The organism is Ferribacterium limneticum (assembly GCF_020510565.1).
GTDB classification, from domain to species: Bacteria; Pseudomonadota; Gammaproteobacteria; order Burkholderiales; family Rhodocyclaceae; genus Azonexus; species Azonexus limneticus_B.
This window is the reverse complement of the sequence record NZ_CP075189.1, coordinates 285,313-340,945: the sequence shown is the minus strand read 5'-3', so window position 1 is coordinate 340,945 and position 55,633 is coordinate 285,313. Positions and strand designations below refer to the sequence as shown.

Sequence of the window (55,633 nt, the reverse complement as noted above, 5' to 3'; positions counted from 1 at the left end):
CCAGACCAGATAAGCCGCACCAAAGAACTTGACCAACAAAAATGCAGTCTCCGAGGCCGCGAGCACGGCGCCAAGGCCCAGGGCAACAATCAACAAATGGGCCAAAATCGCGGTCTGCAAGCCAAGAATGGCCGTCAGGGCCGACCAGTAGCCATGCCGCATGCCGGTGCTCATGCTGATCACGGCGCCCGGCCCGGGCGTGACGGCGATCAGGATCGATGCCAGCAGGAACCCGAGCCAGACGGTGAGTGTCATTTGCGGCGCTGAATCTGCTTGACGTCGCGCACCGCGCCCTTGTCGGCCGAGGTGGCCATCAGGGCATAGGCTTGCAGCGCGGCAGAAACCGTGCGTTCGCGGTTGACCGGCTGCCAGGCGGCTTCGCCCTTGGCTTCCATCGCGGCGCGGCGGCTGGCGAGTTCGTTATCGGCGATAGCCAAGTGGATGCGACGATTCGGGATGTCGATTTCGATGGTGTCGCCCTCTTCGACCAGACCGATGGCGCCGCCATCCGCCGCTTCCGGCGAGGCGTGACCGATGGACAGGCCCGAGGTGCCGCCGGAGAAGCGGCCGTCGGTAAGCAACGCACAGGCTTTGCCCAGCCCCATCGATTTCAGATACGAGGTCGGGTAGAGCATTTCCTGCATGCCGGGGCCGCCCTTCGGGCCTTCGTAGCGGATGACGACAACGTCGCCGGCAACGATTTTTTCGCCCAGAATGGCGTCGACCGCAGCATCCTGACTTTCAAAGACTCGAGCACGACCACTGAATTTCCAGATTGATTCGTCAACGCCGGCCGTCTTGACGATGCAGCCGTCGAGCGCGATGTTGCCGTAGAGCACGGCCAGACCACCCTCCTGCGAAAAGGCATTGGCCTTGTTGCGAATGCAGCCGTGGGTGCGGTCGAGGTCGAGTTCGTTGTAGCGGCGATCCTGCGAGAAGGCGACCTGTGTCGGCACGCCGCCCGGGGCGGCCTTGAAGAATTCATGCACCTTGACGTCGTGCTCGCGGACCACGTCCCAGCGTTCGATGGCTTCCCCGATATTCTTGATGTGGACAGTCGGCACATCACGGGCGATCAGGCCGGCACGGTCCAATTCGCCAAGGATGCCCATGATGCCGCCGGCACGGTGGACGTCTTCGATGTGGTATTTGTCGGTCATCGGCGCCACCTTGCACAGACAGGGCACGGCGCGCGAAATGCGGTCGATGTCGGCCATCGTGAAGTCGACGCCGGCTTCCTGCGCCGTGGCCAGGATGTGGAGCACGGTATTGGTCGAGCCGCCCATGGCGACGTCTAGGGTCATGGCGTTTTCGAAGGCGGCCTTGGTGGCGATGGAGCGCGGCAGAACCGACGCATCGTCTTGCTCGTAATAGCGCTTGCACAGTTCGACGATCTGGCGGCCGGCGCGCAGGAAGAGTTGCTTGCGGTCGGCGTGGGTGGCGACGACCGTGCCGTTGCCGGGCAGACTGAGGCCGAAAGCTTCGGTCAGGCAGTTCATCGAATTGGCGGTAAACATGCCGGAGCAGGAACCGCAGGTCGGGCAGGCCGAGCGCTCGATTTCGTCGAGATCGGACTGGGAAACCGAGTGGTCGGCGGCCTTGACCATGGCATCGACGAGGTCGAGATGTACGACGTTGCCCTGGATCTTGACCTTGCCGGCTTCCATCGGGCCACCGGAAACGAAGATGACCGGGATGTTGAGGCGCATGGCCGCCATCAGCATGCCCGGAGTGATCTTGTCGCAGTTGGAGATGCAGACCATGGCGTCGGCGCAGTGGGCGCTGACCATGTATTCGACCGAATCGGCGATGAGGTCACGGCTGGGCAGCGAATACAACATCCCGCTGTGGCCCATGGCGATGCCGTCGTCGATGGCGATGGTGTTGAATTCCTTGGCGACGCCGCCGGCTGCTTCGATCTCGCGCGCTACCAGCTGGCCCATGTCCTTAAGGTGCACGTGGCCCGGCACGAACTGGGTGAAGCTGTTGACCACGGCGATGATCGGCTTGCCGAAGTCGCCATCCTTCATGCCGGTGGCGCGCCACAGGGAGCGGGCACCGGCCATGTTGCGGCCGTGGGTGGAGGTGCGGGAACGGTATTGCGGCATGACTCTCTCTCCGTCTGAATCTGGCGCCGATGTCTTGTCATGGCGCGCGAACTATAATCGGCTAATTCTAGCCCACTCTGAACCTTCGATGCTTCTTCACCCGCAGTTCGACCCTGTCGCCTTTTCGCTCGGCCCGCTCTCGGTGCGCTGGTACGGTTTGATGTATCTCGTCGCCTTCGTTCAGTTTATTTTGCTCGGCCGCTACCGGATCAAGAGTCGTCCGTCGATTCTTAGCGTCGAACAGCTCGACGACCTGCTTTTCTACGGCATGCTCGGCGTTATTGTCGGCGGTCGCCTCGGGCAAGTGCTGTTCTATGAGCCGGGTTATTACCTGAGCAATCCGCTGGAAATTTTCGCCGTCTGGAAAGGCGGCATGAGCTTCCACGGCGGCTTTCTCGGCGTGCTCGCCGCCATGGGACTGTGGGCGAACAAGCAGCGGATTAACTGGTGGGACATCATGGATTTCATTGCGCCGCTCGTGCCACTTGGCCTGGCTGCCGGCCGCCTTGGCAATTTCATCAACGGCGAACTGTGGGGCCGCGTCGCCGACGCCAGCCTGCCCTGGGCGATGATTTTCCCGCAATCCGGCGACATGCAGCCACGTCACCCGTCGCAGCTTTATCACATCGGTCTGGAAGGCCTCGCCCTCTTTTCGATTTTGTGGCTTTTTTCCGGTCGACCGCAGCAACGCGGTGCGGTGTCCGGTGTTTTCCTGATCGGCTACGGCTGCTTCCGTTTCATCACCGAATTCTTCCGCGAGCCGGATGCCGGCATCTTCGGCCAGTCGTACACGATCAGCATGGGCCAGTGGCTGTCGCTGCCCATGGTGCTGGCCGGCATCGTTTTGCTGGTACTCGCCAAGCGCCGGAAATCTCTATAATTATGGATTACGTTTTCCACTACACAACAGGAATCGACTCATGACACGTCCGTTCAAGGTTCTCGGCATCCAGCAAATCGCCATCGGCGGCCCTTCCAAAGAAAAGCTGCGCACGCTGTGGGTCGAGAAATTCGGCCTGGAAATCACCAGCACCTTCGTTTCCGAGCGCGAAAACGTCGACGAAGACATCTGCGCCATGGGCACCGGCCCGTTCAAGGTCGAAGTCGACCTCATGCAGCCGCTTGATCCGGAAAAGAAGCCGGCCGTCCATGCCACGCCGCTCAACCACGTCGGCCTGTGGATCGACGACTTGCCCAAGGCCGTTGAATGGCTGTCGGCCAATGGTGTGCGTTTCGCCCCGGGCGGCATCCGCAAGGGCGCCGCCGGTTTCGACATCACCTTCCTGCACCCGAAGGGCAACGAGGAATTCCCGATCGGCGGCGAAGGCGTGCTGATCGAGCTGGTACAAGCGCCGCCGGAAGTCGTCTCGGCCTTCGCCAAGCTGGCTGCCCAATAAGCCAAAATGGCTGACATCCCCGAGCACGAACTCGAGGGAACGCGCGCCGCGCTCGCCCCCACGCTGGAGGCGACCGCGGCGATCCTGCCCTGGGTGGCAAAACCCAAAAAACCGCGCTTCGACCCGCAGCTCAATGAGCGCTGGATTGCCGCCGGCAAACGGCTTGCCACGGCGTGGTCCGAGCGCCATGGACCCGGCGCAAATGACATTCGCCCGGCCATTTTCGGGCTCTACGCCATCGCCATTGAAACCGCCGACGCCAACTGCCTGCGTCTCGGCGAAGCACTGGCCAGCGCTGCCGACCGTCTCGAAGAAAATGTTCTGTCGCCTCGCCTGATTGCCGCCATGAGCGCCGCCATCGAATGCCTAAGCGAAACCGAGGGCCTTGAGCACCCAGCCTTCCCCGAGCGTTCCGGCCACTTCGCCGGACGCCTCGAGGCATGCGCCAAGGCGACGAACGCCGACGAGCGTTCGGCCGTTCTCGACCAACTATTCGTCGATGAAGCCAGCGAGCAAATCCAGTTGATGCACGATGCCCTGGCCGCCCTGCCGCCGGATGCCTACGCGCTGACCACGGAAGCGCTCAAGCTGGCTCAACAGGCGGAATTGCTCGAAATCTGGGGTGTCATGCATCTCGCCCGACAGCTATCGGAATGCATCAACCGGAACTCAGCCGACCTCGATAGCCCCGCCGTCCGCCTGGAAGTGCAAAACCGGCTCGAAGCACTGGGCACCACCATTGCCACGGTCAACCGGTAATTTCGGCCAAAATTGAAATTTCGTCAGATAGCACCGCAGACGGCGCGCAGCCGCTCGCTGGCGGCATGGGCCTGAAGCCTCGCCTCTTCCGCCTCGTACTCGACCAGAGCCAGCGTCACCAGATTGGCCACCGCCTGCGCAAACAGGCCGTGCGCCGACGTCCATGGCTGGCGCGAGCCAACCTGCTCGAGACAGAGCACGCCCTGCAACTCGCCACGGATGTGAATCGGCGTATCGAGCATCGCCGTCACGCCATGACGAGGCAAATAATCGAAGGCGAACTCGGCGGTCAGCGGATGCGTGTAGGCATCGTCAGCCGAAATGCTGCCGCCGGCCCGCAATGCCTGAAAGTAGAGCGGATACTGGCGGGCATGGATACGCTGATCTTTACTGTGGCGCCGGGGTGACAGCTCGAAGAGGTCAAGGCAAAGCAGTTCCTGATGCTGTTTGGTGAGCGCCCAGATGCTGACGCGCTCGACACCGGACATCTGCGCCGCCGACTCGGTCAGGATGCTCAGCATCATGTCGAGCGACGCTTCCTTGAAATAGGCGCCGCGCGACAGGGTGGCGATACCCTCCTGCAATTCCAGCGGTGACATCAGGGCTCTGCCGAGACCCGGATTGACCATGTTTTCCATAAATTCCGACTGATCTGGCCCCTGTCGGGGCAATTACTCAAATCCGAATTTTAAGAATCCCGGTCAATTCCGCCTGTGAAATCCTCCACACCTGACAAAAGTAATAGTCAGGTGATTACCGTTACTCCGGCCCCGGCGTCGTCTTGAAGATGAACGCGGCGCGATGGATATCGGTGATCCACACCAGCCCGTCACCATAATGGCCGGTCTGTGCGACCTCGGTAATGCGTTGAAAAATGACCTCGGCCACCTCGTCCGGGGCAACGATTTCGACGCGCACCTTATGCGTGTAATCGGTCAATTCATCCTTGATCTTGGTGCGTGCCGGGACATGACGCGACGGGGCACTACAACCCTCGACCTTGGTTACCGTCATGCCAGGAAAGCCTGGCAGCAGGACCAGAGCATCGCGTAAATCGGCCAGTTTGTTGGGGCGAATGACAGCCTTGATTTCTTTCATGCTTCGACCTCTTCTTCGTCAAACCAGCGGTAAATGGTGGGCAAAACCAGCAGCGTTAGCAGAGTACAGGTAATCAAGCCGCCAATCACCACGATGGCCAGCGGCCGCTGGACCTCGGAACCCGGCCCGCTGGAAAACAGGAAGGGAATCAGGCCGAGCATGGCGACGGTCGCCGTCATCATGACTGGCCGGAAGCGCAGCGTGGCGCCCTCGACGACCGCGTCGCGCACGCTACGCCCCTGGTCGCGCAGACCTCGGATGTAGGACACCAGCACGACGCCATTGAGTACAGCGATACCCCACAGCGCGATGAAACCCACCGAGGCCGGCACCGACAAGTATTCGCCGCTGACGAACAGGCCGATGATGCCGCCGATGGAGGCGAACGGCAGCACGGTAATGATCAGTGTGGCGAAACGCAGCGAATTGAAGAGCAGGAAGAGCAGGAAGAAAATGGCCGCGATGGTTATCGGGATGATGATCTTGAGGTGACCCAGCGCCCGCTCCATGTTCTGGAACTGACCGCCCCACTCCAGGTAATAGCCCTCCGGCAGCTTGATCTGGCCATCCACCTTCTGCTGCAGCTCGGCGACAAAACTGCCAAGGTCACGGTCTTTGACGTTGACACCGACGACGATGCGCCGCTTGCCCAGTTCGCGCGAGATCTGCGCCGGGCCATCCATGACGCTTATTTTCGCCACGTCGGCCAGGCGTGCCCGAGCACCATTCGGCGAGGTAATCAGAATATTGGAAATCGCCTCGATGTTATTGCGGAAGCTCTCCGGCAAACGGACGACGCCGGGGAAGCGACGCTCACCCTCGAAAATCTCGGTCGCCACCTTGCCGCCAACCGCTGTTTCCAGCAAATCGTTGACGTCGGACACGTTCAAGCCAAGCCGGGCAATCGCCTGGCGGTCGATTTCGATGGACAGATACTGCTGCCCGCTGATCCGCTCGATACGCAGATCCTGTGCCCCCTCCAAGGTCTGGGCGACCTTGCCGATCTGACCGGCAATCTTCTTCAACTGATCGAGATCGTCGCCGAAGACCTTGACGGCAATATCGGAGCGCACGCCGGTGACCATTTCATCGACGCGGTCGGAAATCGGCTGGGCCATGACGACCTGCACGCCCGGCAGCACCTTCAATTTCTCGCGCATGGCGTCCTGAATGTCCTCCTGCGTCCAGCCGGAAGGCCATTCGCTACGCGGTTTCAGGCTGACGATGGGCGTCGATTCATTCGGCCCCTGCGGGTCGGCCGGCGATTCGCCACGACCAACGCCGGAGACTGCCGACTTGACGCCCGGCACCTGCATGACCAGTCGCATGGCTTCCATTTCCATCTTGATCGACTCGTCGAGCGAGATGTTGGGCACGCGGTTGATACCCGGCACGACGGAACCTTCCTTCATTTCCGGAATGAAGGCGGTGCCGAGGAAAGGCAGCGTACCCACCGTCAGGATAAAGGCGCCAACGGCCAGGATCACCGTCTTGCGCTCATTGCCCAGCGTCCAGTGCAGCATCTTGAGGTAACGGCGCTTCATGGCGGCGATCAGCTTGGTATCGTGGTCGCCATCGTGGGCCGGCGGCTTGAGCAGGTAGGTCGACATCACGGGCGTCAGCGTCATCGACAAGACCAGCGAAATGGCCAGCGCGATGGCGATGGTGTAAGCCAGCGGCGCGAACATCTTGCCTTCCATGCCCTGCAAGGTCATCAGCGGCAGGAAGACGAGAATGATGATGCCAACGCCGAAAATGACCGGTGTCGCCACCTCGACCACGGCGCGCAAGATGACGCGCAACTGGCTCTCGCCGGTCTTGGCATGGCGGCCGAGTTGCAGGTAGGCATTTTCGACGACCACCACCGAGCCGTCGACCATCAGGCCGATAGCGATGGCCAGGCCGCCCAGCGACATCAGATTGGCCGAAATACCCAGCTTGTTCATCGCCATGAAGGTCAACAGCGGCGTCAGCACCAGCGTACCGACGACAATCAGCGAGGAACGGACATCGCCAAGGAACAGGAAGAGCACGACGACAACCAGCGCGACGCCCTCGAGCAGCACCTTGGTCACCGTCCACAACGCCGCATCGACCAGTTCCGAACGGTCGTAATATGGCGCGATCTTCAGGCCATCAGGCAACATGCCCTTGCGGTTGATCTCCTCGACCCGCGCCTTGACCCGGCTGACCACTTCCTTGGCGTTGCCGCCAGCGATCATCATGACCACGCCGCCGACCGCCTCGGTCGTCCCGTTCTTGATCACGGCGCCCTGACGGACATCGTGGCCAATCTGCACGTCGGCGACATCGCGCACGTAAACCGGCACGCCGTCCTTTTCCTTGAGCACGATGGCGCGCAGGTCTTCCAGATCACGGACCAGGCCAACACCGCGAATCAGGTACTGCTCGGCGTATTGCGGCAGGACGCCGCCGCCGGCATTGGCGTTGTTGCGGCCAACCGCCTGATAGACGTCAGCGACGCTGAGCCCGAAGTGGCGCAGCTTGTCGGGATTAACCAGCACCTGATACTGCTTGGCGTAGCCGCCCTGTGAATTGATCTCGGCAACGCCCGGAATCGAGCGCAGCAGCGGGCGCACCACCCAGTCCTGGGCGACCCGGCGCTTCATGAGTTCTTCCACGCTCAGTGTCCGGTCGCCGTCATCCGGCCGCTCCAGCGTGTATTGATAAACCTCGCCGAGACCGGTCGACACCGGTCCAAGCACCGGCGTAATGCCGGCCGGCAGGCGCGAACCAACTTCGAGCAGGCGCTCCATGACGAGTTGGCGGGCGAAATAGACGTCGGTCTTGTCGTTGAAAACAAGCGTGATCAGCGACAAGCCCGGCTTGTTCAGCGAGCGCATTTCCTCCAGCCCGGGCAGGCCGGTCATTGCGACCTCAAGCGGCACAGTGGCAAAGCGCTCGACCTCTTCCGGCGAACGGCCGGTGGCCTCGGTGGCGATCTGGACCTGGACATTGGTCACATCGGGGAAGGCATCGACCGACAGCTTGCGCGCCGCATCGAGCCCGAAGAAGAAAAGGACGGTGGCGATCACCGCGACGATCAGGCGCTGCTTGAGCGCCCCACGGACGAGGGACTCGATCACGATCCCTCCATTTCCTTGCGATTACGCTCGTTGTTCAGGTGAAAAGCGCCGTCGACCACGAGTTTTTCCCCGCCTTTGAGGCCGGACAGAACAACGCGCACCCCACCCTGCTCTGGCCCCAGTTTGACCTTGGCCAAACGGAAGGCGCCATCGCCCTCGGCGACAAAAACGTTGTCCTCGTCATTCTCGCGAACCACAGCACCGGCCGGTATGACCAGACGATTCACCGGCTTGGCTTCGATCAGCATCGACGCCAGCATGGCCGGCTTGAGGCGGCCATCGCGGTTATCCAGTTCGGTACGTACGAGCACCGTACGCGTCTCCGGGTCGATGGTCTGACCGACAAAAATCAGCTTGCCGACCAGCTTTTCATGGCCCAGCGCCGGCACTTCAATGCTCACCGACTGTCCGGTCTTGACCTGGCTGACCTGCTGCTCCGGCACCTGCGCCACGGCCCACAGGCGTGACAGATCGGCGACGACAAACAGTGAGTCGGCGGGCTGCACAACCTGCCCCTGCGCCAGCTTGCGTTCAACGACGACGCCATTCAAGGTCGCCACGACCGGCGTCACCGAATTGACCTCGCCCTGCTTGCCCAAGCGCTCAATGGCTGCCGGACCGACGCCCAGCAACTGCAATTGATCGCTGGCCGCCCGTGTTTCGGCCTTCGAAATCTGGTATTCGCTTTCCCGGCGCTGCAGTTCAGCCGCACCGATCACGTCAGCCTCGAACAAGGCCTTGGCGCGTTCGGCATTGCGCCGATTCAGCTCCAGTTCGGCACGCGCCTTGAGGTATGCCAGCTGCTGGCTGGACAACTCACTGCTGTTCAACTTGGCAAGCACCTCGCCCTTTTTGACACTCTGGCCAAGCAGGGCATCGATATCGGTTACCCGGCCAGTCACCGTCGCACCAATGCGGGCGAGACGTTGCTCGTCGAAATCAATACGGCCGCTGACGCGCAGCGTTTCGGCCACGGGCTGAGTGCTGACCGCGCTCAACTTGAGTTGATCGAGCAGTTCCGGCGAGGGCGTAACGCTCAAGGGGTCGCGCACCTGCTGCGCGGCCGATTTGTCATTCTCCTGATTGCAGCCGGCCAGTGTTGCCACGGTCAACAGCAAAAATAGGGCTTTTTTCATTATTCTTTTCCTCCGGGGATTGCCCGTAGTCTTTCAATTTCTACCCAGGCCGAAGCCAGTTCGTAACGTGCTGTAATCAATTCGGCGCGCGCTGCGCGAAAAACCCTTCGTGCATCGAGCACTTCGAGAAAGCCGCGTTCGCCAAAACGATAGGCCGCTTCCGCCACTTTCACGGCCGCTTCGGCCTGCATAAGAATGCCGGACTCCAGCGCGACGACCTGAGCCTGGGCAATCTCATATTGCTGGAAGGCGATTTCAAGCTGCTGGGCCAGGGAAAATTCCTGCGCGGCCAACTCGTGGCGGGCCCGCGACAACTGCGCCGAGGCTTCGCCAACCGGGCCGCTACGGCGGTCCCACAAAGGAATAGAGACGACAACACCGAGCTTGTTGGCGCGCATATCCGGGTCTTCATCCATGCCGGCTTTCAATGCCACATTGGGCCAGCGCTGACGGCGTTCGAGATCAAGCAGATGCTGGGCGCGCACCATTTCGGAGCGCGCGCGCGCCAAATCCGGGCTGGTTTCCGCCAATTGCTTGCGCAAGCCATCCAGAGGAGGCAGTTCCGGGACGTCCCGCAAGCGGCCGCGCAGGGCAAAGTCGGCGGGCAAGGCGCCGCCTACACTCTGGCGCAATTGCGAGCGCGCCTGCTCACCGCGAAAACCGGCGGCTTGGGCGGTTTTCTGAACATTGAGCAACTCGGCATCGGCCTTGATCAACTCGAAGCGCGGCGCCTCGCCGGTTTCCACGCGCAGCGCGATACGCGAGCGCACACTCTCCATGGCCACCAAATCTTCACGCGTATTGCTCAGTTCAACATCACGCCGCAAGACCTCAAAATAACGCAGGCGCAGACGCGCCAGCGTATCTGCCTCAAAGGCCCTGACCGCTGCCGTCGTCGATTCCAGCCCGGCCTCCGCCGCACCAATCCGCGCCGATCGCCGCCACGGCATATCGAGCGGCTGGGTCAGCGTAACGCTGCGGGCATCGCCGGAATTGCCGCCGACGCCGCGACTGCGCGAGGTTCCGCCGAGATATTCCAGTTCGGGGTTGGGAAAGGCGCCGGCGCTATCGATCGCATAGCGCGCTGCCGTAATCTGGTCGCGCGCCGACAACACGGCGCGACTCGACGAGAGGGCCAGCGCCTCCAGTTTCGGCAGGTCGAATTCAGGCTGGGCGACGGCAAGCGTCGCGCCCATGCCTAAAACAAAACCGAGCATTTTTGTGCATTGCATCATAAATTTTACCTAGCAAACCGCATGCCACTGAATGGCTACGATCAACGGCCTCCCAATGCGGCAATGCGTTCTTCAAGTGGCGGGTGCGTCGAGAACAGCGCCATGAAACCGCCTTTGCCACCAGCAATGCCCGACGCTGCCATGTTTTGCGGCAGCGGCTCGGTATGCAGGTTGCCGAGGCGACGCAAGGCGTTCTGCATCGGCACCGGCGAGCCCATCAGGCCCGACGCACCGGCATCGGCACGGAATTCGCGCTGGCGCGAGAACCAGGCAACAATGATGCTGGCGAGCAGACCGAAGACGACTTCGCAAATCATGCTGGTCACCATGTAGCCAATGCCCGGGCCGGTGTTTTCGCTATCGCCGCGGCGCAGGAAACCATCGACCAGGTAGCCGACGATGCGCGACAGGAAGACGACGAAGGTATTCACCACGCCCTGGATCAGCGTCATCGTCACCATGTCGCCGTTGGCGATGTGAGCGACTTCGTGGGCCAGTACTGCTTCCGCTTCGTCACGGGTCATGCCCTGCAACAAGCCGGTCGATACGGCAACCAGCGAACTGTTTTTGCTGGCGCCAGTGGCGAAGGCATTCGGCTCACCGTCGTAGATGGCGACTTCCGGCATCGGCAGGTTGGCGCGCTTGGCCAGCTTGGCGACGGTGTCGACCAGCCACATTTCCGTGGACGAACTCGGCGCCTCGATGACCCGGGCGCCCGTGCTCCACTTGGCCATGGTCTTCGACATGAGCAAGGAAATGAAGGCACCGCCAAAGCCGATCACGGCTGCGAAGACAAACAGCATGCCGACGTTGAGGCCGTTGGCCGTCAGAAACTTATTAACGCCCAGCAGACTGGTGGCCACACTGAGGACCAGCATGACCGCGAGGTTGGTGGCGAGAAAAAGGACAATACGTTTCATGTTGAACTCCTCGAAAGAGAAACACGCGGATGTTATTGCATTGCAACAAACCAAAAAATGGGAGCAAAATGGAAACACCCTTCGGTTTTTCCTGTAGAACTCATGACCCCGATTAACTATAAACATCTTCATTACTTCTGGGTCGTCGCCCAGGAAGGCAGCATCACCCGGGCCGCGGAACGCCTGGGCGTTGCTGTTCAGACCATCAGCGGCCAGCTTTCGTTGCTTGAACGGCAACTCGGCAAAGCCCTGTTCAACAGCCAGGGACGCGGCCTGGTACTGAGCGAGGCCGGACGGGTTGCCCAGGGCTACGCCGACCAGATATTCCAGCTCGGCGAAGCGCTGACCGAGGCCGTCGAAGGCGTCGGCAGCGAATCGACGCTGCGGCTGCGGGCCGGCATTTCCGACGGGATACCCAAGCTGCTGGCCTATCGCCTGCTGTCAACGGTGACCAGCATGCCAGCCGATGTCCGCCTGATTTGTGACGAAGGCGAATTCGAAACCCTGCTCGCCGACCTCGCCCTGCACCGCCTCGATGTCGTGCTGACCGACCGGGCCGCCCCGGTCAGCGCCAATCTCAAGGTGTTCAGCACGCCGCTCGGCGAATTCGCCACCGGGCTGTTTGCGACGCAGGAGCTGGCCGGGCAATACCGCCAGGATTTCCCGAAAAGTCTGCACGGCGCGCCGCTGCTCCTGCCCACCCGCCACAATGCGCTGCGTGGCCGGATCGACCGTTGGCTGGAGAATTCGAACATCCACCCGAAAATCGTTGGCGAATTCGAGGACAGCGCCTTGCTGACGACCTTTGGGCGCGGCGGGCTGGGTATTTTCCCGGCCCCGCTGGCGCTCGCCGAGCAGGTTGCCAGCCAGTTGCAAGCCGTGCCGCTCGGCGCCATGATTGGGGTCAGCGAGCACATTTTTGCCATTTCCAACGAGCGGCGCATCCGCCACCCGGCCGTCGAGGCGCTTTGCGCGGCGGCACCGCAAGGCGTGATTGAGCCAAGGGTATAATTTCCACCCCCAACGCAAAACAAAGTCCAAAACCAATGTCGCTGTTCCGCAAGACCACCCTTCTCGCCCTGAGTTTCGCTTTCGCCGCCCAGGCGATGGCCCAGCAATTGCCCGTTCCCCCGTCTCTGGCCGCCAAATCGTGGCTGCTGCTGGAAATGGGCTCGAATCAGATGTTGACCGCAGAAAAACCCGACGAGCGCCTGGAACCGGCCTCGCTGACCAAGCTCATGACGGCTTATCTGACCTTCGCCGCCCTGCACAAGAAAACCCTGGCCCTCAGCCAGCCGCTACCCGTCTCCGAAAAAGCCTGGCGCACCGGCGGTTCCAAGATGTTCATCCGCGTCGACACACAGGTGCCAGTGGAAGACCTGATCAAGGGCATGATCGTCCAGTCCGGCAACGACGCCTGCGTCACGCTGGCCGAAGGCATTGCCGGCAGCGAAGAAAACTTTGCGCAGATGATGAACCGCGAGGCGCAGCGACTGGGCATGAATGCATCGAGCTTCCGCAACTCGACCGGCCTGCCCGACCCGGAGCACTACACCACGGCGCGCGACCTGTCCCTGCTCGCTTCCGCCCTGATCCGCGACTTCCCCGAGGAGTACAAGAAGTATTACTCGATGAAGGAATACACCTATAACGGCATCACCCAGCCGAACCGCAACCGACTGCTCTACATCGACCCCACCGTCGATGGCGTCAAGACTGGCCACACCGAAGCCGCCGGCTACTGCCTGATTTCCTCCGCCCTGCGCGACAAGCGCCGCCTGCTCTCCGTCGTCCTCGGCACCGCGTCGGATAGCGCCCGGGCCAGCGAGTCGCAGAAGCTGCTCAACTGGGGCTATATCTCCTACGACGCCGTGACCGTGCAGGCCAAAGACCAGGCCGTCGCCACGCTGCGCGCCTGGAAGGGCGCCCAGAGCGAGGTCAAGGCCGGTTTTGCCAATGACCTGTCAATCGCCGTGCCCAAGGGTTACGCCGATAAGGTGAAGAGTGATTTCGTCGCCGAGCCGCGCCTGATCGCGCCAATCGAGGTGGGCCAGAAACTGGGCGTGCTCAAAGTCAGCATCGACGGCAAGGTTTATGGCGAATATCCGGTCGTCGCCCTTGAAAACGTGCCACTCGGCAACATCTTCATTCGACTCCTCGACACCATTCGACTCTGGTTCAACTAAACCCATGACGCCCTACGTCGCCGACCCCGTTTACCTGAACGGCCAGTTCAAACCGCTGGCCGAAGCGGGCATTTCGCCGCTCGACCGCGGCTTTCTGTACGGCGACGGCGTCTACGAGGTAATTCCGGTCTATTCGCGTCGGGCCTTCCGGATCGACGAACACCTGAAACGCCTGCAGGCGACGCTGGACGGGATCAAACTGGCCAATCCGCTGACGGCTGACGGCTGGAAGGAAGTGGTTTTCAAGCTAATCGAAACCGCGCCCTGGGAAGACCAGTCGATCTACCTGCAGGTCACGCGCGGCGCCGACGACAAGCGAGACCACGCTTTTCCGCCGGCCAGTGTGCCACCGACGGCTTTCGCCTTTTCTTCACCGCTGGTCACCACGCCGGCCGACATCCGTGCCAAGGGCGTCGCGGCGATCACCGTGCCCGATCTGCGCTGGTCGCGCTGCGATTTGAAAGTCATTTCCCTGCTCGCCAACGTGCTGGCCCGCCAGCAGGCCGTCGAACTGGGCTGCGCCGAAGCGCTGCTGATTCGCGACGGTTTCATGAAAGAAGGCGCAGCGTCGAACATTTTCATCGTCAAGGACGGCGTGCTCTGCGCCCCGCCCAAGACGCAGCTCATGTTGCCGGGCATTACCTACGACGTGATCCTCGAATTGGCCGAATCCCACGGTCAACCGGTAAAAATCGCCGAAATTGAAGAAACTGAACTTCGTGCCGCCGACGAGGTCTGGATGACCTCATCGACCAAAGAAATCCTGGCGATCACGACACTCGACGGACAGCCGGTCGGCACAGGGAAACCCGGCCCGCTGGCCGGACAGATGTGGCAGTGGTACCAGGACTTCAAGAACACCGTAATGCGCAAAGGCTGAAATGGCTTCGTACAAGGACACCCTCCTCGAATTCCCCTGTGAATTTCCGTTGAAGATCATGGGCAAGGCTGACGACAGCCTGGCTCAGGTCGTCCTCGACATTGTCACCGTGCACGCCCCGGACTTCGATGGCGCAACGATGGAAATGCGCGCCAGTTCGGGCGGCAACTACGTCAGCCTGACGTGCACCGTCATCGCCACATCCAAGCCGCAACTCGATGCGCTGTACACCGACCTCAGCGGTCACCCGATGATCAAGGTCGTGCTGTAAGTGCCTCCTGTCGTCAAGCGCCTGGGCCGGGTCGATTACCAACCCACCTTCCAGGCCATGCAGGATTTCACGGCCAGCCGCACGGCGGAAACGCCTGACGAGATCTGGATCGTCGAGCATCCGCCGGTCTACACCCTCGGTCAGGCCGGCAAGCCGGAGCACATCCTCAAGGACGTCGGCATTCCCATCGTCAAGATCGACCGCGGCGGCCAAGTCACCTACCACGGCCCCGGCCAGGTCGTGCTCTACCTGCTTCTTGACCTGTCGCGTCTGAAAATCAAGGTGCGCGAACTGGTCACCGCCATCGAGCAGGCCGTCATCGACCTGCTGGCCAAATACGGCGTCACCGCCGAACGCCGCGATGGCGCCCCCGGCGTCTATGTCGGCGAAGCCAAGATCGCCGCCCTCGGCCTACGCATCCGCAACGGCTGCTCGTACCACGGCGTCTCGCTCAATGTCGATATGGATCTTTCCCCCTTTGCGGCGATCAATCCCTGCGGCTATGCTGGCCTGAAGGTCATCCAGACCACCGACTTCAATATTCCGCTCACCGCTCACGAGGCTGGAGAGCAACTCTCGCAACACTTGCTACAGCAACTGGAACAGAAAAATGGCTGAAAAAGGCGTCAAACAAAAAGGCGAACTCAAAACCGCGCGCATCCCGATCAAGATCATCCCGGTCGACACCCCGCTGCGCAAACCCGAATGGATACGCGTCAAGGCCGGCAACAGCGCCGGGCGCTTCGGCGAAATCAAGACCATGCTGCGCGAAAAGAAGCTGCACACCGTCTGCGAAGAAGCCGCCTGCCCCAACATCGGCGAATGCTTTGGCCGCGGCACGGCGACCTTCATGATCCTCGGCGACATCTGCACCCGGCGCTGCCCGTTCTGCGACGTCGGTCACGGCCAGCCACTGCCCCCCAACCCGGACGAACCGCGCGAACTGGCTGAATCGGTGGCCTCGCTCAAGCTGCGTTACGTCGTGATCACCAGCGTCGACCGCGACGACCTGCGCGATGGCGGCGCCCAGCACTTTGTCGACGTCATCAGCAATGTCCGCGAACTGTCGCCGACCACCACCGTCGAAACGCTGGTGCCCGACTTCCGCGGCCGCATGGAGGTCGCCCTCGACGTCCTCGGCGGCGCCCTGCCCGACGTCCTGAATCACAACATGGAAACCGTGCCGCGCCTCTACAAACAGGCCCGCCCCGGCGCCGACTACGCGCACTCGCTCGAATTCCTCAAGCAGTTCAAGGCCCGCTACCCGGACGTCAAGACCAAGTCCGGCCTGATGGTCGGCCTCGGCGAGACCGACGAGGAAATCCTCGACGTCATGCGCGACCTGCGTGCCCACGACGTCGAAATGCTGACCATCGGCCAGTACCTCGCGCCGTCCGGCCACCACCTGCCGGTGACCCGCTACGTCCATCCCGACACCTTCAAGATGTACGAAGAAGAAGCCAAGAAAATGGGATTCACCGGCGCCGCCTGCGCCCCAATGGTCCGCTCCAGCTACTGGGCCGACCAGCAGGCACACAGCGCCGGCGTCGCCTGATTCCAAGCCATCCGGAGCACTGCTACGGTCAACCGGAAAAAATGGCCAAAAACAAAATGCCCGGCAGGTGATGCCGGGCATTTTTTTGGACTACCCTATTTCACATTGGGCGGCGGCGGAGGCGGCGCCCCCGGCGGTGGTGGCGGGATGCCGGCATCGGTAGACCGTACCGCGCGCGTAGACACCATATTGGCCGGCACCGGTACCCGGTGCCCCTTGCTGTACATGCACTGGATGTAAGCGTTGTCGTATTGGCGCTGGGTGCCGACACCCGAGGCACGTGCCGTGTCGGCGCCGGTTGCACTGCCCAGCAGCAAACCAACACCAGCGCCGGTAGCTGCGCCCCGCGCATCGCCGCCAATGGCCGCCCCGGCCACGGCACCAACCGCAGCACCGACCGCCGCGCTGGTCACCGCCGACTCCCGGGATGCCTCACCAGCCGTCTTGCCGCCAATTTGAATGTGGGCAAACTGCCGGCAATACCCATCGTCTGCCCTGAAATTCTCGATACTCTGCCCTGTTCCCGGCAAGACCATGACACTCGGCCCGCTCGGCATTACGGTACAGGCGCCAAGCAGCAAGGCGCCCCCCATCAAGCCCGCGCGGGGGAGAAGTGATTTCTTGTCAGTCATGATTCATTTCTCCGGTTGCGGCAGAACCTTCTGCCAGCCGTCAGGACATTCCTTGACATACGGGTAATAACCCTGCGCGCTCTTGCAGAAATACCAGTATTGCTGGCCGGCAGTGGGTGCCGGTTCCTGCGCCTGTTCGATGTAAACCTGCGGCTGGGGGGGCGGCACAACGATGACCTGCGGCGGGTAGTAGTAGGGTGAGTAGTACGGCGAATACCAGCCAGGCCCCCAACCAGCCCCCCAGACCGGGCCGCCGATGTTAACGCCGAGACGGACCCGCGGACCATGTGCCGAGGCACTCGTCGCCATCCCGGCCATCACCAAAGCCAACACCACCGTCAGAATTTTTGCCGCTTTCATGGGGAACTCCAGCCTTCCTTGACCACAATTACACGATAGTCAATTTTAGGCCGGACGAGCGATTAAATTTGCTACAGTTTGTAAGCGGAACGCCTGGCGACTTCAGTCGTCCCGGGCGATCAATTCATCGCGTCGGCGGCGCAGCCCCTCCGGCATTTTGAGCGTCGTCCGGTCCCAGCCCTCAAGTGCAAGAATGCCCACCATGCACTCTTCCATCAGTGCATGCGCCCGCATTGTTGCCTCGGCGATGGCCTTATGAACGCGGTGATCGTTGCCCGGATCGACTTCGCAGCGATTCTGATAACGGTGCAGCTCGCGCAGACTGCGCAACTGCACCGCCACCTGCGCCGGGCAGGCGCACATATAGATGGCGCCTTCCTCGATGATCTGCGACAACTCCTCATCGGTAAATTGCTTTTGCAGAATCATCGTCGCCTCCTCAGAGCAATTTCAGACGCTTTGCCGCATCGCGCAGTTCGCCGCGGAAATTCGGATGGGCGATGCCGATCAGCGCTTCGGTACGCTGCTTGGCTGTCTTGCCGCGCAGTTGAGCGACGCCGAACTCGGTGACGACGTAATTGATGTCGTTCTTGCTGGTCGACACATGGGTTCCCGGCGACAGGGTGGGCACGATGCGCGAAATGGTGTCGTCCTTGGCCGTCGACGGCAGGACGATGAACGCCTTGCCACCGTTCGAGCGATTGGCCGCGCGAACGAAGTCAGACTGGCCGCCGGTCCCCGAGTAGGGAATCGGGCCCAGGCTTTCCGAGCCGCACTGACCGAGGAAGTCGATCTGCATCGTCGCATTGATGGCATGCAGGTTGTCGTTCTGGCCAGCCAGATAGGGGTCGTTGGTGAAATCGACCGGGTGCATTTCGAGCGCCGGATTGCGGTGCATGAACTGATAGAGCTTCTTCGAGCCGAGCGCGAAGGTCGCCAGCATCTTGCCGTGGTGGTAGTTTTTCTTGCGATTGGTCACGACGCCGGCCTCGACCAGCGACATGATGCCGTCGCCGACCATTTCGGTATGGATGCCGAGATCGTGCTTGTCGGTCAACTGCATGACCACGGCGTCGGGGATGCCGCCGTAGCCAATCTGCAGCGTGGCGCCATCGGGGATCATCTCGGCGACGTATTTGCCGATGGCTTCCTGGACCGGACCGATCTTCGGCAAGCCGACTTCGAGAATCGGTTCATCACTCTCGCACAGCGCGGCAACCTGCGAAATGTGAATGTGGCAGTCGCCATTGGCGAAGGGCACGTTCGGATTGACTTCGAGCACGACGACACGCGCCCGGTCGATGGCGGCCATTGTGTAATCGGCAGCCAGCGCCAGCGAGAAGAAGCCATGCTCGTCCATCGGCGAGGCCATCGTGAACACGACATTGGCTGGCATCAGGCCACGGTTGATCAGTGAGGGCATCTCGGAAAAATAGGCCGGAATGAAATCGACCCAGCCATCCTTGCCGCCCGGACGCGTCGCGCCGCTGTAGAAATAGGCGGTGTGGCGGACATGGTCAACCGTTTCCGGGTCCAGATAACCAAACTTGCGCACGGCGAGAATCTGCGAAACCTGAACATCGCGAAAATCGCGACGCGCCTCCGACAACGCGGCCAGCAGACTGGGTGGTTCGCCGACGGCGGTCGGCACGACGATGGTGTCGCCATTCTTGACGACGCGAATGGCATCGGCGGCGGACATGCGTTTTTGTTGGTACAGGGCCTGGACGGACATGCGCTATCTCCTGAAATTATTTTGGCAAAACGTTAATCCTCGCATGGCGGTCAGACCAATAAGCTGACCGGGATCAAAACCCCATGCGTATTGCATTGCAGCAATCGGGGCATGTTTATACCTTGCGATTGCTTCCGGCAACCATGCGAATTTCAAAAAGGCGACACTCGAGCGGGCCGTTGAACAGCGGCGTCTTGCGGCTCGGCTTGAGCCCGACCAGTTTAGGCAAACGCAGGTCGGCTGTGAAGAAGAAACAGTTCCAGCCAGCCCAGTGTTTTTTCAGGGCGGAACCGAGTTCCGGGTAAAAAGCGGCCAGCTCATCCTGCTCGCCAATGCGCTCGCCGTAGGGCGGGTTGGTGACGAGAATACCGTGATCGGTCAGTGGTTGCGTTTCGAGCAGATCACCTTGGTCGACCGTGACAACGTTGCCAAAACCGGCCTCCTGCAGGTTGCGCCGGGTGGCGCGCACGGCCTTGTCGTCGATGTCGTAGCCGCGGATATCCATCGGCTCGGCCGGCTTGACGCGCGCTTCGGCGGCCTGGCGAATGTTCGCCCAGTTCATTGCCTCGAAATTGCGCAGCATCTCGAAGGCGAAGCCGCGATCCAGACCCGGCGCGCGATCAAGCGCCATCTGCACGGCTTCGAGCAGGAAGGTGCCGCTGCCACACATCGGGTCGACCAGCGGCGTGCCGGGTTGCCAGCCAGTGATCTTGAGAATGCCGGCCGCCAGGTTTTCCTTGAGCGGCGCGTCGACACTGGCCTTGCGGAAACCGCGCTGCCACAGCGGTTGGCCTGAGGTATCGAGGTACAGCGTGCATTCGTTCTCAGAAAGAAATACGTGAATGCTGACATCCGGGTTACGCGTCTCGATATTCGGCCGGTCGCCGCGGTCCTCACGGAAGCGGTCGCAGACGGCATCCTTGACGCGCAGCGTGACGAAATCGAGCGATTTGAGCGGGCATTTGATCGCCGTCGTCACGACGCGCATGGTGCGCGTCACGTCGAAATGGTTGGGCCACAACTGGCGGACGGCCAGCCGGTAGATGTCTTCTTCCTTCTGGTACGGCCCCTTGACGATGTGCCAGAGAATGCGGGTGGCCAGCCGGGACTCGAGATTGGCGCGGTAGCAGACCGACCAGTCGCCCGTGAAAAATACGCCACCGTGCGTCGTCCGCAGGTCTTCGCCGCCGACGCCACGAAGCTCCTCGAGCAGATGTTCTTCCAGCCCGCGCGGGCAAATTGCGAAATAGGTGCTCATATCAAAATGGTTTCAGGACGACGAGGAAAAGGACGATGAGCAGAACGATCACCGGCAGTTCGTTATAAAAACGGAACCAGATGTGGGTCTTGGTATTGCCGCCACCCTGGAACTGCTTGAGCACCCGGCCGCAATGCCAGTGGTAGAGGGCGAGCCCGGCGACCAGGGTGGTCTTCGCATGCAGCCAACCGCCCGAAAAGCCGTAGCCGAACCACAGCCACAAGCCAGTCAGCACGGCGAACACGCCGAGCGGTGTCATGAATTTGTACAGCTTGCCGGCCATCAGCAGCAGGCGGTCGCGCTCGGCGACGCTGTCGGCCGGCACCATGGCCAGATTGACAAAAATGCGCGGCAGATAGAACAGGCCAGCGAACCACGAAATGACCATCCAGATATGCAGAGTCTTTACGACGAGCATGCGTTTCTCCTTATGCGGCCTGTCTGGCTACTGGCGGAACAAAATGAAAGCGCCGGATTTGCGCTGCTGGCTAGGCGCGAACCGCAGTGATAGTCAAAACTATCACGAGGATGAGCAACAACGCCAGGAGTGCAAAGACAAGCTTTCATGTTGCGACAGTGGCCAGGCAGGCCGCTTTTGCCTCGGCAATCCCGACATCGACGTTCGGGAAGGCGAGCTTTAGTTTTAATTCTGTTTTCAGGCGCTTGTTGCCAATACGCCGCGATTCACGCATGAAGGATATCTGCACCGGCGACAAGGTTCTCGCCGCTTCCTCTCGCGAAATGCGCGGCGGGCGCGGCAGCGCGAAGGCATCGGCGACCCGGTCGAAATACTCGGCCATCTTCAGGTCGGAATCATCGACAACATTGTAGACGCGGTTGGCGCCGCCATGACGCAAGGCGGCGATACAGGTAGCGGCGAGGTCGTCAGCGTGGATGTGGTTGGTGTAGCCATCATCGGCCGCGCACAGCGCCGGAAGAGCCTTGTTCAGGCGTTCGAGCGGCAGGCGGTCAGCGGCGTAGATGCCTGGGGCGCGCAGGATGGAAACTTTGACACCGCTCCGCTTGCCCCATTGGCGCAGGCAACGCTCGGCATCAACGCGCCGACCGGCCCGCGAACTCTCCGGATTCAGGCGGCGTGTTTCGTCGATGTGCGCTCCGCTACAGTCGCCATAAACCCCCGTCGTGCTTACGTAAACGAGACGCCGTGGTAGACTTTTGCTCTTGCCCAAGGCGGCCAGCAGGTTGCGGGTACGCGTGTCGTGACGGCCTTCGCCGGGCGGTGGCGCCAGATGCAAGACGTAGTCGGCCAGTCCGGCGATGCGCTGCAGGCTGCCCCGGTCGTCGAGATCGGCCAGCACCGGCCGCGCCCCCGCTTCGCGCCATTCGGCCGCCCGGCTGGCATTGCGCAGCAGGGCATAGACGCGAGCATTTGGGACAATGCGGGAGAGGATGCGGCGGGCAACGTCCCCGCTGCCGACAATCAGGATTTTTTGCACGCCGGCATTGTAGCCGACGACAAAGGGGATTTTATGAGCTACCAGATCACTGTCCAGCCGAGCGGCCGCGCCTTCAGCGCCGAAGCCGGCGAGACCCTGCTCGACGCCGGGCTGCGTCAGGGCCTGATTCTGCCGTACGGCTGCAAGGATGGCGCCTGCGGCGCCTGCAAGGGCAAGGTCGTCAGCGGCTCGGTTGACCACGGCAAATCACAACCGCACGCGCTGACCGATGATGAAAAGGCCGCCGGAATGACCTTGTTTTGTTGTGCCAGCGCCCAGACCGACCTGGTCATCGAGTGCAAGCAACTGGCTCTGGCCAGCGACATTCCGGTCAAGACCCTGCCTTCGCGCATCGAGAAGCTCGACAAGCTGGCGCCGGATGTCATCGAAATGCATCTGCGCCTGCCGGCCAACGAACGTTTTGAGTTCCTTGCCGGCCAGTACATCGACATCCTGCTCAAGGACGGCAAGAAACGCAGTTACTCGCTGGCCAGCCCGCCGCGCGATGAAAACATGCTGGAACTGCATATCCGTCACGTTCCCGGCGGCCTGTTCACCGAGCAGGTTTTCTCGACCTTGAAGGTCCGCGACATCCTGCGTTTCAACGGCCCGCATGGCAGTTTCTACCTGCGCGAAGATTCGTCCAAGCCGATGATCCTGCTTGCCGGCGGTACCGGCTTCGCACCGGTCAAGTCCATCGTCGAACACGCCATCGCCAAGGGCATCACTCGACCGATGTTCATCTACTGGGGCGCCAAGGCGCGCGTCGATCTGTACCAGAATGCGCTGCCGGAAAAATGGGCGGCCGACCACGCCAATATCAAGTTCTTCCCGGTACTCACCGAGCCGGCGGCCGGCGACGAGTGGACCGGTCGCACCGGCTTCGTGCACCAGGCCGTGCTGGCCGACTTCCCCGACCTTTCCGGCTACCAGGTCTATGCCTGCGGGTCGCCGCTCATGATCGAGGCGGCCAAACGCGATTTCGCGGCACAAGGCATGCCGGAAGAAGAGTTTTTCGCCGACGCTTTCACCTTTTCGACGACTTGAGTCGCCAGAAGAATTTCAATTTTGGCCGTTTTTTCCGGTTGACCGTGGCAGTCAGCTGAATCAACGCTGCCAGGCGCAACCCTTGAGCATCTGGCCATTCAGCTCGACCGAAGCCGTCCACGCGAAGGCACCGTTGGCCTGGGCATCGCGGCAAATGGTCTTTTCAAGGCGGACGGCGAGTTTGTTCTTGTCGGCACTGCCTTCATAGCGGCTGAGATTTCCTTCGTTCCGGAATTCCGTGTACGGCAGCACAACTTCGGGCTTGCCGTAGCGCTGCAGGCGGACATGTTCGCCGCCGGCGACCAGCGCCCAGGCCGGATCGTTGCCGGCAGCGCGCCACGCTTCTTCCTTGCCGCCCGGCATCTGACAGCGCCCTTCGACGCGCGCCATATTGAAGGCCGACGCCTTCAACGTACCGTTATCGAGCACGCCGAGCAGTTCGACGTAGAGCCGCTTGCCGGCATCCAGTCCGACGCTGTTGAGCACCTTGGTCACGCTGCCATCGGCCGAAACGTCCTCGACATTGGCGTAACTGCGGTCGCGGCAGGGCGAAAAAATGAGCCGGTCGCCCTGCTTCAGCATCAAGCCGTAAGCCATTTTCGGCGTGTCATCGACCGGCTTGGCCTCTTCGGCTTGAAGCGTGGCGGAGAGAAAAAGAGCGGCCAGCGCGGCAAGGGAATGGCGAAAGGTCATGGCGGGGCAATCCGGTGAAAGGCAATGTCGGGCATTGTCACCCGTCCGCCCGGCAAATCGTTTGATGCAACTGAAAAAGCGCTGACCTTCCCGATGCTCAGGCGAGGCGCCCGAAACGCGTCAGGCGGACATCCACGGTCACCTCCAGCGCCGTCAGTGCCGCCGCCCTCGCCCGCCCCTCGGCGCTGGCCCGGTAAAGATGCGGGGTCATGGCCAGCAGGTCGGCGATCTGCTCGGCGCCGTCAATGGCCAGCGTGAAACGGACAGTTTCCGTCGACAGCCAGCCAAAACCGGCCGGGACCTGCGTGTCGACGGGACGCTCGGGCTTCAACGCGGGATAGATGATTTCGCGCAGCTCGCGCAGGTGGTCGGGGCCGGCATCGACCTGCAACAGCACGCCGCCCGGCTTGAGGACGCGGGCGAACTCGCCATAAACCGGGAAACCGAACATGCACAAAATAAGGTCGAGCGTAGCCGGCAGCACCGGCAGATTGGCATTGCTGCCGACGATCCAGTTCGGCCGCTTATCCTGCTTGGCGGCGGAAAGGACCGCCCACTTCGAAATATCCAGGCCGAGCACGGCCAGCGTTCGTCCTTCACCCGACGCGGCAGCGAGCTGGCGCAGGTAGTAACCCTCGCCGCAGCCGGCATCGAGGCTTCTGATCGTCGCGTTGGCCGGCAGTTCGGCCAACGCCGCCCGGCTGACCGCCGCAGCAATCGGCTGGTAGTGGCCGGCATTGAGGAAACGCCGACGGGCGGCGACCATTTCCTTGCTGTCGCCCGGATCGAGCGAGCGCTTTTGCTGGACGGGCAGCAGGTTGGCGTAGCCGTGGGCAGCGATATCGAAACAGTGGCCGGCGGCACAGCGCCAGCTCGCACCGTGGGCATGCAGCGGCGCGCCATCGAGCGGGCAGGCCAGTGCCTGAAAGGGAACGATGCTCACGCCTTACTCGCCGAGGTAGGCGGCGCGCACCTTGGGGTCGTCGAGCAGCATCGCCGATTCCCCGTTCAGCGTTATTTCGCCGCTTTCCATGACATAGCCGCGCTGGCTCGATTGCAACGCCAGCCGGGCATTCTGCTCGATGAGCAGGATGGTCATGCCGTCGGCCGCCACAGCACGGACGACTTCGAATATCTTCTGGACCATGATCGGCGCCAGACCCATCGACGGCTCGTCGAGCAGCAGCATTTTCGGCCGGCTCATCAGGGCGCGGCCGATGGCCAGCATCTGCTGTTCGCCGCCGGAGAGCGTGCCGGCAAGCTGGCTTTCGCGCTCCTTGAGGCGCGGGAAATAGCCGTAAACCATTTTCAGATCTTTTTCGACGTCGACCGCAGCATTATGAATGTAAGCGCCCATGTGCAGGTTTTCGAGCACGGTCAGGCGGGGAAATACGCCACGCCCTTCGGGAACCAGCGCTATGCCCTTCCGGATGACGCGGTGCGGGGCGATGCGGGTGATGTCTTCGCCGCAGAAATGGACGTCGCCGCCGACAGCATCGAGCACGCGCGAAATTGCTTTCAGCGTACTCGTCTTGCCGGCGCCGTTGGCCCCGATCAGCGCCACCGTTTCGCCTTCGTTGACGTGAAAGGTGATGCTGCGCACCGCCTGGATGCCGCCGTAGGCGACGTGGAGTCCGGTTACTTCAAGCACCTAGATAAGCCTCGATGACGCGTTGATCTTTCTGCACGACGGCCGGCACATCCTCGATGACCAGCGCGCCGTAGTCGAGCACGGCGACGCGGTCGCAGAGGCCCATGACCAGCTTGACGTCGTGTTCGATGAGCAAAATCGTGGTCCCGTCACGCCGGATGCCGTCGATCAGGTCGCGCAGTTGTTCGGTTTCGGTGGCGTTCATGCCGGCCGCCGGTTCATCGAGGCAGAGCAGCTTGGGCTCGGTGGCCAGGGCGCGGGCGATTTCGAGTCGGCGCTGGTCGCCGTAGGACAGGTTGCGGGCCAGGTCGTCGGCCCGTTCCTCGATGCGGACGTAGTGCAGCAGGTCGATGGCCTTTTGCCGAATCGCTGCTTCTTCGGCCTTGGTCGCGGCATTCTGAAACATGGCGCCGAGTACACCAGCCTTGGTCCGCACGTGGCGGCCGACCATGACGTTTTCGAGCGCCGTCATGTTGCCGAACAGCCTGATGTTCTGGAAAGTCCGGGCGATGCCACGCGCCGCCGCCTTGTCCGGCGCATCGGCGATGAGCGGCGCGCCGGCGAAAGTGAAGCCGCCGCCGTCCGGCACGTAAAGCCCGGTCATGCAATTGAAGAAGGTCGTCTTGCCGGCACCGTTCGGGCCAATCAGGCCGTAGATTTCGCCATGATTGATACTCAGCGACACATCGCGCAGCGCCTTGACGCCACCGAAGTGCTTGGCGACCGCTTTTGCTTCGAGCAACGGTTTTGGCAAATTCGCGCTCATTTGCCGGTCTCCTGCAACTCACGTTGGCGTTCCGGCGAGGGCCACAGGCCGGCCGGCTTGAAGCGCATGACGAGCACGAGGGCCAGACCGAAAACCAGCATGCGCAGGCTTTCCGGATCGACCAGCATCTTGCCGAACATGGCCATCTGCAGCGGCCCGACACCGTAGCGGAGGACTTCCGGCAGCACCGTGAGCAGCACGGCGCCAAGGATGACGCCGGGAATGTGGCCCATGCCGCCAAGCACCACCATGGCGAGAATCATGATCGATTCAAGCAAGGAGAAGCTTTCCGGCGAGACGAAGCCCTGCATGGCCGAGAAAATGCCGCCGGCGACGCCGCCGAAACTGGCGCCCATGGCGAAGGCCAGCAACTTGAGATTGCGCGTGTTGATGCCGATTGCCTTGGCAGCAATCTCATCTTCACGGATGGCCTGCCAGGCGCGGCCGATGCGCGAATTCTGCAGACGCACGTTGATGATGATGACGAGAATGGCCAGCGCGACGAGCAGGAAATAATACTTTTGCGGCCCGCTGAGCGCGAAGCCGAAAATCTGCGTCGTCCCCGAGAACTTGAAGGCGCCAAAGCTGACCGGATCGATCAGCGTGATGCCCTGCGGGCCGTTGGTGACATTGATCGGCGCATTGAGGTTGTTGAGGAAAATGCGGACGATTTCGCCGAAACCGAGGGTCACGATGGCCAGATAGTCGCCGCGCAGCTTGAGCGTCGGCGAGCCGAGCAGCACACCGGCAAAGCAGGCCAGCCCGGCGCCGATCGGCAGGATGGCCCAGATCGGCCAATGCAGCCCGAAGTGAGGGCTCGCCAGCAGCGCCCAGGTGTAGGCGCCGACGGCGTAGAAGGCGATGTAGCCGAGATCGAGCAAGCCAGCCAGGCCGACGACGATGTTGAGGCCAAGGGCCAGGAAAACGTAGAGGATGGCGAAATCGAGGATGCGCACCCACGCCTGGCCGCCGGTCGCGGCAATGAAGGGCAAGGCGACCAGGAACGCGGCGGTGAGCCCGATTCCCACGGTCGACCGGAAAAAACGGCCAAAATTCATGCCCTGTCCCCCGTCTTTTCACCAAACAATCCGGATGGTTTGAACATGAGGACAACAATGAGCACGACGAAGGCAAAAATGTCCTGATAGTGGCTGCCGAGGAAGCCGCCGGTCAGGTCGCCGATGTAGCCAGCCCCGAGCGCCTCGATGATGCCAAGCAGGATGCCGCCGAGCATCGCCCCGGCCAGATTGCCGATGCCGCCGAGCACGGCCGCCGTGAAGGCCTTGAGACCGAGCATGAAACCCATCTGGTAGTGGGCGATTTCGTAATAGGTGCCGACCATGACGCCAGCCACCGCGCCGAGCGCCGAGCCGATGACGAAGGCGGCGGCGATAACACGGTTGATATTGACACCCATGAGGCTGGCCACGGCCGGATTCTGCGCCGTGGCGCGCATGGCCATGCCGAGCTTGGTGCGATAGACGAGGAGCAGCAGGCCGCCCATCGTCGTCGCCGAAACGAGGACGATGATCACCTGGATCATCGTGAAATGCGCCCCCGCCCATTCAAAATTGATCTTGGGCAGCAGCGACGGGAAAGTCAGGTAATTCCGCCCCCAGATGATCATCGCCAGATTCTGCAGAACGATCGACATGCCGATCGCCGTGATCAGCGGCGTCAGTCGTGGCGCGTTGCGCAAGGGCCGGTAGGCGACACGTTCGAGCGCCCAGCCGAGCGCCATGCAAACCAACACCGCCGCCATCATGCCGGCCAGCCCGGCTACCGGCACCGGCATGCCGGCCTTGATCAGCGAACCTGCCACCGTGATGGTGACCAGCGTACCGATCATCACCACCTCGCCATGGGCGAAATTGATCAGCCCCATGATCCCGTAGACCATCGTGTAGCCCAGCGCAACGAGTGCGTAGATGCTGCCCTGGACGAGACCGTTGATGATCTGCTGGAGGAAAATATCCATTTAGTCTTTTTCTTTTTGAACATAAGGAAACGGCACCTTACGGTGCCGTTTCCATGCAGCGGATTACACGATTACTTCTTCTCGACCGCCGCCTTGGTCGCATCGGCCGCGTTCTTGACCGCCTCGGCGCCCGCCTTGACGGCATCCTTGCCAGCCTCGGTCGCTGCCTTGGCCGCATCCTTGACGTCGCTGACCGCTTCCTTGCCGACCGCCGTCGCAGCGCCGGCCACGGCCTTGGCCGCATCCTTCACTTCGGCAACGGCTTCCTTGACTTCAGCCTTGGCCGTTTCCATCGTGCTGCCACCCAGCGTCTCGACGTATTCGAGCTTGCCGCCCGTGTACTTGTAGATAGAAATGGCTCCGCCCTTGAGGTCGCCCAGCGCATCGAACTCGACCATCGCCGTCACGCCGTCGTACTTGGTCTGGCCAATGGCCGGCAGGAACTTGGCCGGCTCGACCGAATCGGCCCGCTTCATCGAATCAGCCATGACCATCACCGCGTCGTAAACATACGGTGCGTAAAGCTGGATTTCAGCCCCGAACTTCTTGCTGAACTTCTCGCGGAATTCCGGACCCTTGGCCAGCTTTTCCAGCGGCATGCCGGGCAGCGAACAGAACTGGCCTTCAGTGGCCGGGCCGCCGAGCTTCATGAACTCCGGCGTACAGACACCGTCGCCGCCGAGGAACTTGGCCTTGATGCCGAGTTCCTTCATCTGTTTGGCCATCGGGCCGCCCTGCGCATCCATGCCGCCGAAGAAGACCAGTTCGGCCTTGGTCGACTTGATCTTGGTCAGGATGGCCTTGAAATCGGTCGCCTTGTCGGTCGTGTATTCGTTGGCCACCACCTTGATGCCGGAAGCTTCGGCCGCCTTCTTGAACTCGTCGGCCAGGCCCTGGCCGTAGGCGGTGCGGTCATCGACGATGGCCACGGTCTTGACGCCCTGCTTGACGGCGAACTCACCAAGGCTCTTGCCCTGCTGGACGTCGTTGGCCATGACGCGGAAAGCCGTGGCAAAGCCCTGCTGCGTGTATTTCGGATTGGTCGCCGAACCGGAGATCTGCGGGATGCCAGCATCGGCGTAAAGCTTGGAGGCCGGGATGGTCGTGCCCGAATTGAGGTGACCGATGACGCCATTGACCTTGGCATCGACCAGCTTCTGGGCAACGATGGCGCCCTGTTTCGGGTCGGCTGCGTCATCTTCGTTGATCAGCTCGAACTTGACCTTGGCACCACCGATTTCCATACCTTTGGCGTTCAGCTCTTCGATGGCCAGCACGGCGCCATTTTCGTTGTCCTTGCCGAGGTGAGCCTGCGGGCCGGTCATCGGTGCGACATGGCCGAGCTTGACGACCACTTCCGGCTTCGCGGCCGGCGCGGCGGGAGCAACCATTTTGGGTTCTTCCTTCTGGCCGCAGGCGGACAGGGCAAAAGCAGCAGCAACGGAGAGGGCAACTACGGAAAGCTTGGCTTGCATCGGTGTTTCTCCTGATCTCTGGGGGGGATAAAACGGTATCCTCCGATTGTCCGGAGGCACCTGATTCATGTCAATCATAAGGTGCTATGATAAAAACGTAGTTTTTCCTTTGAGTGTGCTTGATGCCGGCCTTAGCCCGTTTGCGGTTTTACTTCAGCCAGACTGCACGCAAGCTTTTTGCGATGCTGCCGCAGAAGAGCCGCCATAACGTCTATCGCTCCTTCGTGGATTGCGATCCCGAGCCGAACAAGCGCCTGGTCCTGAAAATCGCCGAGACCAAGGAAGAGCTCGAAGCCTGTTTCAAATTGCTGCACGACGCCTATGTCAGCAGCGGCTTCATGACCCCGGACCCCTCCGGCATGCGCGTCACGGTCTATCACGCCTTGCCGACGACGACGACGCTGTGTGCCAAATTCGACGATCAGGTCGTCGGCACCCTGTCGCTGATCCGCGAAAGCGCCATCGGCTTCCCGCTGCAGCGGATTTTCGACCTGACCGGCGTCCGCGAAAAGGAAGGCAATATCGCCGAGGTGTCGGCCCTTGCCGTGCATCCGCGCTTCCGGCGGACGGGAGGAACCATCCTCTTCCCGCTCATGAAGTTCATGTACGAATACTGCACGACCTTCTTCGACACCCGGCACCTCGTCATCGCGGTCAATCCGCGCCATATCGAAATGTACGAGTCGCTGCTTTTCTTCAAGCGGCTGACCGCCAACGTGGTCGAGAACTACGACTTCGTCAATGGCGCACCGGCTGTCGGCGCCTCGCTCGACCTCAAGCACGCGCCGGAAACGATGCGCAAGGCCTACGCCGGCAAGGCCAACAACCGAAACCTGTATCACTACTTCTGCGAAACCAAGCTGGCCAACATCCAGATCCCGCACCGGCGCTTCTTCACGACCAACGACCCGGTACTGACACCTGAACTGATCGACTACTTCTTCAACAAGAAAACCAATGTCTTCGCCGAGCTGAGCGACCGCAAGAAAGCCCTGCTCCACCTCATCTACGACCTGCCGGAATATCGCAGCGTCCTGCCGGGACTCCCGGAAAAAGGCGCCGCCCAGCAGATTCGCCAGCACCGCCGCTTTTCCGTCAAGTGCCCGGCCCGCCTCAACAACGCGACGCCACTTTTCGAGAAACCGATCAACATCGAAGTCAATGAAGTGTCGCGCTACGGTTTCCGGGCCCGCATCATCGAGCAGATTCCGGCCGACATATGGCTCAACGCCACCGTCCAGCTTGGTCTCAATGAAATCTCCCGACTAACCGTCCAGGTCGTTCAGGAAACCGATGTCGATGACCAGCATTACTGCGGCTTCCGTATCGGCGAGCCCGATCTGGTCTGGCGCAAGTTCGTCACGGCGCTTTACGAAGGCCATACTCACACGGATCTCGATCAGGCCACCCGCTTTCTTCCGTGAGCGCTCCATCGATACCGGCAACACTCCGGGTCTGCGCTTGGGCAAAACTTCCAGCAAAATTGGTCCCGCGGCACTCGACGCGCAAAAACATGGCCGCGATACCCCTTTTGCTGTCGCGGATGCGATCCGGCAGTCGTCTGATCCGTTTAATATGCTGAATCGCGGAAAAACTCTGCCACCGGCACTTTGACCATGTCGCCCTACAGTCTCAAACTCAAGCTCACTGTTGGCGCCATCGGCACGGCGCTGCTCCTCCTCGTCGTCCAGTTTTTCGGGCAATACTCGGTTCTGCGCGAAGATCTCGGCAAACGCATCGAAGCCGAGCAGTTTGCCTTCCTCGGCGAACTGGCCGGCAATATCGACGACAAGCTGCAGGAGCGCCTGCGCGCCCTGGCCACGGTATCCAGCACCGTGCCGCAGGACAGCCTGACCGACCTCGCCGCCCTCGAGCGCCATCTGCGCGAGCGCCCCACGCTGTTGACGCTGTTCGACGACCTCTACATTTTCGATGCCAAGGGCCTGCTCCTCGTCGACTGGCCGATCAAGCCGGGGCGACGCGATCTTGACATGAGCAGCCGGGACTACATCCAGAACGTCCGGAAAACGCTCAAGCCGACCATTTCCCAGCCCATCCTCGGCAAGGCCACGCAGCAGCCCATCGTCGTCATGGCCGCCCCGGTTCTCAATGCCCGGGGTGAGCTTGTCGCCATCTTCGGTGGCGTGCTCAACCTCTACAAACCCAATCTGATCGGCACGCTGGGCTCGCGCAAGATAGGCGAGAGCGGCTATTTGTATCTGGTCAGCAGGGACCGGCTGGTCATTGCCCATCCGGACAAAGAGCGCATCATGCAGAAAGTCGCGCCACCCGGCTCCAACCCTTCCCTTGACCGCGCCCTCGCCGGCTTTGAGGGAACCCTCGAAGGCACCAACAGCCTCGGGCTGGAAGGCCTGTTCACCTTCAAGCGACTGGCCACGACAGACTGGATCATCGCCTCGGTCATTCCGAGCAGCGAGGCTTTCCTGCCCATCAGCAACATCGAACGACGCATGGCGACGATTACCATCCTGCTCATGTTGCTCGCCACCCCGCTGCTCTGGCTCTTTTCAGCGCGCATCTCGAGGCCCTTGGGCCAGCTGGCTGCTGCCATGCGCCAACGGGCCAGCACCATGCGGCCAGGACAGGCCGCCGAACCGGTGGCCGAAATCGGCAGCAGTGAAATCAGTACCGTCGCCGCCGCCTTCAACGAGTTTCTTGGCGCCCGCAACAAGGCTGAACTGGCCCTGGCGGCGAGCGAGGAGCAGCGTTCGAAAATGATCGAAAACCTGGCGGCGGCGAAGGAGTCGGCGGAAGCGGCGAACCAGGCAAAGAGCGAATTTCTCGCCAACATGAGCCACGAACTGCGGACGCCGATGAACGGCGTCATCGGCATGATCGAACTGGCCCGGATGAACACGCTCGACGACGAGACCCGGGAATACCTGACGATTGCCCAGGCGTCGGCCAACAGCCTGCTGGCCATCCTCAACGATATTCTCGATGTCTCGAAGATCGAGGCAGGCAAGCTGCATATCGAACATACGCCGTTTGAATTCGCGCCCCTAGTCAACGATGTCCTCCGCCTCATGGCGCCTCAGATCAAGGACAAGGGACTGAGCAGCGAATGCAGCCTGCCGGCGGAGTTGCCGGAAACCCTGATCGGCGATCCGCTGCGCATCCGCCAGGTCTTGCTCAACCTGATCGGCAATGCCGTCAAATTCACGCTCGCCGGCAGCATTGCGGTCTCCGCGCGGGTCGTCGAAACCGGCACGAACAACATGCTGCTGGCCGTCGACATAGCCGACACCGGCATCGGCATCCCGGCCGACCGTCTTGACGCGATTTTCCATGCCTTCGCCCAGGCCGACAGTTCGACCACCCGCAATTTCGGCGGCACCGGCCTCGGTCTGACCATCTCGAGCCAGCTCGTCGACCTGATGGGCGGCCACCTGACCGTGCAGAGCCAGCAAGGCGTCGGCAGCACTTTCAGCTTCACGCTACGCCTCGGTTTGCCCGGGTAATCCCGCATAGCCGGAACATTGACCGGCGATGACAATCCAATCTCCAAAGCATGCCTTGCCACCACCCCCGGCCGGGCGATGCTCAACAGCGCCCACAAGGCGTCATAACCGGAGACAAAGATGAGCAACCTGGCTCAACCACCCTTGCCGACCGACCTGTCCGCGTCGATTGACGACAAATACACCCGCCACACCGGCCGCGTCTTCCTGACCGGCACCCAGGCGTTGATTCGCCTGCCCATGCTGCAACGCGAGCGTGATCTGGCCGCCGGGCTCAATACCGCCGGCTTCATTTCCGGCTACCGCGGCAGCCCGCTCGGCAACCTCGATCTCGGCCTGTGGAAGGCCAAGGAACACCTCGCCGAGCACCACATCACCTTCCAGCCGGGCCTCAACGAAGACATGGCGGCGACCGCCGTGTGGGGCAGCCAGCAGGTCAATCTCTTTCCCGGCGCGCTCTACGACGGCGTGTTCGGCCTGTGGTACGGCAAGGGGCCGGGCGTTGATCGCTGCGGCGACGTCTTCCGCCACGCCAACGCCGCCGGCAGTTCGAAATTCGGCGGCGTGCTGGTCATTGCCGGCGACGACCACGCCGCCAAGTCATCGACCCTGCCGCACCAGACCGAGCACTTTTTCAAGGCAGTCATGATGCCGGTGCTCTACCCGGCCAATGTCCAGGAATACCTCGATTTCGGCCTGCACGGCTGGGCGATGAGCCGCTATTCGGGCTGCTGGGTAGCCTTCAAGGCGCTGGCCGACACGGTCGAGACCTCGGCTTCAGTCAGCATCGACCCTGCTACGGTCAACCCGATTTTTCCGCCCAATTTCAAATTGCCGCCGGACGGTCTCAACATCCGCTGGCCCGACCCGCCGCTGGTCCAGGAAGCCCGCCTGCTCAACCACAAGCTCTACGCCGCGCTGGCCTACTGCCGGGCCAACGGGCTGAACAAGCTGATCATCGACTCGCCCGCCCCGCGCCTCGGCATTCTGACTGCCGGCAAGAGCTACCTCGACGTCCGCCAGGCCCTCGACGAACTCGGCATCGACGACGCTCTGGCCGGCGAAATCGGCATCCGCCTGTTCAAGGTCGGCATGGTCTGGCCGCTCGAACCGGAAGGCGTCCGCCATTTTGCCGAAGGGCTGGAGGAAATCCTGGTCGTCGAGGAAAAACGCCAACTGCTCGAATACCAGCTCAAGGAAGAGCTGTACAACTGGAAGGACGATGTCCGCCCGCGCGTTATCGGCAAGTTCGACGAGATCGGCGAATGGACGCCAATGCAGTCCGAAGGCCACTGGCTGCTGCCGGCCACCGGCGAACTGCCGGTCGCCACCATCGCCCGCGTCATCGCCGAACGCATCGGCCGTTTCTTCACCTCGCCGACCATCGCCGCCCGCCTCGCGCTGATTGAAAGCAAACAAAAGGCGGCGCTGACGCCCATCGTGCTCGCCGAGCGCAAGCCGCATTTCTGCTCGGGCTGCCCGCACAACAGCTCGACCCGCGTCCCGGAAGGCTCGCGCGCCGTCGCCGGCATCGGTTGCCACTACATGGTGACGTGGATGGACCGCAGCACGTCAACCTTCACCCACATGGGCGGCGAAGGCGTGCCCTGGGTCGGCCAGGCGCCCTTCACGACCGAAAAGCACATCTTCGCCAACCTCGGCGACGGCACCTATTTCCACTCCGGCATCCTGGCCATCCGGCAATCCATCGCCGCCAAGGTGCCGATCACCTACAAGATTCTCTACAACGACGCCGTGGCGATGACCGGCGGCCAGCCCGTCGACGGCATCCTGAGCGTCGCCCGCATCACGCGCCAACTCGAAGCCGAGGGCGTCGGCAAGATGGTCATCGTCACCAACGATCCGGCCAAGTACGCCGAAATCACCGACCTCGCCCCCAACGTCCCGATCCGCCACCGCGACGAACTCGACGCCGTCCAGCGCGAACTGCGCGAAGAACCCGGCGTCACCGTGCTGATTTACGACCAGGTCTGCGCCACCGAAGCCCGCCGCCGGCGCAAACGCGGCAAGCTGCCGGCCATCGCCCAGCGCGTCGTCATCAACGAAGCCGTCTGCGAAGGTTGCGGCGACTGCTCCGTGCAATCGAACTGCCTGTCCATCGTGCCGGTCGAAACGACCTTCGGCACCAAGCGCCAGATCGACCAGTCGTCGTGCAACCAGGATTTCTCCTGCGTCAAAGGCTTCTGCCCGAGCTTCGTCACCATCGAAGGCGGCAAACCGAAAAAAGGAGCGAGTCCTACGGTCAACCCGGAAAATTGGCCAATTTTGAAATCGCCCAAACTGCCGTCCACAGCCCAGCCCTACAACCTCCTCATCACCGGCGTCGGCGGCATGGGCGTCATCACCCTCGGCGCCCTCATCGGCATGGCTGCCCACCTCGACGGCAAGGGCATTTCGACCCTCGACATGACCGGCCTGGCGCAAAAGTACGGCGCCGTCTTCTCCCACCTGCGCATCGCCGACCGACCGGAAGACATCCACGCCGCCCGCATTGCCACCGGCGAAGCGCACGCCGTACTCGGCGGTGACCTCGTCGTCAGCGCCAGCACCGAAGCCCTGTCGAAAATGCTCGAAGGCCGCACGCGCGCCGTCGTCAGCTGCACCGACACGCCAACCGCCGACTTCACGCGCAACCGCGACTGGCACTTCCCGCTGGCCGGGCTCAAGACGCAACTGGCCGACACCCTCGGCACCGATCACGTCCAGTTCATCGACGCCCAGCATCTTGCCAACCGCCTGATGGGCGACGCCCTCTACGGCAACATGCTGCTCCTCGGCTACGCCTGGCAACTCGGTCTCGTCCCCGTTTCCGCCGCCGCCCTCGACCGCGCCATCGAACTCAACGGCGCCGCCGTCGACGCCAACCGCCAGGCTTTCGAATGGGGCCGGCGTGCTGCGGTCGACCCGGAAAAAGTCGCCAAAATCGCCGGCCCGCTCACCGGCCAGCCCTTGCCGGAACAAACGCTGGACGAACTCATCGCCAGCCGCGTCGACCACCTCACCGCCTACCAAGACGCCACCCTCGCCGCCCGCTACACCGACCGCGTCGAAGCCATCCGCCGCCTCGGCAACGACGACCTGACCCGCGCCGTCGCCACCCAATACGCCCGCCTGCTCGCCCCCAAAGACGCCTGGGAAGTCGCCCGCCTGTACGCCCAGACCGATTTCCTGAAGAGCATGAACGAGCGCTTCGACGGCGACCTGCGCCTGAGCTTCCACCTCGCTCCGCCCGGACTCACCCGCCCCGGCCCGGACGGCCGCCCGAAGAAAATCCGCTTCGGCGCCTGGGTGCTGCCGGTATTCAAGGCAATGGCTAAGGCCCGCCGCTGGCGCGGCAGTTGGCTCGATCCGTGGAAAAACAGCGAAGAAAACAGGCTCGACCGCCAGCTACTCGCCGACTACGAAAGCGACCTTGATTTCATCGCCGGGCACAGCCCAAGCCCGGAACTCATCGCACTCGCCAACTGGCCGGCCGAGGTGCGCGGATTTGGGCCGGTGCGCAGCGAGGCGGCGGCGAAGGTAGCTGACCGACGGGAGGCGTCGCGGCAGATCGCGTGAAACACGCCTCCGCTTGCCTTCTGGTTCCCCGGAAATACGCCATACCCACTCGACATTAATTCATGCGCTCCGTATGCTGTCGCCCTGTAAATGATCGTTTCGGCAAAGCAACACCCCGACCGGACGATCTGCAAATTGTCCCCATGGGCATTTCGGGAGGAGAAATGGAAGCGTCCGGTTTCATGGCGACAAAATACTGCATGGATATCCAGCTAAATGTCGAAATCAGCCACCGTGCAAGCGAAACCTGCCGTCCTGTCCGCCAGCTTATTGGACAGATTTCCGGATTAGGCGACAGTTTTGTCGTCTACTACTAGTTAGAAGGTTCTGTCCATTATGGTGTTCAAGCTTCTCTCGCCTTCTCTCCGCAGTGTGCTGGTTTCACCAGTCCGGCTCGGCGTGGGGTGCCTCCGGCAGGCTGCTTCCGGGTTTTACGGGCCCGGCTCAGCCGCTGTCTCGTTTGCTACGGTCAACCGGAAATTTCAGCCAAAAACGAAACCTTCGAGGCTGGGCTGCTTCCCGGCTGCTTGGCGGTTTCCGGTTGTCAGCGCCGGTCGCGGCTGCGTGCCGTTCGCTTGCAGCGCCGCTTTCCCGGCAAACCTTTCTAACACTGCGGTCAAGGCCGCTCCCTTCGGTCGCTGGACGCTGCGCGATAAACCGTCGCGCAGCGCCCCTTACCTTCAACGTTAGGTTCATATGTGGCCGTTTGACCAACCTCCGAACTGCGCGACCGTTGTCTCGAACAGTATTATTGAGAAACGGAAGCCAATACTTAACGTCTCCCACGACGAAGATGATCATGGATGGCAATTTTTGGACAATGAGAGCGAAGAACTCGATGATTTGTGCATTGTCGGCTTAGGGCACATTCTCGAGGTTGATCCTTCTATGGCCGGCCTTGCAATTCTTGAACCAGGGTGGCAAGCAACGCGCGCTGATATCAATTCCGAATGGGTAATTGAACGTATTCCCCCAGAGGAAGAGGTCGATGCAACCTAACCCTGCGCTCACCCTCAACGCAAAAGTCATCCTGACAACATTCAATGGCACCGCTGCTTCGCCAGAAGAGTGTCCGCGTGGCGAAAACTATTGGTTACTTATTGGTAGCACTGGGCATATTGCCGAAGCAAAAAATAAAAATGGTCGTGTCCTAGTTCTATTTGATGAGTCGGTTTCCGGAAAAGGGCTGCATTGTCACAACCCAGTTCCCAACAGTCTCTACATCCTTGAGTCTGATCTAAAAGCAGTTTCATGACGCCGGCTCCCACCATCACACCTAACATTGCGGTCAAGGCGCTCCCTTCGGTCGCTGGGACACGCGGCAAGCCGCGTGCCCCTTACCTACAACGTTAGGAAACAAAAGATGACTGACGACTGGGATTTCTATTTCCTGCAAGTCGATGACAAGCCCGCTTCAATCTACGTCGACCTCGGGGCACATGACTTTGCACCAAATCCGAAACTGCCACATATGGCATATGTGCGATTGCACATGAGAGAACCTCGCGACGACGGTTTGTCCAGCCGGGCGGAGTTCGATGCGCTCGTTTCGGTGGAAGATGCGTTAACTGCGTCTCTGGTCAACGTCGAGACCCAGTACGTCGGGCGCTGCACAACGGATTCCTGCCGAGATTTTTTCTTCTATGTCTCGCACCCTCAAGCTTGGTCATCTCGTGTCGCGGCTTGCATGCTTTCCTTCGATTGCTACAAGTACGAAGCTGACACACGGGAAGAACCCGACTGGTCGAGTTACTTCTCCTACTTGTACCCCTCGGATGCAGATCGTCAAACCATCGAAAATCGACGTGTCTGTGAGGCATTAAAACGAAATGGGGACAAACTCTCCGAACCCCGGGAGATCGACCATTGGGCTTATTTCGCAGATGCAAAATCGTTGACTGCGTATGTGGAAGAGGCGCTTCAACTTGGCTTCAAGGTTCGAGCAATCTCGGCGCCAGACGACACCCGCGACAATCACAGCGCACAACTTTGGCGATCAGACATTCCCGCTCTCAACTCCATAGACGATGTCACGCTGCCATTGTTTAACTTGGCTGCCAAAAACGGGGGTGAATACGATGGTTGGGAATCGATTGTTGTCTCCTAACACTGCGGTCAAAGCCGCTCCCTCCGGTCGCTGGACGCTGCGCGATAATGCGCTGCGCAGCGCCCCTTACCTACAACGTTAGGGCTCACATGCCGCAGGAAAGCGTAACGTTCGCTACCTCAAAGGAAGTCAAGAAGGCTCTTGCCGAGAACGAGGAGATCTTTCGGTACTGTCATTTCGAGACAGCTAAACTGGAGGGCGGAGACTCAGATGGAGTCTTTCTTTCCTGTACTTTCAAAGGTTTCGAGTGGTATTGGGGCATCTTCAATTTGGCATTGTTTGTCGGCTGCAAATTCGAACGCTGTACGTTTCGCAGCACTGCGTTTTCTGGTTGCCGTTTTGTCGAGTGCTCATTCACTGAGTGTCATTTCCTGCCAGACAATCTTGGTGGCTTATGCAGAGCTTCCGAAACCAACCTCTATGGCTGCTCCTCAACAGATTGCGTGGGGTTCAACGAGCTGTTTCAGAACCAAGAGCCCTAACATGGCGCTCAACCTCGCTCCCTTCGGTCGCTGGACGCTGCGCGATAAAGCCGCGCAGCGCCGGTCACCTCTACGTTAGAGGGCAAATCTTTGCAGACGCCCAAGTCATTCACAAGAATTTACTGGCTCGCGTGGCTAGCAGCTTTTTGCTGTTTTGCCACAGCACTGATGTATTTCGGCATTGAGAACACCTTGGGTTCGTTTGCCTTGTTTAGCTTCGTGCTGGGTGGCTTCGCATTCAATTTTGAATTCGGCCGCCTGATGGGTTTTCTCAAATTACATGCTCCATCTTTCTATTCGCAATTACCGAATACGCGATGGTTCGAGGTCAGCGCATTTTTCAACCCGAGACTGCTGCGCACCCCAGAGACTAGTGCTCCCCACTACTGTGCTATGCAAATCTACCGTGCTGCTTGGCAGTTTTCAGTTGTCGCCATCTTTTTACCATTGCTTATCAATTGGGTAGCAAAGGCATATGCCCTCTAACATCACGGTCAAGGCCGCTCCCTCCGGTCACTGGACGCTGCGCGATAAAGCGCCGCGCAGCGCCCCTTACCTAAAACGTTAGACCTTTACATTTACGAGCCAACACAATGGAAAAGAAATTTGTCGAATACAACGGCACCCAGGTAATCGAGGGCTGGCCGGAACGAATCGAAGAGGCCCAGTTGCAGCACACCTATTCAATCGGTGGTTCTGAGCACCAACGCATCCGCTATGGCGATGAGGAAGAAGATTGGGGTGCAAATGAACGCCCATGCCATGATTGCGCAGTCATAAAAGGCCAGTACCACGTAGTAGGGTGTGATGTTGAAAGGTGCCCAACTTGTGGAGGTCAGGCATTTTGCTGCGATTGCGAGTATGACGAAGACGAAGATGAAGATGAATAGCAGGTCTAACATCCCGGTCAAGGCCGCTCCCTCCGGTCGTTGGACGCTGCGCGATAAAGCGCCGCGCAGCGCCCCTTACCTACAACGTTAGATGCGAAGCATGATTCTCGAGCAAGCATTGTTTTTTATTACCCTTCTTGTGCCTTGGGTAATTCTTGTCGCAAACGCCAAGCTCTTTCTAGGGAAACACAAGGTCATTTTCGCCATCGCAAGCATCGCATTCGTTTATGCCTCGCTGATGCTTCAAGTGCATCTCATCGATGCCCGGCTGGAAAAAGAGTTGTACACCTTCGACCTAAATGGAGATGGCGTATTTTCAGGGCTTGAAATAAATCCAGCCCAGGAAAAAGCGATGGCAAATTTAGTTAACGACACGGGACTAGCTATGGCTCCAATTACTGGGGCGATTTTCTCGGTTTTATATACAGCCATTAGCTATATGGTCTATTTTTTTGCATCTTGGGGTTGGTCAAAATATCGTGTCAAAAACATCTAACATTGCACCAATAATAGGGGACAGACCACGGTTTCGGCGGGCGAAACCGTAATATCTCCCCCAAAACCAGTAGGCTTGGCGTTTCCACGGTCAACTGGAAATTTCGGCCAAAATTGAAATCGTCTCGGTTGATGGCTTTCCCGGCAAACCATCCCAACCCAACGCATTCCGTTCCCCCCGCTCGCTAATCGCACCGGCCAAACACGCCACTCAAGCAAGAGAAAAGGCGAGTTCGGCGCTGATCGCATAAAATCGGCGGATGAATTCAACGCCGAAACGACAATTCGCCCTGCAAGCGGCGGCTGTCATCCTTGTTCTCTCCATCGCCTGGCCTTATTACGGCTTTCAGGCCGAAGCCATGCCGTGGCTGGAAACCAGTCTGGCCATCGGTGGCGTCGCCCTGTTTTTTGCCACGGTTTCGCGCCAGCCCTGGTGGTGGCGCGTCATTCATGGCGGCTTCATGCCGCTGGTCTGGTACACCTACGGGTTGGCCATCGATCCGCTGTGGTTCCTGCTCGCTGCCATCTCTCTGCTGCTCGTCTTTCGTGGTGCGCTGTCCGGACAAGTGCCGCTTTACCTGTCCAACAAGCAAACGGTCGCCACCCTGGCCGATCTGTTGGCCGAACGTGGCCCTAGCCGTTTTCTCGACCTCGGCGCCGGGCTCGGCAGCACCACCGTACCGTTGGCCGACGCGCTGCCGGACAGCCATTTCACCGGCTATGAGAACGCGCCGCTGACCTGGCTGGTCGGCCGCTTTTTCAGCCTCGGCCGGCCCAATATCCGCTGGCGCTGGGATGACCTCTGGCAGGCGAAGCTGGGCGATTACGACGTGGTTTACGCCTTTCTCTCGCCGGCGCCAATGCCCGAACTCTGGGCCAAGGTGAAGTCTGAAATGCAGCCGGGCAGTCTCTTCATCAGCAACAGTTTCCCCGTCCCTGGCGAGACACCGGATCGCATCATCGACGTCGATTGCATCCCGTCCCGTCCGCTCTACTGCTACCAACTCTAGTCACTACGCCAACCCGGCAATGCGCACCCAAAAGCCCGAGACCCTTGCCCTGACGGCCGCCATGGCCGGCACGCTGATCATTCTCTTTGTCTTTGTCGTCGACCTGACGCTGGTGCGCCACAACGATCTTCAGGTCGGCGAGCGCCGCCTGCAGCACTTCGGCATCATGATGGCCGAACACACGGCGCGCACCTTCGAAGCCATCGACGTGCTGCTGCGCGATACCGCCAGCGATCTTTCCGGCCCGCGTCGCGACTGGGAAAAGTGGGAGTCGTCGCGGGGCTGGGAATACATCGCCCAACGCCACTCGCGCTCGATGCCGCAGTTGCGCGACCTCATCGTTTTCGATCGCTACGGCAACCAGCGTTTCATCTCGACGCATTTCCCCGCGCCGCAAGTCAACGTCAGGGACCGCCCGTATTTCGCTGCGCTGGAAGATGGCGCCGACGTGTCGACTTTCGGCCCCTACGTCGGCCGCAATTCCGGGCGCTACACCTATGCCATCAGCCGGCGCCTGAACGCTGACAACGGGGTCTTCTCGGGCGCCGTCTTCGCTGCCGTCGAACCGGCTTACCTGCAGGATTTTTGCTGGTCGAACCGGTTGTCCGACGATTTCGAAGCGGTGCTGACCAACGCCCGCGGCGAAATCATTGCCTCCTGCCGGCCCAGCGATATCAGCCGACAATCAGCCGTCCTCGGCGCCAAGGCCAGCACCGCGCTGTTCAATGGCAAGCTGCGGGACATGGTGCCAGCCAGCGGTTTGACCAAGTTCAATGGCCTGCTCGTCTCGATCGCCGACGTGCCGGGTTTTTCCGACCTGCGCATCCTGACCGCCATTCCCGAAAAAACACTGCTGGCCGCCTGGAAAACCCGGCTTTTCGAGCTTGCCTCGCTCGGCTTGCTGGTCACCATCGTGCTCTTCGTCGGCGCCCTGCTCGTCCGCCGTCAGGTGCGCGAAATGTCGATCATGACGAGCGAACTGGCGGCCAGCCATGATCATCTTGAAGAGCGCATCCAGGCCGCCACGGTCGAACTGGCCGGCCGAAAGGATGCGGCCGAACGCGCCAACGCGGCCAAGAGCCGCTTTCTCGCTGCCGCCAGCCACGACTTGCGACAGCCGCTGCACGCCCTTTCGCTGTTCTCCGCCGACCTCCAGCGCCAGGTACGCAGCGGCACGCCAAGCGAGTTGCCGCGCCTGGCCGAGCAGATTTCTGCGTCCACCGCCATGCTCGGTGACCTGCTCGATTCGCTGCTCGACATTTCCCGCCTCGATGTCGCCGGGATCAAGCCGGACCGCCGCCCTTTCCCGCTGCAACCGGTTTTCGAGCGGGTGGCCAATTCCTTCCGGCGCGCCGCGGCCGACCGCAACATCACGCTGCGTTTCCGGCCCACGCCTTTGTGGGCGGACAGCGATCCGTTGCTGCTCGACCGTATGATCGCCAATCTCGTCTCCAACGCCCTGCGCTACACGCCGGCCGGTGGCCGGGTGCTGGTCGTCGCCCGGCGGCGTGGCGAGCAACTGCTGATTGAAGTGCGCGACAGCGGCATCGGTATTGCGAGGGAACATCAGGCAGCGATCTTTGCCGAGTTCTACCAGGTCGGCAACACGGCCCGCGAACACAACAAGGGCTTGGGCCTCGGCCTGTCCATCGTCGACCGGCTGGCGCGCGCCCTCGACATCCAGGTCGCGCTACGCTCGCGGCTCGGCGAAGGCACTACCTTTTCGCTGCGCGTGCCCGGCAGCCCACCGGGGATTGTGGCCCAGCCGCAGGAAAGCACCTCGCCAACTGCCGGCAAAGTCCATTGCATCGGCAACTCGGATGAAATGGTGGCCTGCGTCGGCCTGCTCAAGGGCTGGGGCTATGCCGTCAGCGTCGCCGAGCGCAGTGGCGGCGAACGGCCACCGGAAAATGTCGTGCTGATCAGTGATGTCGAGCCGGCTGCCGCCGTCAGCGCCGAGCTGGCGCCCGGCACACCGCTCATCGTGCTGGTCGGCTCGGCCGGACAGGCTTTGCCGGCCGGTGCCCACGCCCTGCCCGCGCCGGTGCGCCCGGCCAAGCTGCGGGCGCTACTCAACCAGCTTCAGAAGACGCTTTCGAAGTCGATGCCGTAACGGGCCACGGCGACCAGCGCCTGGGTCCGGCTATTGACGCCGAGCGCCTTGAACACCGCCGTCGCGTGGATCTTGACGGTGCCTTCGGAGAGGCCGAGCTGGTCGGCGATGTCACGATTCGACATTCCGCGCACCATGAGCGCCAGCACCTGGCCCTGGCGATCGGTCAGGCCGATTTCGTCGGGACGCACGCCCGATTTTGACGGCGGCACCGGCGTCATGTCGTCGAGCTGCGACGAGGACTGGCCGGTCGGTCGGAAGATGTTGCCGGCCAGCACTTCGCGCACCGCCGAGAGCAGCGCCTCGCCGGAAAAGGCCTTGGGGATGAAACCGGAAGCGCCAAGATTGAGCACGCGGGTGATGGTCGGCAAATCGTCGAAGGCCGAGACGACGGCGACCGGCATCGCCGGGTAACGTCTACGCAGGATGTCGAGGCCGGCAAAGCCGTCGATCCCGGGCAAGGCCAGATCGAGCAGGACCAGATCGAATTCGCCTTCGCTATCGAGGACATTGAGCGCCGCTTCGAAATCCGCGCTCTCCTGCACCTGTGCGCCCGGCTCGACCTGACCAAGCAGTCGGACCAAGCCTTCGCGAACGAGCGCGTGATCTTCCACCACCAACAGTTTCAACATAGGCCCCCCTTATTCAACAGGGCGCTAATTTATCATTTTGCATAGCTCAAAGGATGCCTGGCGTGCGAGATAGGCCCACCAAATGAACGCTCATTGCTTAAGGTCAACATGCGCCAAGTGGTTTAAGATGGCCAAACACAACGAGAAGGAGACCAAGATGTCCGACAATCAGGTACACGACCCCCTCAATTTCATGCGCAGTATGTGGGGCAACATGGGCTTCTCGCTGCCCGGCATGGTCGCCCCGACTTTCGACGTTGAAGAACTCGACAAGCGCATCAAGGACATGAAGGCCGTCGAAGGCTGGCTGCGCATGAACCTGTCGATGCTGCAGATGACCATTCAGGGCCTCGAAATGCAGCGCACGACGGTCGGCGCGGTTGAGGCCATGGGCAAGATGGCCAAGGACGCGGCCAAGTCGATGACGCCGGAAGCCGCCCCGGAAGCCCCGGTGGCCCCGCCGCCCAACTTCTTCCAGGGCGCGATCCACCCGGAAAACAGCCCCATTTCCGACGCCGCCATGTGGCCGTGGCAGATGATGCAGCAGATGCGCGAGCAGATGCAGCAGAGCGCCGAAGCTGCTGCTCAGGCCGCCGCCAGCGCCGCCGCCGAGGAGGCCGCCAAGCCCAAGGCCCGAAAGCCGGCCGTCAAAAGATAGTCAGCGTCCGGCCAGCCACGCTGCCCAGAGCGGCAGCGTGAGCATGGAACCGAGCGTCGTCGCCGAAATGAGCCAGGCGACGCTCCTGCCGTCACCGCCCATGCGCATGGCCAGGATGTAGGCCGAAGAAGCCGTGGGCAGCGCGGCAAACAGCACCGCCACCTGATAGTTGAGGCCGGACAGGCCGAGCAGCGAACCGACTCCGATGGCGACGAGCGGCAGGGCGAGCAGTTTCACCGCAACCAGCCACAGCGACAAACCGCGTACGCCCGGCGTGCTGTCCAGACGCAAGGCGGCGCCGACGGTAATCAAGCCGAGCGCGATGGAGGCATCGGCCAGTCGCCCGAGAAAAGCCTGCAGCGGTGCCGGCGGCACGAAGCCGGCGAGATTGAGCAGGAAACCGGCGGCGGTGCCCCAGATCAGCGGATTGCGCGCGATTTCGCGCCACAGGCCGGAATCGCCGTGGCGGGCCAGCATCCAGACCGAGACCAGATTGGCGAAGGGCACGGCGGCACCGACGATCAGGCCCATCGTTGCGATGCCCGGCGCGCCGAAGAGCATGCCGGCGACGGCCAGCGCGATGTAGGAATTGAAGCGGTAGGCGCACTGGAACATCGAAGCGTAAGTCAGCGCCGGCAGGCGGCTGAACAGTTTGGGAATCAGTCCGAGCACCATGCCGGCGGCCATCGCGGCGAGGGCGGTGGCGAGGAGAGGCAGCGCCGAACCGATGTCGAGCTTGGTCTTGATGATGGCGTTGATGAGAAGCGCCGGAAACAGGATGAAATAAACCAGCTTCTCGACGCCGCTCCAGAAATGGTCGCCGAGGTGCATCCAGCGCCGGATGGCGGTGCCGAGCAGGATCAGGGCGAAATCGGGGAGGAGCAGCAGCGCGGTGTTCATCGGCGCATTTTAATCGCTGTGCCGGGGAGCAATTGGCGACTTCCACGGTCAACCGGAAAAATTGGCCAAAACTGAAATCCGCCTTGACCCTGCCCGGCAAACCCGAAATACTCGCCGGGCAAAGGAGAAAAACATGCATCTCGAATGGTGGCACTGGGTCGTCGGCGGCATTGCGCTGATTCTCGCCGAACTGGCCGTCCCCTCGTTTTTCATTGTCTGGTTCGGCCTCGGCGCGCTGCTCGTCGGACTGCTCGCGCTGGCTTTCGATCTGTCACTGACGGCCCAGCTGGCGACGTGGACGCTGGCCTCGCTGGCCATGGTTTTCCTCTGGTTCCGCGTTTTCAAGCAGAGCTTCGTCAAGACCCGCTCGGGCACGGCCGATGGCGAGGCGGTCGGTGAAATCGGCCTGCTGGTCAGCGCCGTCGCCCCCTTCGCGCGCGGCAAGGTACGTTTTCAGGGGCCGCTGCTCGGCTCGGAAGAATGGGCTTGCGTCGCCGACACCGCCATCGCGGCCGGCGAACGGGTCAGGGTCGTCTCGGTGGAAGGCAGTTTTCTCAAGGTAGACAAGGCTTAGAAAGGTCGAAAAATGGACTTGAACGCAGGTTTTATCGTCACGCTGGCCATTCTGGTCTTTGTCGTCGTCACCATCGCCAAAGGCGTGCGCATCGTGCCGCAGGGCGAGGAATGGATCGTCGAGCGGCTCGGCAAGTACCACGGCACGCTCAAGCCCGGCCTCAACATCGTCATCCCCTACCTCGACAAGGTGGCCTACCAGCTGGTGACCAAGGACATCATCCTCGATGTCCAGGAGCAGGAGGTCATCACCCGCGACAACGCGGTGATCCTGACCAACGCCATCGCTTTCATCAAGGTCACCGATCCGGTCAAGGCGGTCTATGGCGTGACCGATTTTTCCGAAGCGATCCGCAACCTGATCATGACGACGCTGCGCTCCATCGTCGGCGAAATGGAGCTTGACGAGGCGCTGTCGTCGCGCGACAAGATCAAGGCCCGGCTGCGCGAAAGCATTGCCGACGAGGCGGTGGACTGGGGTCTGACCGTGAAGTCGGTCGAAATCCAGGACATCAAGCCCTCCCAGTCGATGCAGAAGGCTATGGAAATGCAGGCCGCCGCCGAGCGGGAACGCAAGGCCGTCGTCACCCGTTCGGAAGGGGCAAAGCAATCGGCCATTCTCGAAGCCGAGGCGCGGCTGGAATCGGCCAAGCGCGACGCCAACGCCCAAGTCATGCTGGCCGAAGCCTCGGCCGAAGCGATCCGCCGTATCACTGCCGCGATCGGTGACAAGACCGGGCCGATGTCCTACATGCTCGGCGAAAAATACATCGCCGCGCTGGAGCGCATGGGCGAGAAGGACAACGCCAAAGTCATCGTGCTCCCGGCCGACCTGCAGGAAGCCGTCAAGGGCTTGTTTGGACGCGGCAAGATCGCCGGCTGATTCCCACGGTCAACCGGAAATAATCGCCAAAATCGAAATGCCGAAGCCCCTGCTCGCCATCTTGCTCGCGGCCCTGACGGCACTGCCGCTGGCGGCGGAAAGTGGTGAACTTCGCGTCGAAGTCGTCGCCAGCGGACTCGACCACCCGTGGGGTTTGGCCTTCATCGGCGACGGCCGGATGCTGGTCAGCGAACGCCCGGGCCGCCTGCGCGTGATTACCGCCGACGGCAAGGTCGGCACCCCGGTGGACGGACTGCCGGCGGTCGAGGTCACCGGTCAGGGCGGCTTGCTCGACGTCGTGGCCGACCGCGATTTTGCCCGCAACCGGATGATTTATTTCTGCTACGCCGAGCCAGCGGCGCTGGGCAGGGGCAATTCGACGGCGCTCGCCTCGGCCCGCCTTTCCGCCGATGCCCGACGGCTGGAAAAAGTGACGACGATCTTCCGGCAAACACCCAAGATCAGCAGCCGCCTGCATTTTGGCTGCCGCATCGTCGAGGCAGACGATGGCAAGCTTTTCCTGACCCTCGGCGAACGCGGTTCGCGCATGGCCGACGCCCAGAAACTCGATAACCATCACGGCAAGATCGTCCGCATCGGCAAGGATGGCAGCGTTCCGGCCGACAATCCTTTCGTCAATCGGCCCGGCGCACTGCCCGAAATCTGGAGCTACGGCCACCGCAACAGCCAGGGCGCGACGCTCGGTCCGGACGGCCGCCTGTGGATGCACGAGCACGGCCCGCAGGGCGGCGACGAGATCAATCGCCCCGAGCCGGGCAAGAATTACGGCTGGCCGGTCATTACCTACGGTGAAAATTACGGCGGCGGCGCGATTGGCGATGGCCTGACCGGCAAGGCCGGTATGGAGCAGCCGCTGCATTACTGGGTGCCGTCGATTGCGCCATCCGGCATGACCTTCGTGCGCAGCGAGCGCTACGGCAAGGCCTGGCGCGGCAGCCTGCTCGTCGGCTCGCTCAAATTCGACTATCTGGCCCGACTGGAGATGGATGGCAGCCGGGTCGTCCGCGAAGAGAAGCTGCTCACCGGCCTGCGCCAGCGCGTGCGCGATGTCCGCGAGGGGCCGGATGGGACGATCTACCTGCTGACCGACGAAGGCAAGGGACAACTGCTCAAGCTGGTCGCGGATTAGCCGCTGGCTGTTCCCGCCACGGCGCGGCAGGATTTCAAAATTGCCGCTTTTTTCCGGTTGACCGTAGGAACAGCCCGGAAGCCAAACGCCGGCGGCTAGAGCTCGCAGACGGTCAGCAGGTCAGCTTCGAGCTCGATTTCCATGCCTTTTTCGAGCTTCTTCTCGACGAACATGCCGCGATACAAACGACCGGCGTTCTCGGCTTTTTTGGCATGCGGCGTTTCCCAGTCGGCGACGCGAATGCGGACAACCCCGCTCTGTTCGTCGCGCTCCGGAACACCCTCGGCGACACACGGGAAGGCCTGAACGTGGCGATTGAATTCGTCGCGGCTGTAGCGCTCGAGCGTCTTGCCGGGCACCACCGGGCATTTGCCGAGATGGCGGGTGCGCACCTCGGCGGCCAGCACCTCACCCTTGAGGAAAAAGACCGGATCGGTCGCCACCCAGCCGTTGCCGCCCTCCTCGTAGCGCACGCACTGGCCGGCCTGCAGCAGCTCCGGCTGCTTGAAGAGCAGCTTGGCCGATGGCCGCAAAACCACTGGCTCGGCGGCCTGGGCTGATAGCGTCAGGCAAGCCAGCGCAACGAGGAGAATTCGCATGGCAATTTCCCGGATCAATAGATCCGGCTATCTTCGATCACCTTCCCGTCATTGGGCAAGCCCCCCGGTGTGACAAATGCCACATCGCCGCGCAATTTGGTCACTTCGCGCAGGCTGTTGACCAAGGCCTTGTCGAGCGCCTCGTGGCCGGCTTCGATTTCGCAATGCAGCACCATGCGGTCCTGACCGCCCGGGTTGTCGACGACCAGCCGCATGCGGTGGATTTCCGGATGGCGGGCAGCGATCTGGGCGACCTGCTCGGGGTGGACAAACATGCCCTTGATCTTGGTCGTCTGATCGGCGCGGCCCATCCAGCCCTTGAGGCGGATATTGCTGCGGCCACAGGGCGAACGGCCGGGCAGGATGGCCGACAGGTCGCCGGTGGCGAAGCGGATCAACGGGTAATCCGGATTGAAGGTGGTGACGACAACTTCGCCGACCTCGCCCGGCTCGACCGGATCACCGGTGCCCGGACGAACGATTTCGACGAGGATTTCCTCCTCGACGACCATACCTTCCTGAGCCTCGGTTTCGTAGGCGATGGCGCCGATGTCCGCCGTCGCGTAACACTGGCGCACCGAAATACCACGCTCGTTGAGCCACTGGCGAGTAACGCCGGGCAAGGCTTCACCGGAAACGCAGGCCTTGCGCAAGGAACTGATGTCGGCGCCCATTTCCTCGGCCTTCTCGACAATGATGCGCAGGAAGGACGGCGTGCCGACATAGCCTTCCGGCTTGAGATCGACCATCGCCTGCACCTGCTGCTCGGTCTGCCCGGTGCCGCCGGGAAAGACCGCGCAGCCGAGCTTGCGGGCGCCGCCTTCCATGAGGAAAGCGCCCGGCGTGAAATGGTAGGAAAAACAGTTGTGCACGAGGTCGCCGTCGCGAAAACCGGCGGCGTACAGCACGCGCGCCATGCGCCACGAATCAATGTCCTTGCCCTGCATTTCGTAGATCGGCCCGGGCGACGCGAACACCCGCTTGGCTTTGTGTCGCGGCAAGGCATTCAAGCCGCCAAATGGCGGCGTCTTTTTCTGCAACTCGATCAGGTCACGCTTGCGGGTCAGCGGCAGTTTGGCCAGCGCCTCGCGCGTCGCACATTCAAACGGGTTGACCCCGGCCAACGACTGAAAATAGTAATGCGTCGTTTCCTTGGCATGCGCCACCTGACGCGCCAGCTTGTCCATCAAATCCGCCTCGCGCTCATCCGGATCGCGGGTCTCGAGCGGGTCGTAATAGCTCATTTCATTTTTCTCCGTTTTTTCCGGTTGACCGTGGCATTTGGGTTTGATGCCCTCTCAGCCATGAGGAACACAGCACGACGGTTGCAAAGTAGCGTTTCAGGGCAAGGCGGAGGCCGGCGCCGTTGGCTCCTGCCAACAAGCCGGCCGACAACGCCGCCATGGAACGCGCACTGCAACCGACTAAGAGAGCCAGCGTTTGCGGCGACGATAGTGCTTTACGTCTTTGAAGGACTTTCGGCCGGCCGAGGAGAGACCAAGGTAGAACTCCTTAACGTCCTCATTGGTCCTCAGATCCTCCGCATCCCCCTCCATGACCACCCGCCCGTTCTCCAGGATGTACCCGAAGTCCGCATACCTCAGCGCGACCATGGTGTTCTGCTCGGCCAGCAGAAAACTCACGTTTTCCCGCGAGTTCAGATCCTTAACAATCTCGAAAATCTCTTCAACAATCTGTGGCGCTAGCCCCATCGATGGCTCGTCGAGCAGGATCATTTCCGGCTTGGCCATCAGCGCCCGGCCAATTGCGCACATCTGCTGCTCGCCACCCGAGGTATAGCCAGCCTGCGAGGTGCGCCGCGTTTTGAGGCGCGGGAAATAGTGGTAAACCTTCTCCAGGCTGTCCTTCAACTCCCCACGCGAAATCGAGCGCGTATAGGCTCCGGTCAGCAGATTCTCCTCAATCGTAAGGTGGCCAAAGCAATGCCGCCCCTCCATGACCTGGATAACGCCGCGCTTGACCAGCTCGTTCGGCGTCAGCTGATCGATGCGATCACCCTTGTATTCGACCGAGCCCTTGGTCACATCGCCGCGTTCGGCGTGCAGCAGGTTGGAAATCGCCTTCAGCGTCGTCGATTTCCCGGCACCGTTGGCCCCGAGCAAGGCGACGATCTTGCCTTTCGGCACATTCAGCGACACGCCCTTGAGCACCAGAATCACGTGGTCGTAGATGACCTCGATGTTGTTGATGCTCAGGTAGTTTTCGCCCGCCGCAGCGGCTGTGTGTGTAGTCATATGCGTTTCCGATTCATGGGACGGAGAGAAAGAGCGAGGGCTCGCGCCCCCACTCCTTTCTCCTGCCGTCTCATTTTTCCTTGGAACAATCGCGCGGCGTGATGCCCTTTTCCTTGGCGTACTGCTTGGCAGAAGCCTGGAACAGCGGGTGGATCAATCCCTTGTTACCCTCGATCCAGCCCGACACCGGCACCCACTTAGCGCCGTCCCACTGCTGGATCTTCACCTTGCCCGAACCTTCGTGGTTGTCGCAGGAGGTCTTGATTTCCGGCAGCAGGTCGGTGGCGCCGAGAGCCTTCAGGCGGGCGTCGTTGATGTTCAGGTTTTCCAGCGCCCAACGGGTCTGTTCACCGGTCAGCGCCTTGCCCTTGCCGTACTTTTCCTGGCCCTTGCGGATCGCTTCGACCGACAGCACGGCGGCAGAAACGCCGCGGTTATAGAGGATGGTGCCGATCTTCGCGGTGTCCTGCAGGTTGCCCTTGCCGGCGCCGTAGACCACCTTCTCGATGTCGGCGATCACCGGCACCTGCTTGCCAGCGACGTTCCACGTCGCGGCCATGTAGCCCTTGGCGGCTTCACCGGCCGGAATCACGTCTTCTTCCGACCCCGTCCACCACGAGCCGATCATCTTGTCACGCGGGAAAGCAACCTTCTGGGCGGCCTTCAAAGCCGTCTGGTTCATGACGCCCCAGCCCCAGAAAATGACGAAATCAGGCTTTTCCTGGCGAATCTTGAGCCACTGCGCGCCCTGCTCGTTGCCCGGATGCGCGACCGGAATCTGCACCAGTTCAAACTTATTCAAGCCTGCTTCGGCGTTCAGCGCGACGATGGCTTCCTTGCCGTAGGCCGAGTCGTGGTAGAGATAAACAATCTTCTTGCCGGCCAGGCTGCCGCCGTTCTTGTCCTTGAGGAACTTGACGATGGCCGAGGCCTGCATCTGGTAGGTGGTGACCAGCGGGAAGGCGTACGGGAAGACCGAGCCGTCCACCGCATCGGTACGGCCGTAGCCCATCATGGCCAGCGGCAGCTTGTCCTGGGCTGACTTGTCGATCAGGGCGTACGAAATGCCGGTCGACATCGTGTGCAGCGGGCCTGCCGACTTGGCGGCCTTGCTCTTCAGGCGCTCGTAGCACTCGACGCCCTTGGCGTTGTTGTATTCCGTTTCGCACTCTTCGTAGGTCATCTGGACGCCATTGACGCCCTTTTCCTTGAGATTGACGTAGTTGAGGTAATCGATGAAACCACCGTAGAAAGCCTGGCCGTTCGAGCCATAGGGCCCGACGCGGTAGTCGATCAGCGGAAAGAACTGCTCCTCGGCAGCCACGGCCATCTGCGACAGCATGGCCAGGGACACCGCAGCGGCGGCAATAGCGGGTTTGAAATTTTTGATCATTGAATGTCTCCTCCAGTTATTACAAAAAGCGGCGGGGCCCCACCGCTCTCACTACAGTCAGCACTAATGCGGGAACGGCCACAAGCGCAGCTTCTCCTTGGCGATCTGCCACAAACGGGCCAGCCCGTGCGGCTCGACGATCAGGAAGAACATGATCAGCGCCCCGAACACCGTGATCTGGATGTGCGAAACGGTAGCGCTGGAAAACGGCAGCCCGAACAGTTCGGCAAAGAACGGCAGGGCGATATCGAGAAAGATCGGCAGGAGCAGGATGAAGGCGGCGCCGAGGAAACTGCCCATGATCGAACCGACGCCGCCGATGATGATCATGAACAAAATCTTGAACGACATTTCGAGCGAGAAGCCATCCGGCTCGACCGAGCCGAGGTAGCAGAAGGCGTACAGCGCGCCGGCCACACCGCAGTAGAAAGAACTCACGGCAAAGGCGAGCAGCTTGGTCTGCATGAGCTTGATGCCGATAACCGACGCCGCCACGTCCATGTCGCGCACCGCCATCCAGGCCCGGCCCGTGGCCGAACGGACCATGTTCTTGGCAGCCAGCGCCATGACGACGACGATGGAGAGGACCAACAGATACTTTTCGACCGGCGTTGTCAGTTCATGGCCGAAGATGATCAGACGTTGCGTCGAAATCACGCCGGACGACGAGTTGTTCGACAGCCACGGGAACTTGGTCAGGCACCAGACGATGAAAAACTGCGCCGCCAGTGTCGCCACGGCCAGGTAAAACCCCTTGATGCGCAACGATGGCAGACCGAACAGGATGCCCACCCCGGCTGCGGTCAACCCGGCGCAGATGAAGGAAACCAGAATCGGAATGCCCTCGACGCGCAGCTGGAAGTTGTAAGCGGCATAGGCACCGACCGCCATGAAAGCGGCCGAGCCGAGCGAGAGTTGGCCGGCATAACCGGTCAGGACATTGAGCCCGAGCGCTGCCAGGGCAAAAATCAGGAAAGGAATCAGGATGGCCGAGAACCAGTATTCGCTGGCAAAAAGCGGCACCCCGATGAAAGCGACGACAAGTAGCGCGATGACCCCGATCCGGTCCTGACGAATCGGGAAGATCTGTTGGTCGGCGGCGTAGGTCGTCTTGAATTGACCGGCTTCACGGTAAAGCATGTGTTTTCTCCCTTAAACCCGGTCGATGTGTTTTTCGCCGAACAGCCCCTCGGGCCGCACCAGCAAAAAGAGCAAAGCCAGCACATAAGGGAACCAGCCCTCGATGCCACCAAAATTGCCGCCAAACAGATCCTGCATGACGGGCGGAATGTAGATTTCAGCCAGCTTTTCCGAAGCGCCGATGATCAGGCCACCAACAATCGCCCCCGGTACCGAGGTGAAGCCGCCAAGGATCAACACCGGCAGCGCCTTGAGTGCGGTGAAAGTGAGCGCAAACTGCACACCGTTGCGGGCGCCCCACATCATGCCGGCCACCAGCGCGACGAAACCGGCCACCCCCCAGACGATGGCCCAGATGTTCTGCAGCGGGATGCCAATCGACAATGCCGCCTGATGGTCATCCGCCACGGCGCGCAGCGCCCGGCCGATGCGGGTGTATTGGAAGAACAGGGCGAGCGTAGCAACGAGCACCGCGGCAACACCGGCAGCGACGAGGTCGAACTTCGAAATGACCATGTTCCAGTTATCGAGCACCCAAGGAATCGGCTCATCGACGATGCCTAGCTCGAGCGCCCGCGGCTCGCTGCCGAAAATCATCGGGGCCAGCCCTTCGATGAAGAAGGCTAGGCCGATCGTCGCCATGAACAGGGCAATCGGCGGCTGATTGACCAGCTTGCGCAGCACGAACTTCTCGGTGGCGATGCCGAACAGGGTCATGATGACAAAAGCCAGAATGATCGCCAACCACAGCGGCGCACCCTTTTCCATGCAACCGACAACCGACAGTGCGGCCAGGTAAACCATGGCGCCCTGGGCAAAGTTGAAGACGCCCGAGGCCTTGTAGATCATCACAAAACCGAGGGCCACCAGCGCGTACATGACGCCGGAAAGCAGGCCGCCGATGAGGACTTCAAAGAAAAAATTCATGTCCCGACTCCTTAGTGACCAGCGCCCAGATAGGCTTTGATCACATCCTCATTATTTTTGACTTCATCGGGCACGCCATCGCCGATCTTCTTGCCGTAATCGAGCACGACGACGCGATCGGAAATGTCCATGACGACGCCCATGTCGTGTTCGATGAGCACGATGGTGGTACCGAACTGGTCATTGACGTCGAGGATGAAGCGGCACATGTCCTGTTTTTCCTCGACGTTCATGCCCGCCATCGGCTCGTCGAGGAGCAGCATCGACGGCTCGGCGGCCAGCGCCCTGCCAAGTTCAACGCGCTTTTGCAAGCCGTAGGGCAAGCGGCCGACCGGCGTCTTGCGGATGTGCTGGATTTCGAGGAAGTCGATCACCTCCTCGACCTTCTTGCGATGCTCCAGCTCTTCCTTCCGAGCCCGGCCAAACCAAAGCGCATGCTCGATGAAGTTGGCCTTCATCTTGGTAATGCGCCCGGTCATGATGTTGTCGAGCACGCTCATGCCCTTGAACAAAGCGATGTTCTGGAAGGTCCGGGCAATATTCTGCTGGGCCGCCATGTGCGGCTCCATGCGCTTGCGCTCGTTGCCGTGCCAGAAAATCTTGCCTTCCTGCGGGTGGTAAACGCCGTTGATGACGTTGAGCATCGAGCTCTTGCCAGCAC

Annotated in this window: 58 protein-coding genes (2 of these 58 running past the window's edge); 27 read left to right on the top strand and 31 right to left on the bottom strand. The window is 61.4% G+C overall.

Features of this window, described 5'->3' with window-relative positions; translation table 11 throughout:
* A protein-coding gene (gene rhtB, locus KI610_RS01640; RefSeq protein WP_226496988.1) for a homoserine/homoserine lactone efflux protein crosses the window boundary here: on the bottom strand, positions 1 to 255 show its beginning. It extends 366 nt beyond the left edge of the window; only the first 255 of its 621 coding nucleotides appear in the window; the start codon lies at positions 253 to 255; its stop codon lies off the left edge, out of view.
* Positions 252 to 2,108, bottom strand: a complete 1,857-nt coding sequence (gene ilvD / locus KI610_RS01635) for a dihydroxy-acid dehydratase (protein ID WP_226496987.1) — start codon at positions 2,106 to 2,108, stop codon at positions 252 to 254. The genes rhtB and ilvD overlap by 4 nt, the downstream gene beginning before the upstream one ends.
* Before the next feature lie 88 nt (positions 2,109 to 2,196).
* On the opposite strand from ilvD, the gene lgt reads away from it, so the two are divergent.
* The 3 genes from lgt to KI610_RS01620 are packed head-to-tail and all read left to right on the top strand — an operon-like array spanning position 2,197 to position 4,264.
* Entirely contained in the window at positions 2,197 to 2,988 is a 792-nt protein-coding gene (gene lgt, locus KI610_RS01630; RefSeq protein ID WP_226496986.1) for a prolipoprotein diacylglyceryl transferase, read from the top strand.
* A gap of 40 nt (positions 2,989 to 3,028) precedes the next feature.
* Positions 3,029 to 3,505 carry a VOC family protein gene (locus KI610_RS01625; RefSeq protein ID WP_226442084.1) on the top strand — a complete coding sequence of 159 codons (477 nt, stop codon included), beginning with the start codon at positions 3,029 to 3,031 and terminating at the stop codon, positions 3,503 to 3,505.
* Between the two features lie 6 nt (positions 3,506 to 3,511).
* The gene (locus tag KI610_RS01620) at positions 3,512 to 4,264 is read left to right on the top strand and encodes a hypothetical protein (protein WP_226496985.1); all 753 of its coding nucleotides are present in this window, start codon (positions 3,512 to 3,514) and stop codon (positions 4,262 to 4,264) included.
* Between the two features lie 23 nt (positions 4,265 to 4,287).
* Here KI610_RS01620 and KI610_RS01615 read toward each other — a convergent pair whose 3' ends face one another.
* The 6 genes from KI610_RS01615 to htpX form a co-directional block, all read right to left on the bottom strand.
* Positions 4,288 to 4,893, bottom strand: coding sequence for a GAF domain-containing protein (locus KI610_RS01615; protein WP_226496984.1), 606 nt, complete (start codon positions 4,891 to 4,893; stop codon positions 4,288 to 4,290).
* A gap of 130 nt (positions 4,894 to 5,023) precedes the next feature.
* Positions 5,024 to 5,362, bottom strand: coding sequence for a P-II family nitrogen regulator (locus KI610_RS01610; RefSeq protein WP_226496983.1), 339 nt, complete (start codon positions 5,360 to 5,362; stop codon positions 5,024 to 5,026).
* A complete protein-coding gene (locus KI610_RS01605; protein ID WP_226496982.1) occupies positions 5,359 to 8,469 on the bottom strand; it encodes an efflux RND transporter permease subunit in 3,111 nt (1,036 codons plus the stop codon). The genes KI610_RS01610 and KI610_RS01605 overlap by 4 nt, the downstream gene beginning before the upstream one ends.
* Complete coding sequence (locus tag KI610_RS01600; protein WP_226496981.1) at positions 8,466 to 9,605, bottom strand: efflux RND transporter periplasmic adaptor subunit; 1,140 nt, start codon at positions 9,603 to 9,605, stop codon at positions 8,466 to 8,468. Before KI610_RS01600 ends, KI610_RS01605 begins: the two co-directional genes overlap by 4 nt.
* A complete protein-coding gene (locus KI610_RS01595) occupies positions 9,605 to 10,840 on the bottom strand; it encodes a TolC family protein (protein ID WP_226496980.1) in 1,236 nt (411 codons plus the stop codon). Before KI610_RS01595 ends, KI610_RS01600 begins: the two co-directional genes overlap by 1 nt.
* Before the next feature lie 41 nt (positions 10,841 to 10,881).
* Complete coding sequence (htpX, locus tag KI610_RS01590; protein ID WP_226496979.1) at positions 10,882 to 11,760, bottom strand: protease HtpX; 879 nt, start codon at positions 11,758 to 11,760, stop codon at positions 10,882 to 10,884.
* A gap of 102 nt (positions 11,761 to 11,862) precedes the next feature.
* Here htpX and KI610_RS01585 point away from each other — a divergent pair, with 102 nt between their 5' ends.
* The 6 genes from KI610_RS01585 to lipA are packed head-to-tail and all read left to right on the top strand — an operon-like array spanning position 11,863 to position 16,652.
* On the top strand, positions 11,863 to 12,771 hold the full coding sequence (locus KI610_RS01585; RefSeq protein WP_226496978.1) for a LysR family transcriptional regulator: 909 nt from the start codon (positions 11,863 to 11,865) through the stop codon (positions 12,769 to 12,771).
* Between the two features lie 35 nt (positions 12,772 to 12,806).
* A complete protein-coding gene (locus KI610_RS01580) occupies positions 12,807 to 13,946 on the top strand; it encodes a D-alanyl-D-alanine carboxypeptidase family protein (RefSeq protein WP_226496977.1) in 1,140 nt (379 codons plus the stop codon).
* A 4-nt stretch (positions 13,947 to 13,950) separates the two neighbouring features.
* Complete coding sequence (locus tag KI610_RS01575; protein ID WP_226496976.1) at positions 13,951 to 14,826, top strand: D-amino acid aminotransferase; 876 nt, start codon at positions 13,951 to 13,953, stop codon at positions 14,824 to 14,826.
* A gap of 1 nt (position 14,827) precedes the next feature.
* Positions 14,828 to 15,097 carry a YbeD family protein gene (locus KI610_RS01570; RefSeq protein WP_226403501.1) on the top strand — a complete coding sequence of 90 codons (270 nt, stop codon included), beginning with the start codon at positions 14,828 to 14,830 and terminating at the stop codon, positions 15,095 to 15,097.
* Entirely contained in the window at positions 15,098 to 15,715 is a 618-nt protein-coding gene (gene lipB, locus KI610_RS01565) for a lipoyl(octanoyl) transferase LipB (protein WP_226496975.1), read from the top strand.
* Positions 15,708 to 16,652, top strand: a complete 945-nt coding sequence (gene lipA / locus KI610_RS01560) for a lipoyl synthase (protein WP_226496974.1) — start codon at positions 15,708 to 15,710, stop codon at positions 16,650 to 16,652. The genes lipB and lipA overlap by 8 nt, the downstream gene beginning before the upstream one ends.
* A gap of 95 nt (positions 16,653 to 16,747) precedes the next feature.
* On the opposite strand, the gene KI610_RS01555 is transcribed toward lipA, so the two are convergent.
* From KI610_RS01555 to KI610_RS01525, 7 genes are all read right to left on the bottom strand, one after another.
* On the bottom strand, positions 16,748 to 17,284 hold the full coding sequence (locus KI610_RS01555) for a YMGG-like glycine zipper-containing protein (RefSeq protein WP_226496973.1): 537 nt from the start codon (positions 17,282 to 17,284) through the stop codon (positions 16,748 to 16,750).
* Positions 17,285 to 17,287: 3 nt separating this feature from the next.
* Complete coding sequence (locus tag KI610_RS01550; protein WP_226496972.1) at positions 17,288 to 17,644, bottom strand: hypothetical protein; 357 nt, start codon at positions 17,642 to 17,644, stop codon at positions 17,288 to 17,290.
* Between the two features lie 102 nt (positions 17,645 to 17,746).
* Entirely contained in the window at positions 17,747 to 18,073 is a 327-nt protein-coding gene (locus KI610_RS01545; protein ID WP_226496971.1) for a hypothetical protein, read from the bottom strand.
* Between the two features lie 10 nt (positions 18,074 to 18,083).
* Positions 18,084 to 19,379 (bottom strand): acetyl-CoA hydrolase/transferase family protein, encoded by a 1,296-nt coding sequence (locus KI610_RS01540; RefSeq protein WP_226496970.1) that lies wholly within the window; start codon positions 19,377 to 19,379, stop codon positions 18,084 to 18,086.
* 115 nt (positions 19,380 to 19,494) lie between these two features.
* Entirely contained in the window at positions 19,495 to 20,637 is a 1,143-nt protein-coding gene (locus KI610_RS01535) for a THUMP domain-containing class I SAM-dependent RNA methyltransferase (protein ID WP_226496969.1), read from the bottom strand.
* 1 nt (position 20,638) lies between these two features.
* Positions 20,639 to 21,055 carry a CopD family protein gene (locus KI610_RS01530; RefSeq protein WP_226496968.1) on the bottom strand — a complete coding sequence of 139 codons (417 nt, stop codon included), beginning with the start codon at positions 21,053 to 21,055 and terminating at the stop codon, positions 20,639 to 20,641.
* 145 nt (positions 21,056 to 21,200) lie between these two features.
* The gene (locus tag KI610_RS01525; RefSeq protein ID WP_226496967.1) at positions 21,201 to 22,094 is read right to left on the bottom strand and encodes an SDR family oxidoreductase; all 894 of its coding nucleotides are present in this window, start codon (positions 22,092 to 22,094) and stop codon (positions 21,201 to 21,203) included.
* Between the two features lie 33 nt (positions 22,095 to 22,127).
* Here KI610_RS01525 and KI610_RS01520 point away from each other — a divergent pair, with 33 nt between their 5' ends.
* The gene (locus KI610_RS01520) at positions 22,128 to 23,141 is read left to right on the top strand and encodes a CDP-6-deoxy-delta-3,4-glucoseen reductase (protein ID WP_226496966.1); all 1,014 of its coding nucleotides are present in this window, start codon (positions 22,128 to 22,130) and stop codon (positions 23,139 to 23,141) included.
* A gap of 60 nt (positions 23,142 to 23,201) precedes the next feature.
* On the opposite strand, the gene KI610_RS01515 is transcribed toward KI610_RS01520, so the two are convergent.
* The 7 genes from KI610_RS01515 to KI610_RS01485 form a co-directional block, all read right to left on the bottom strand.
* Positions 23,202 to 23,834 (bottom strand): COG3650 family protein, encoded by a 633-nt coding sequence (locus tag KI610_RS01515; RefSeq protein WP_226496965.1) that lies wholly within the window; start codon positions 23,832 to 23,834, stop codon positions 23,202 to 23,204.
* Positions 23,835 to 23,931: 97 nt separating this feature from the next.
* Entirely contained in the window at positions 23,932 to 24,777 is an 846-nt protein-coding gene (locus KI610_RS01510; RefSeq protein WP_226496964.1) for a putative RNA methyltransferase, read from the bottom strand.
* A 3-nt stretch (positions 24,778 to 24,780) separates the two neighbouring features.
* Positions 24,781 to 25,485: an ABC transporter ATP-binding protein gene (locus KI610_RS01505; protein WP_226496963.1), complete on the bottom strand. Its 705-nt coding sequence runs from the start codon at positions 25,483 to 25,485 to the stop codon at positions 24,781 to 24,783.
* Positions 25,478 to 26,251 (bottom strand): ABC transporter ATP-binding protein, encoded by a 774-nt coding sequence (locus KI610_RS01500; protein ID WP_226496962.1) that lies wholly within the window; start codon positions 26,249 to 26,251, stop codon positions 25,478 to 25,480. Before KI610_RS01500 ends, KI610_RS01505 begins: the two co-directional genes overlap by 8 nt.
* Entirely contained in the window at positions 26,248 to 27,309 is a 1,062-nt protein-coding gene (locus KI610_RS01495; protein ID WP_226496961.1) for an ABC transporter permease subunit, read from the bottom strand. The genes KI610_RS01500 and KI610_RS01495 overlap by 4 nt, the downstream gene beginning before the upstream one ends.
* The gene (locus tag KI610_RS01490; protein WP_226496960.1) at positions 27,306 to 28,229 is read right to left on the bottom strand and encodes a branched-chain amino acid ABC transporter permease; all 924 of its coding nucleotides are present in this window, start codon (positions 28,227 to 28,229) and stop codon (positions 27,306 to 27,308) included. The genes KI610_RS01495 and KI610_RS01490 overlap by 4 nt, the downstream gene beginning before the upstream one ends.
* Positions 28,230 to 28,300: 71 nt before the next feature.
* Positions 28,301 to 29,704: a branched-chain amino acid ABC transporter substrate-binding protein gene (locus tag KI610_RS01485; protein ID WP_226496959.1), complete on the bottom strand. Its 1,404-nt coding sequence runs from the start codon at positions 29,702 to 29,704 to the stop codon at positions 28,301 to 28,303.
* A gap of 122 nt (positions 29,705 to 29,826) precedes the next feature.
* On the opposite strand from KI610_RS01485, the gene KI610_RS01480 reads away from it, so the two are divergent.
* The 13 genes from KI610_RS01480 (at position 29,827) to KI610_RS01420 (ending at position 43,862) form a co-directional block, all read left to right on the top strand.
* A complete protein-coding gene (locus KI610_RS01480) occupies positions 29,827 to 31,128 on the top strand; it encodes a GNAT family N-acetyltransferase (protein WP_226496958.1) in 1,302 nt (433 codons plus the stop codon).
* A gap of 192 nt (positions 31,129 to 31,320) precedes the next feature.
* Complete coding sequence (locus tag KI610_RS01475; RefSeq protein ID WP_226496957.1) at positions 31,321 to 33,186, top strand: HAMP domain-containing sensor histidine kinase; 1,866 nt, start codon at positions 31,321 to 31,323, stop codon at positions 33,184 to 33,186.
* Between the two features lie 120 nt (positions 33,187 to 33,306).
* A complete protein-coding gene (locus tag KI610_RS01470; RefSeq protein ID WP_226496956.1) occupies positions 33,307 to 36,765 on the top strand; it encodes an indolepyruvate ferredoxin oxidoreductase family protein in 3,459 nt (1,152 codons plus the stop codon).
* A gap of 62 nt (positions 36,766 to 36,827) precedes the next feature.
* The gene (locus tag KI610_RS01465; protein WP_226496955.1) at positions 36,828 to 37,082 is read left to right on the top strand and encodes a hypothetical protein; all 255 of its coding nucleotides are present in this window, start codon (positions 36,828 to 36,830) and stop codon (positions 37,080 to 37,082) included.
* 379 nt (positions 37,083 to 37,461) lie between these two features.
* On the top strand, positions 37,462 to 37,764 hold the full coding sequence (locus tag KI610_RS01460) for a hypothetical protein (protein WP_226446887.1): 303 nt from the start codon (positions 37,462 to 37,464) through the stop codon (positions 37,762 to 37,764).
* On the top strand, positions 37,754 to 38,020 hold the full coding sequence (locus KI610_RS01455) for a hypothetical protein (RefSeq protein WP_226446889.1): 267 nt from the start codon (positions 37,754 to 37,756) through the stop codon (positions 38,018 to 38,020). Before KI610_RS01460 ends, KI610_RS01455 begins: the two co-directional genes overlap by 11 nt.
* A gap of 108 nt (positions 38,021 to 38,128) precedes the next feature.
* On the top strand, positions 38,129 to 38,872 hold the full coding sequence (locus tag KI610_RS01450) for a DUF695 domain-containing protein (RefSeq protein ID WP_226496954.1): 744 nt from the start codon (positions 38,129 to 38,131) through the stop codon (positions 38,870 to 38,872).
* 47 nt (positions 38,873 to 38,919) lie between these two features.
* Positions 38,920 to 39,354 (top strand): pentapeptide repeat-containing protein, encoded by a 435-nt coding sequence (locus tag KI610_RS20110; RefSeq protein WP_404827453.1) that lies wholly within the window; start codon positions 38,920 to 38,922, stop codon positions 39,352 to 39,354.
* A gap of 168 nt (positions 39,355 to 39,522) precedes the next feature.
* Entirely contained in the window at positions 39,523 to 39,840 is a 318-nt protein-coding gene (locus tag KI610_RS01440) for a hypothetical protein (RefSeq protein WP_226496952.1), read from the top strand.
* 107 nt (positions 39,841 to 39,947) lie between these two features.
* Complete coding sequence (locus KI610_RS01435; protein ID WP_226496951.1) at positions 39,948 to 40,244, top strand: hypothetical protein; 297 nt, start codon at positions 39,948 to 39,950, stop codon at positions 40,242 to 40,244.
* Between the two features lie 100 nt (positions 40,245 to 40,344).
* Entirely contained in the window at positions 40,345 to 40,740 is a 396-nt protein-coding gene (locus KI610_RS01430; protein WP_226496950.1) for a hypothetical protein, read from the top strand.
* Positions 40,741 to 40,999: 259 nt separating this feature from the next.
* Positions 41,000 to 41,749 (top strand): class I SAM-dependent methyltransferase, encoded by a 750-nt coding sequence (locus tag KI610_RS01425; protein WP_226496949.1) that lies wholly within the window; start codon positions 41,000 to 41,002, stop codon positions 41,747 to 41,749.
* A 19-nt stretch (positions 41,750 to 41,768) separates the two neighbouring features.
* Positions 41,769 to 43,862 carry a sensor histidine kinase gene (locus KI610_RS01420; RefSeq protein WP_226496948.1) on the top strand — a complete coding sequence of 698 codons (2,094 nt, stop codon included), beginning with the start codon at positions 41,769 to 41,771 and terminating at the stop codon, positions 43,860 to 43,862.
* Here the strand turns inward: KI610_RS01420 and KI610_RS01415 are convergent.
* The gene (locus KI610_RS01415; RefSeq protein ID WP_226496947.1) at positions 43,832 to 44,494 is read right to left on the bottom strand and encodes a response regulator transcription factor; all 663 of its coding nucleotides are present in this window, start codon (positions 44,492 to 44,494) and stop codon (positions 43,832 to 43,834) included. The two genes, KI610_RS01420 and KI610_RS01415, sit on opposite strands and share 31 nt — an antisense overlap.
* A 157-nt stretch (positions 44,495 to 44,651) precedes the next feature.
* Here KI610_RS01415 and KI610_RS01410 point away from each other — a divergent pair, with 157 nt between their 5' ends.
* A complete protein-coding gene (locus tag KI610_RS01410) occupies positions 44,652 to 45,152 on the top strand; it encodes a PhaM family polyhydroxyalkanoate granule multifunctional regulatory protein (RefSeq protein ID WP_226496946.1) in 501 nt (166 codons plus the stop codon).
* Here KI610_RS01410 and KI610_RS01405 read toward each other — a convergent pair whose 3' ends face one another.
* A complete protein-coding gene (locus KI610_RS01405) occupies positions 45,153 to 46,052 on the bottom strand; it encodes an AEC family transporter (RefSeq protein ID WP_226496945.1) in 900 nt (299 codons plus the stop codon).
* Positions 46,053 to 46,185: 133 nt separating this feature from the next.
* Here KI610_RS01405 and KI610_RS01400 point away from each other — a divergent pair, with 133 nt between their 5' ends.
* From KI610_RS01400 to KI610_RS01390, 3 genes are read left to right on the top strand one after another with little or no spacing between them, the layout of a single operon-like run.
* The gene (locus KI610_RS01400; protein ID WP_226403475.1) at positions 46,186 to 46,626 is read left to right on the top strand and encodes an NfeD family protein; all 441 of its coding nucleotides are present in this window, start codon (positions 46,186 to 46,188) and stop codon (positions 46,624 to 46,626) included.
* 12 nt (positions 46,627 to 46,638) lie between these two features.
* Entirely contained in the window at positions 46,639 to 47,508 is an 870-nt protein-coding gene (locus KI610_RS01395) for an SPFH domain-containing protein (RefSeq protein ID WP_226496944.1), read from the top strand.
* A gap of 37 nt (positions 47,509 to 47,545) precedes the next feature.
* Positions 47,546 to 48,658 (top strand): PQQ-dependent sugar dehydrogenase, encoded by a 1,113-nt coding sequence (locus KI610_RS01390; protein WP_226496943.1) that lies wholly within the window; start codon positions 47,546 to 47,548, stop codon positions 48,656 to 48,658.
* 95 nt (positions 48,659 to 48,753) lie between these two features.
* On the opposite strand, the gene KI610_RS01385 is transcribed toward KI610_RS01390, so the two are convergent.
* The 7 genes from KI610_RS01385 to KI610_RS01355 form a co-directional block, all read right to left on the bottom strand.
* Entirely contained in the window at positions 48,754 to 49,257 is a 504-nt protein-coding gene (locus KI610_RS01385; protein ID WP_226496942.1) for a hypothetical protein, read from the bottom strand.
* A gap of 14 nt (positions 49,258 to 49,271) precedes the next feature.
* Positions 49,272 to 50,501 (bottom strand): phenylacetate--CoA ligase family protein, encoded by a 1,230-nt coding sequence (locus KI610_RS01380; RefSeq protein ID WP_226496941.1) that lies wholly within the window; start codon positions 50,499 to 50,501, stop codon positions 49,272 to 49,274.
* Between the two features lie 180 nt (positions 50,502 to 50,681).
* Positions 50,682 to 51,512, bottom strand: coding sequence for an ABC transporter ATP-binding protein (locus KI610_RS01375; protein ID WP_226496940.1), 831 nt, complete (start codon positions 51,510 to 51,512; stop codon positions 50,682 to 50,684).
* A gap of 70 nt (positions 51,513 to 51,582) precedes the next feature.
* Complete coding sequence (locus KI610_RS01370; RefSeq protein WP_226496939.1) at positions 51,583 to 52,905, bottom strand: ABC transporter substrate-binding protein; 1,323 nt, start codon at positions 52,903 to 52,905, stop codon at positions 51,583 to 51,585.
* Positions 52,906 to 52,968: 63 nt separating this feature from the next.
* Complete coding sequence (locus KI610_RS01365) at positions 52,969 to 54,045, bottom strand: branched-chain amino acid ABC transporter permease (protein ID WP_226496938.1); 1,077 nt, start codon at positions 54,043 to 54,045, stop codon at positions 52,969 to 52,971.
* Positions 54,046 to 54,057: 12 nt separating this feature from the next.
* Positions 54,058 to 54,972: a branched-chain amino acid ABC transporter permease gene (locus tag KI610_RS01360; RefSeq protein ID WP_226496937.1), complete on the bottom strand. Its 915-nt coding sequence runs from the start codon at positions 54,970 to 54,972 to the stop codon at positions 54,058 to 54,060.
* A gap of 11 nt (positions 54,973 to 54,983) precedes the next feature.
* Positions 54,984 to 55,633 carry the 3' portion of an ABC transporter ATP-binding protein gene (locus KI610_RS01355; RefSeq protein WP_226496936.1) on the bottom strand. 133 nt of this gene lie beyond the right edge of the window, so only the last 650 of its 783 coding nucleotides appear in the window; its start codon lies off the right edge, out of view; the stop codon is at positions 54,984 to 54,986.

Excerpts from the sequence above, each read along its gene's own strand:
- KI610_RS01460 (WP_226446887.1), top strand. The coding sequence starts at position 37,462 with ATGTGGCCGTTTGACCAACCTCCGAACTGCGCGACCGTTGTCTCGAAC.
- KI610_RS01470 (WP_226496956.1), top strand. The coding sequence starts at position 33,307 with ATGAGCAACCTGGCTCAACCACCCTTGCCGACCGACCTGTCCGCGTCG.
- KI610_RS01610 (WP_226496983.1), bottom strand. The coding sequence starts at position 5,362 with ATGAAAGAAATCAAGGCTGTCATTCGCCCCAACAAACTGGCCGATTTA.
- KI610_RS01545 (WP_226496971.1), bottom strand. The coding sequence starts at position 18,073 with ATGATTCTGCAAAAGCAATTTACCGATGAGGAGTTGTCGCAGATCATC.
- KI610_RS01390 (WP_226496943.1), top strand. The coding sequence starts at position 47,546 with ATGCCGAAGCCCCTGCTCGCCATCTTGCTCGCGGCCCTGACGGCACTG.
- KI610_RS01595 (WP_226496980.1), bottom strand. The coding sequence starts at position 10,840 with ATGATGCAATGCACAAAAATGCTCGGTTTTGTTTTAGGCATGGGCGCG.
- KI610_RS01555 (WP_226496973.1), bottom strand. The coding sequence starts at position 17,284 with ATGACTGACAAGAAATCACTTCTCCCCCGCGCGGGCTTGATGGGGGGC.
- KI610_RS01575 (WP_226496976.1), top strand. The coding sequence starts at position 13,951 with ATGACGCCCTACGTCGCCGACCCCGTTTACCTGAACGGCCAGTTCAAA.
- KI610_RS01465 (WP_226496955.1), top strand. The coding sequence starts at position 36,828 with ATGCGCTCCGTATGCTGTCGCCCTGTAAATGATCGTTTCGGCAAAGCA.
- KI610_RS20110 (WP_404827453.1), top strand. The coding sequence starts at position 38,920 with ATGCGCTGCGCAGCGCCCCTTACCTACAACGTTAGGGCTCACATGCCG.
- KI610_RS01475 (WP_226496957.1), top strand. The coding sequence starts at position 31,321 with ATGTCGCCCTACAGTCTCAAACTCAAGCTCACTGTTGGCGCCATCGGC.
- KI610_RS01405 (WP_226496945.1), bottom strand. The coding sequence starts at position 46,052 with ATGAACACCGCGCTGCTGCTCCTCCCCGATTTCGCCCTGATCCTGCTC.
- KI610_RS01615 (WP_226496984.1), bottom strand. The coding sequence starts at position 4,893 with ATGGTCAATCCGGGTCTCGGCAGAGCCCTGATGTCACCGCTGGAATTG.
- ilvD (WP_226496987.1), bottom strand. The coding sequence starts at position 2,108 with ATGCCGCAATACCGTTCCCGCACCTCCACCCACGGCCGCAACATGGCC.
- KI610_RS01385 (WP_226496942.1), bottom strand. The coding sequence starts at position 49,257 with ATGCGAATTCTCCTCGTTGCGCTGGCTTGCCTGACGCTATCAGCCCAG.
- KI610_RS01360 (WP_226496937.1), bottom strand. The coding sequence starts at position 54,972 with ATGAATTTTTTCTTTGAAGTCCTCATCGGCGGCCTGCTTTCCGGCGTC.
- KI610_RS01500 (WP_226496962.1), bottom strand. The coding sequence starts at position 26,251 with ATGAGCGCGAATTTGCCAAAACCGTTGCTCGAAGCAAAAGCGGTCGCC.
- KI610_RS01600 (WP_226496981.1), bottom strand. The coding sequence starts at position 9,605 with ATGAAAAAAGCCCTATTTTTGCTGTTGACCGTGGCAACACTGGCCGGC.
- KI610_RS01370 (WP_226496939.1), bottom strand. The coding sequence starts at position 52,905 with ATGATCAAAAATTTCAAACCCGCTATTGCCGCCGCTGCGGTGTCCCTG.
- KI610_RS01550 (WP_226496972.1), bottom strand. The coding sequence starts at position 17,644 with ATGAAAGCGGCAAAAATTCTGACGGTGGTGTTGGCTTTGGTGATGGCC.
- KI610_RS01410 (WP_226496946.1), top strand. The coding sequence starts at position 44,652 with ATGTCCGACAATCAGGTACACGACCCCCTCAATTTCATGCGCAGTATG.
- KI610_RS01430 (WP_226496950.1), top strand. The coding sequence starts at position 40,345 with ATGATTCTCGAGCAAGCATTGTTTTTTATTACCCTTCTTGTGCCTTGG.
- KI610_RS01530 (WP_226496968.1), bottom strand. The coding sequence starts at position 21,055 with ATGCTCGTCGTAAAGACTCTGCATATCTGGATGGTCATTTCGTGGTTC.
- KI610_RS01425 (WP_226496949.1), top strand. The coding sequence starts at position 41,000 with ATGAATTCAACGCCGAAACGACAATTCGCCCTGCAAGCGGCGGCTGTC.
- KI610_RS01365 (WP_226496938.1), bottom strand. The coding sequence starts at position 54,045 with ATGCTTTACCGTGAAGCCGGTCAATTCAAGACGACCTACGCCGCCGAC.
- KI610_RS01520 (WP_226496966.1), top strand. The coding sequence starts at position 22,128 with ATGAGCTACCAGATCACTGTCCAGCCGAGCGGCCGCGCCTTCAGCGCC.
- htpX (WP_226496979.1), bottom strand. The coding sequence starts at position 11,760 with ATGAAACGTATTGTCCTTTTTCTCGCCACCAACCTCGCGGTCATGCTG.
- KI610_RS01375 (WP_226496940.1), bottom strand. The coding sequence starts at position 51,512 with ATGACTACACACACAGCCGCTGCGGCGGGCGAAAACTACCTGAGCATC.
- KI610_RS01455 (WP_226446889.1), top strand. The coding sequence starts at position 37,754 with ATGCAACCTAACCCTGCGCTCACCCTCAACGCAAAAGTCATCCTGACA.
- KI610_RS01400 (WP_226403475.1), top strand. The coding sequence starts at position 46,186 with ATGCATCTCGAATGGTGGCACTGGGTCGTCGGCGGCATTGCGCTGATT.
- KI610_RS01625 (WP_226442084.1), top strand. The coding sequence starts at position 3,029 with ATGACACGTCCGTTCAAGGTTCTCGGCATCCAGCAAATCGCCATCGGC.
- lgt (WP_226496986.1), top strand. The coding sequence starts at position 2,197 with ATGCTTCTTCACCCGCAGTTCGACCCTGTCGCCTTTTCGCTCGGCCCG.
- KI610_RS01515 (WP_226496965.1), bottom strand. The coding sequence starts at position 23,834 with ATGACCTTTCGCCATTCCCTTGCCGCGCTGGCCGCTCTTTTTCTCTCC.
- KI610_RS01490 (WP_226496960.1), bottom strand. The coding sequence starts at position 28,229 with ATGGATATTTTCCTCCAGCAGATCATCAACGGTCTCGTCCAGGGCAGC.
- KI610_RS01540 (WP_226496970.1), bottom strand. The coding sequence starts at position 19,379 with ATGTCCGTCCAGGCCCTGTACCAACAAAAACGCATGTCCGCCGCCGAT.
- KI610_RS01415 (WP_226496947.1), bottom strand. The coding sequence starts at position 44,494 with ATGTTGAAACTGTTGGTGGTGGAAGATCACGCGCTCGTTCGCGAAGGC.
- KI610_RS01435 (WP_226496951.1), top strand. The coding sequence starts at position 39,948 with ATGGAAAAGAAATTTGTCGAATACAACGGCACCCAGGTAATCGAGGGC.
- KI610_RS01480 (WP_226496958.1), top strand. The coding sequence starts at position 29,827 with ATGCCGGCCTTAGCCCGTTTGCGGTTTTACTTCAGCCAGACTGCACGC.
- KI610_RS01450 (WP_226496954.1), top strand. The coding sequence starts at position 38,129 with ATGACTGACGACTGGGATTTCTATTTCCTGCAAGTCGATGACAAGCCC.
- KI610_RS01380 (WP_226496941.1), bottom strand. The coding sequence starts at position 50,501 with ATGAGCTATTACGACCCGCTCGAGACCCGCGATCCGGATGAGCGCGAG.
- KI610_RS01580 (WP_226496977.1), top strand. The coding sequence starts at position 12,807 with ATGTCGCTGTTCCGCAAGACCACCCTTCTCGCCCTGAGTTTCGCTTTC.
- KI610_RS01620 (WP_226496985.1), top strand. The coding sequence starts at position 3,512 with ATGGCTGACATCCCCGAGCACGAACTCGAGGGAACGCGCGCCGCGCTC.
- KI610_RS01495 (WP_226496961.1), bottom strand. The coding sequence starts at position 27,309 with ATGAATTTTGGCCGTTTTTTCCGGTCGACCGTGGGAATCGGGCTCACC.
- KI610_RS01440 (WP_226496952.1), top strand. The coding sequence starts at position 39,523 with ATGTATTTCGGCATTGAGAACACCTTGGGTTCGTTTGCCTTGTTTAGC.
- lipA (WP_226496974.1), top strand. The coding sequence starts at position 15,708 with ATGGCTGAAAAAGGCGTCAAACAAAAAGGCGAACTCAAAACCGCGCGC.
- KI610_RS01485 (WP_226496959.1), bottom strand. The coding sequence starts at position 29,704 with ATGCAAGCCAAGCTTTCCGTAGTTGCCCTCTCCGTTGCTGCTGCTTTT.
- KI610_RS01420 (WP_226496948.1), top strand. The coding sequence starts at position 41,769 with ATGCGCACCCAAAAGCCCGAGACCCTTGCCCTGACGGCCGCCATGGCC.
- KI610_RS01585 (WP_226496978.1), top strand. The coding sequence starts at position 11,863 with ATGACCCCGATTAACTATAAACATCTTCATTACTTCTGGGTCGTCGCC.
- KI610_RS01535 (WP_226496969.1), bottom strand. The coding sequence starts at position 20,637 with ATGAGCACCTATTTCGCAATTTGCCCGCGCGGGCTGGAAGAACATCTG.
- KI610_RS01570 (WP_226403501.1), top strand. The coding sequence starts at position 14,828 with ATGGCTTCGTACAAGGACACCCTCCTCGAATTCCCCTGTGAATTTCCG.
- KI610_RS01395 (WP_226496944.1), top strand. The coding sequence starts at position 46,639 with ATGGACTTGAACGCAGGTTTTATCGTCACGCTGGCCATTCTGGTCTTT.